The 56,685-nt window shown below is 62.8% G+C and carries 49 protein-coding genes and 1 pseudogene; 23 read left to right on the plus strand and 27 right to left on the minus strand.

The window, feature by feature from the left end:
* Window positions 1-12: 12 nt before the first annotated feature.
* Genes CSZ94_RS15885 through CSZ94_RS15895 form a run of 3 tightly spaced genes read right to left on the minus strand, consistent with a single transcriptional unit; the run spans window position 13 to window position 4,960 of the window.
* On the minus strand, window positions 13-1,335 hold the full coding sequence (locus tag CSZ94_RS15885) for a hypothetical protein (protein WP_180977499.1): 1,323 nt from the start codon (window positions 1,333-1,335) through the stop codon (window positions 13-15).
* A 17-nt stretch (window positions 1,336-1,352) separates the two neighbouring features.
* Entirely contained in the window at window positions 1,353-2,825 is a 1,473-nt protein-coding gene (locus CSZ94_RS15890; protein ID WP_180977500.1) for a hypothetical protein, read from the minus strand.
* Entirely contained in the window at window positions 2,825-4,960 is a 2,136-nt protein-coding gene (locus CSZ94_RS15895; protein WP_102122393.1) for a T6SS effector phospholipase Tle3 domain-containing protein, read from the minus strand. The genes CSZ94_RS15890 and CSZ94_RS15895 overlap by 1 nt, the downstream gene beginning before the upstream one ends.
* A 247-nt stretch (window positions 4,961-5,207) precedes the next feature.
* Between CSZ94_RS15895 and ccoN the strand changes: the two genes are divergently transcribed.
* Genes ccoN through CSZ94_RS15925 form a run of 6 tightly spaced genes read left to right on the plus strand, consistent with a single transcriptional unit; the run spans window position 5,208 to window position 10,358 of the window.
* Window positions 5,208-6,635, plus strand: a complete 1,428-nt coding sequence (gene ccoN, locus CSZ94_RS15900; protein WP_102122394.1) for a cytochrome-c oxidase, cbb3-type subunit I — start codon at window positions 5,208-5,210, stop codon at window positions 6,633-6,635.
* A 15-nt stretch (window positions 6,636-6,650) separates the two neighbouring features.
* Window positions 6,651-7,265 (plus strand): cytochrome-c oxidase, cbb3-type subunit II, encoded by a 615-nt coding sequence (ccoO, locus tag CSZ94_RS15905; protein ID WP_102122395.1) that lies wholly within the window; start codon window positions 6,651-6,653, stop codon window positions 7,263-7,265.
* A gap of 1 nt (window position 7,266) precedes the next feature.
* Entirely contained in the window at window positions 7,267-7,479 is a 213-nt protein-coding gene (locus CSZ94_RS15910; RefSeq protein WP_102122396.1) for a cbb3-type cytochrome oxidase subunit 3, read from the plus strand.
* Window positions 7,472-8,392, plus strand: a complete 921-nt coding sequence (ccoP, locus tag CSZ94_RS15915; protein WP_102122397.1) for a cytochrome-c oxidase, cbb3-type subunit III — start codon at window positions 7,472-7,474, stop codon at window positions 8,390-8,392. The genes CSZ94_RS15910 and ccoP overlap by 8 nt, the downstream gene beginning before the upstream one ends.
* A gap of 4 nt (window positions 8,393-8,396) precedes the next feature.
* The gene (ccoG, locus tag CSZ94_RS15920; RefSeq protein ID WP_102122398.1) at window positions 8,397-9,779 is read left to right on the plus strand and encodes a cytochrome c oxidase accessory protein CcoG; all 1,383 of its coding nucleotides are present in this window, start codon (window positions 8,397-8,399) and stop codon (window positions 9,777-9,779) included.
* 54 nt (window positions 9,780-9,833) lie between these two features.
* The gene (locus tag CSZ94_RS15925) at window positions 9,834-10,358 is read left to right on the plus strand and encodes a FixH family protein (protein WP_102122399.1); all 525 of its coding nucleotides are present in this window, start codon (window positions 9,834-9,836) and stop codon (window positions 10,356-10,358) included.
* Between the two features lie 3 nt (window positions 10,359-10,361).
* On the opposite strand, the gene fnr is transcribed toward CSZ94_RS15925, so the two are convergent.
* A complete protein-coding gene (gene fnr, locus CSZ94_RS15930; protein WP_102122400.1) occupies window positions 10,362-11,120 on the minus strand; it encodes a fumarate/nitrate reduction transcriptional regulator Fnr in 759 nt (252 codons plus the stop codon).
* A gap of 299 nt (window positions 11,121-11,419) precedes the next feature.
* On the opposite strand from fnr, the gene CSZ94_RS15935 reads away from it, so the two are divergent.
* A complete protein-coding gene (locus CSZ94_RS15935) occupies window positions 11,420-14,452 on the plus strand; it encodes a response regulator (protein WP_258001019.1) in 3,033 nt (1,010 codons plus the stop codon).
* A gap of 1 nt (window position 14,453) precedes the next feature.
* On the opposite strand, the gene CSZ94_RS15940 is transcribed toward CSZ94_RS15935, so the two are convergent.
* Genes CSZ94_RS15940 through modA form a run of 4 tightly spaced genes read right to left on the minus strand, consistent with a single transcriptional unit; the run spans window position 14,454 to window position 17,431 of the window.
* A complete protein-coding gene (locus CSZ94_RS15940) occupies window positions 14,454-15,221 on the minus strand; it encodes a TOBE domain-containing protein (RefSeq protein ID WP_102122433.1) in 768 nt (255 codons plus the stop codon).
* 25 nt (window positions 15,222-15,246) lie between these two features.
* Window positions 15,247-15,957 carry a sulfate/molybdate ABC transporter ATP-binding protein gene (locus CSZ94_RS15945; protein ID WP_258001025.1) on the minus strand — a complete coding sequence of 237 codons (711 nt, stop codon included), beginning with the start codon at window positions 15,955-15,957 and terminating at the stop codon, window positions 15,247-15,249.
* Window positions 15,958-15,965: 8 nt separating this feature from the next.
* The gene (modB, locus tag CSZ94_RS15950; protein WP_102122401.1) at window positions 15,966-16,637 is read right to left on the minus strand and encodes a molybdate ABC transporter permease subunit; all 672 of its coding nucleotides are present in this window, start codon (window positions 16,635-16,637) and stop codon (window positions 15,966-15,968) included.
* 17 nt (window positions 16,638-16,654) lie between these two features.
* On the minus strand, window positions 16,655-17,431 hold the full coding sequence (gene modA / locus CSZ94_RS15955) for a molybdate ABC transporter substrate-binding protein (protein WP_102122402.1): 777 nt from the start codon (window positions 17,429-17,431) through the stop codon (window positions 16,655-16,657).
* 141 nt (window positions 17,432-17,572) lie between these two features.
* Between modA and CSZ94_RS15960 the strand changes: the two genes are divergently transcribed.
* Both CSZ94_RS15960 and CSZ94_RS15965 read left to right on the plus strand, forming a co-directional pair.
* Window positions 17,573-18,805, plus strand: a complete 1,233-nt coding sequence (locus tag CSZ94_RS15960) for a putative DNA modification/repair radical SAM protein (protein ID WP_102122403.1) — start codon at window positions 17,573-17,575, stop codon at window positions 18,803-18,805.
* On the plus strand, window positions 18,802-20,226 hold the full coding sequence (locus tag CSZ94_RS15965) for a UdgX family uracil-DNA binding protein (protein WP_102122404.1): 1,425 nt from the start codon (window positions 18,802-18,804) through the stop codon (window positions 20,224-20,226). Before CSZ94_RS15960 ends, CSZ94_RS15965 begins: the two co-directional genes overlap by 4 nt.
* A 2-nt stretch (window positions 20,227-20,228) precedes the next feature.
* Here CSZ94_RS15965 and CSZ94_RS15970 read toward each other — a convergent pair whose 3' ends face one another.
* The 5 genes from CSZ94_RS15970 to CSZ94_RS15990 form a co-directional block, all read right to left on the minus strand.
* On the minus strand, window positions 20,229-21,242 hold the full coding sequence (locus tag CSZ94_RS15970; protein WP_102122405.1) for a bile acid:sodium symporter family protein: 1,014 nt from the start codon (window positions 21,240-21,242) through the stop codon (window positions 20,229-20,231).
* 203 nt (window positions 21,243-21,445) lie between these two features.
* Window positions 21,446-21,808 (minus strand): BON domain-containing protein, encoded by a 363-nt coding sequence (locus CSZ94_RS15975; protein ID WP_102122406.1) that lies wholly within the window; start codon window positions 21,806-21,808, stop codon window positions 21,446-21,448.
* 266 nt (window positions 21,809-22,074) lie between these two features.
* Window positions 22,075-23,442, minus strand: a complete 1,368-nt coding sequence (locus tag CSZ94_RS15980) for a sigma 54-interacting transcriptional regulator (protein ID WP_102122407.1) — start codon at window positions 23,440-23,442, stop codon at window positions 22,075-22,077.
* Window positions 23,439-23,975, minus strand: a complete 537-nt coding sequence (locus tag CSZ94_RS15985; protein WP_258001021.1) for a hypothetical protein — start codon at window positions 23,973-23,975, stop codon at window positions 23,439-23,441. Before CSZ94_RS15985 ends, CSZ94_RS15980 begins: the two co-directional genes overlap by 4 nt.
* The gene (locus CSZ94_RS15990; protein WP_102122408.1) at window positions 23,972-25,384 is read right to left on the minus strand and encodes a HAMP domain-containing sensor histidine kinase; all 1,413 of its coding nucleotides are present in this window, start codon (window positions 25,382-25,384) and stop codon (window positions 23,972-23,974) included. The genes CSZ94_RS15985 and CSZ94_RS15990 overlap by 4 nt, the downstream gene beginning before the upstream one ends.
* A gap of 298 nt (window positions 25,385-25,682) precedes the next feature.
* Between CSZ94_RS15990 and CSZ94_RS15995 the strand changes: the two genes are divergently transcribed.
* On the plus strand, window positions 25,683-28,571 hold the full coding sequence (locus tag CSZ94_RS15995; protein ID WP_102122409.1) for an insulinase family protein: 2,889 nt from the start codon (window positions 25,683-25,685) through the stop codon (window positions 28,569-28,571).
* Between the two features lie 28 nt (window positions 28,572-28,599).
* Here CSZ94_RS15995 and CSZ94_RS16000 read toward each other — a convergent pair whose 3' ends face one another.
* Both CSZ94_RS16000 and CSZ94_RS16005 read right to left on the minus strand, forming a co-directional pair.
* Window positions 28,600-29,004 (minus strand): VOC family protein, encoded by a 405-nt coding sequence (locus CSZ94_RS16000; protein ID WP_102122410.1) that lies wholly within the window; start codon window positions 29,002-29,004, stop codon window positions 28,600-28,602.
* A 166-nt stretch (window positions 29,005-29,170) separates the two neighbouring features.
* Entirely contained in the window at window positions 29,171-29,950 is a 780-nt protein-coding gene (locus tag CSZ94_RS16005) for an AraC family transcriptional regulator (protein WP_102122411.1), read from the minus strand.
* A gap of 141 nt (window positions 29,951-30,091) precedes the next feature.
* Between CSZ94_RS16005 and CSZ94_RS28710 the strand changes: the two are divergent.
* The 3 genes and pseudogenes from CSZ94_RS28710 to CSZ94_RS16015 form a co-directional block, all read left to right on the plus strand.
* A pseudogene (locus CSZ94_RS28710) lies at window positions 30,092-30,292 on the plus strand (methyltransferase family protein); the annotation flags it as partial.
* A 170-nt stretch (window positions 30,293-30,462) separates the two neighbouring features.
* Window positions 30,463-31,131 carry a class I SAM-dependent methyltransferase gene (locus CSZ94_RS28715; RefSeq protein ID WP_258001022.1) on the plus strand — a complete coding sequence of 223 codons (669 nt, stop codon included), beginning with the start codon at window positions 30,463-30,465 and terminating at the stop codon, window positions 31,129-31,131.
* Between the two features lie 148 nt (window positions 31,132-31,279).
* Window positions 31,280-32,032, plus strand: a complete 753-nt coding sequence (locus CSZ94_RS16015) for an SDR family oxidoreductase (protein ID WP_102122412.1) — start codon at window positions 31,280-31,282, stop codon at window positions 32,030-32,032.
* Here CSZ94_RS16015 and CSZ94_RS16020 read toward each other — a convergent pair.
* Entirely contained in the window at window positions 32,029-32,928 is a 900-nt protein-coding gene (locus CSZ94_RS16020) for a LysR substrate-binding domain-containing protein (protein WP_102122413.1), read from the minus strand. The genes CSZ94_RS16015 and CSZ94_RS16020 overlap by 4 nt on opposite strands.
* Before the next feature lie 112 nt (window positions 32,929-33,040).
* On the opposite strand from CSZ94_RS16020, the gene CSZ94_RS16025 reads away from it, so the two are divergent.
* Window positions 33,041-34,333, plus strand: a complete 1,293-nt coding sequence (locus CSZ94_RS16025) for an MFS transporter (RefSeq protein ID WP_258001023.1) — start codon at window positions 33,041-33,043, stop codon at window positions 34,331-34,333.
* Here the strand turns inward: CSZ94_RS16025 and CSZ94_RS16030 are convergent.
* On the minus strand, window positions 34,309-34,968 hold the full coding sequence (locus tag CSZ94_RS16030; protein ID WP_102122437.1) for a helix-turn-helix transcriptional regulator: 660 nt from the start codon (window positions 34,966-34,968) through the stop codon (window positions 34,309-34,311). The genes CSZ94_RS16025 and CSZ94_RS16030 overlap by 25 nt on opposite strands.
* 125 nt (window positions 34,969-35,093) lie before the next feature.
* Here CSZ94_RS16030 and CSZ94_RS16035 point away from each other — a divergent pair, with 125 nt between their 5' ends.
* From CSZ94_RS16035 to CSZ94_RS16055, 5 genes are read left to right on the plus strand one after another with little or no spacing between them, the layout of a single operon-like run.
* Window positions 35,094-35,576 (plus strand): DUF2165 family protein, encoded by a 483-nt coding sequence (locus CSZ94_RS16035; protein ID WP_102122414.1) that lies wholly within the window; start codon window positions 35,094-35,096, stop codon window positions 35,574-35,576.
* Between the two features lie 53 nt (window positions 35,577-35,629).
* The gene (locus CSZ94_RS16040) at window positions 35,630-36,730 is read left to right on the plus strand and encodes an efflux RND transporter periplasmic adaptor subunit (protein WP_102122415.1); all 1,101 of its coding nucleotides are present in this window, start codon (window positions 35,630-35,632) and stop codon (window positions 36,728-36,730) included.
* Window positions 36,731-36,744: 14 nt separating this feature from the next.
* On the plus strand, window positions 36,745-39,843 hold the full coding sequence (locus CSZ94_RS16045) for a MexW/MexI family multidrug efflux RND transporter permease subunit (RefSeq protein ID WP_102122416.1): 3,099 nt from the start codon (window positions 36,745-36,747) through the stop codon (window positions 39,841-39,843).
* Entirely contained in the window at window positions 39,840-41,228 is a 1,389-nt protein-coding gene (locus tag CSZ94_RS16050) for an efflux transporter outer membrane subunit (protein WP_102122417.1), read from the plus strand. The genes CSZ94_RS16045 and CSZ94_RS16050 overlap by 4 nt, the downstream gene beginning before the upstream one ends.
* Window positions 41,229-41,252: 24 nt before the next feature.
* Window positions 41,253-41,828, plus strand: coding sequence for a DUF1349 domain-containing protein (locus CSZ94_RS16055; RefSeq protein WP_102122418.1), 576 nt, complete (start codon window positions 41,253-41,255; stop codon window positions 41,826-41,828).
* 1 nt (window position 41,829) lies between these two features.
* On the opposite strand, the gene CSZ94_RS16060 is transcribed toward CSZ94_RS16055, so the two are convergent.
* Entirely contained in the window at window positions 41,830-42,096 is a 267-nt protein-coding gene (locus tag CSZ94_RS16060; RefSeq protein WP_180977501.1) for a hypothetical protein, read from the minus strand.
* Window positions 42,097-42,135: 39 nt separating this feature from the next.
* Between CSZ94_RS16060 and CSZ94_RS16065 the strand changes: the two genes are divergently transcribed.
* Window positions 42,136-42,543 (plus strand): LysR substrate-binding domain-containing protein, encoded by a 408-nt coding sequence (locus CSZ94_RS16065; protein ID WP_374703584.1) that lies wholly within the window; start codon window positions 42,136-42,138, stop codon window positions 42,541-42,543.
* A 114-nt stretch (window positions 42,544-42,657) separates the two neighbouring features.
* The gene (locus tag CSZ94_RS16070; RefSeq protein WP_146009813.1) at window positions 42,658-43,491 is read left to right on the plus strand and encodes a hypothetical protein; all 834 of its coding nucleotides are present in this window, start codon (window positions 42,658-42,660) and stop codon (window positions 43,489-43,491) included.
* Window positions 43,492-43,524: 33 nt separating this feature from the next.
* Here CSZ94_RS16070 and CSZ94_RS16075 read toward each other — a convergent pair whose 3' ends face one another.
* The 4 genes from CSZ94_RS16075 to CSZ94_RS16090 all read right to left on the minus strand — a co-directional run bounded on the left by CSZ94_RS16075 (window position 43,525) and on the right by CSZ94_RS16090 (window position 47,543).
* Window positions 43,525-44,580 (minus strand): bifunctional nicotinamide-nucleotide adenylyltransferase/Nudix hydroxylase, encoded by a 1,056-nt coding sequence (locus CSZ94_RS16075; RefSeq protein ID WP_102122421.1) that lies wholly within the window; start codon window positions 44,578-44,580, stop codon window positions 43,525-43,527.
* Window positions 44,577-46,292 (minus strand): NAD+ synthase, encoded by a 1,716-nt coding sequence (locus CSZ94_RS16080; RefSeq protein ID WP_102122422.1) that lies wholly within the window; start codon window positions 46,290-46,292, stop codon window positions 44,577-44,579. Before CSZ94_RS16080 ends, CSZ94_RS16075 begins: the two co-directional genes overlap by 4 nt.
* Window positions 46,293-46,386: 94 nt before the next feature.
* Window positions 46,387-46,899, minus strand: coding sequence for a ClbS/DfsB family four-helix bundle protein (locus CSZ94_RS16085; protein WP_102122423.1), 513 nt, complete (start codon window positions 46,897-46,899; stop codon window positions 46,387-46,389).
* Window positions 46,899-47,543 carry an ArsR/SmtB family transcription factor gene (locus CSZ94_RS16090; protein ID WP_102122424.1) on the minus strand — a complete coding sequence of 215 codons (645 nt, stop codon included), beginning with the start codon at window positions 47,541-47,543 and terminating at the stop codon, window positions 46,899-46,901. Before CSZ94_RS16090 ends, CSZ94_RS16085 begins: the two co-directional genes overlap by 1 nt.
* A gap of 64 nt (window positions 47,544-47,607) precedes the next feature.
* Between CSZ94_RS16090 and CSZ94_RS16095 the strand changes: the two genes are divergently transcribed.
* A complete protein-coding gene (locus CSZ94_RS16095; RefSeq protein WP_102122425.1) occupies window positions 47,608-48,096 on the plus strand; it encodes a DUF2938 domain-containing protein in 489 nt (162 codons plus the stop codon).
* Here the strand turns inward: CSZ94_RS16095 and CSZ94_RS16100 are convergent.
* The 4 genes from CSZ94_RS16100 to msuE form a co-directional block, all read right to left on the minus strand.
* Window positions 48,093-50,525 (minus strand): DUF3772 domain-containing protein, encoded by a 2,433-nt coding sequence (locus CSZ94_RS16100; RefSeq protein ID WP_102122426.1) that lies wholly within the window; start codon window positions 50,523-50,525, stop codon window positions 48,093-48,095. The two genes, CSZ94_RS16095 and CSZ94_RS16100, sit on opposite strands and share 4 nt — an antisense overlap.
* 556 nt (window positions 50,526-51,081) lie before the next feature.
* Window positions 51,082-52,107 (minus strand): methionine synthase, encoded by a 1,026-nt coding sequence (locus CSZ94_RS16105; RefSeq protein WP_102122427.1) that lies wholly within the window; start codon window positions 52,105-52,107, stop codon window positions 51,082-51,084.
* A 23-nt stretch (window positions 52,108-52,130) separates the two neighbouring features.
* Entirely contained in the window at window positions 52,131-53,111 is a 981-nt protein-coding gene (locus CSZ94_RS16110; RefSeq protein ID WP_102122428.1) for a DUF1852 domain-containing protein, read from the minus strand.
* A 67-nt stretch (window positions 53,112-53,178) separates the two neighbouring features.
* Window positions 53,179-53,760: an FMN reductase gene (gene msuE, locus CSZ94_RS16115; RefSeq protein WP_102122429.1), complete on the minus strand. Its 582-nt coding sequence runs from the start codon at window positions 53,758-53,760 to the stop codon at window positions 53,179-53,181.
* Between the two features lie 127 nt (window positions 53,761-53,887).
* Between msuE and CSZ94_RS16120 the strand changes: the two genes are divergently transcribed.
* Window positions 53,888-54,820: a LysR family transcriptional regulator gene (locus CSZ94_RS16120; RefSeq protein WP_102122430.1), complete on the plus strand. Its 933-nt coding sequence runs from the start codon at window positions 53,888-53,890 to the stop codon at window positions 54,818-54,820.
* A gap of 48 nt (window positions 54,821-54,868) precedes the next feature.
* On the opposite strand, the gene CSZ94_RS16125 is transcribed toward CSZ94_RS16120, so the two are convergent.
* The gene (locus CSZ94_RS16125; RefSeq protein WP_219726013.1) at window positions 54,869-56,011 is read right to left on the minus strand and encodes a serine hydrolase domain-containing protein; all 1,143 of its coding nucleotides are present in this window, start codon (window positions 56,009-56,011) and stop codon (window positions 54,869-54,871) included.
* Between the last annotated feature and the right edge of the window lie 674 nt (window positions 56,012-56,685).

The following is a 56,685-nucleotide window of genomic DNA, read 5'->3' on the forward strand; positions in this document are numbered from 1 at the left end:
CCCTCCGGCCACTCAACGCGAATAGCCTTGCGACCCCGGCCGCGCATCGAGGCGCCGGCCCCACCACGGTAAAAACACGGTGTTGCCGCCGCGTGCGCGGAACCACGGCGCGTCGTGGTCGACGGGCCGCACGACGGCCGGCGGCGCCACCACCATGGCAGTCACACGCTCGCTATCGCTGCTGCCCGCCACCAACACGGGCCGGCCCACGTGGTTTGCATGGGCGATGGCCAGCGCCACGTTCGTCAGCGCCGTGCCGGCGCCCGTCTCGCCCAGCAGCGCCGGCATGTTGAAAGTCTGCTTGTTGAAGTCGAAGTCGGGCAATTGCTCTGTCAGGCTTTGCGCCAGCGGGCCGAGCCGTTCTGACGAGACCGGATAGGTCGCGCCTGCATCGTGGATGACGTAGCCGATGGCGCTGTCGTTCAATTGCGCGTTCCGGGCGGCAGCGTCGATGGCGTGGCTCCAGGCCTGCACGGCGCGCGGTGACTGTCCCTTGCCGGCGCTGAAATCGGCGACGCTACGCGTGGCGGGAAAGCCCAGCCAGGCCAGCGGCGCGCGGTCCGTCTGATAGCCGGGGCCGGCCAGCACCAGCAAGACCATGTTTTCATTGATCTGCTCATCTTTCGGCGGATAGCTGGGCGCATCCCAGTTCATCACCCATACCGTCTTGTCGGGATTGGCCTGCAAATAGGCCAGGCCCGCCGCCAGTGACGTAAAGCCCGCGTTGGCGCCGCCCATGGTGATGCGCACGTCGGGCGGCGTGGCCGTGGTCCAGGAATCGGGGAAGGAGGGGTTGCCGATGCTGAAGGCGCGCCTGATTGTATCCTGCACATATTTTCCGGCTTCTATGGGATCGAGACGTCCCGCAGGCAGCGCGTACTCAACGTGGATGCCAGCCAGTTCGCGCCGCGTGGATTTGTCGGTCAGCGAATGAGCATTGTAAAAATATTCTGCGCTTGAGAAATAAATGTCACGAAAGCGATAAATTAAATCGGCAACGTATTGCTGATGGTAGCCTTCCAAGGTTTCGCTACCCTTATTACCATAGGCAATCATGCCTATCGATTGCACCTTGCCAAAACGCACGGGGTTCTCTTTCACTTTGCTATCGTCCTTGTTTGGCCTGGCCAGGCCCAGTGTCCACAGCAATTGCCACTCGGTCGGATAATCGCGCCGCTGCAGGGGATTGAGCCACTGCACACCGACCACTTGCGCCATGTACGGTTGCGCGGGCGCAGCAGGGGCGACAGCGGCAACCGGTGCAGCGACAGGCGTCTTGCTCGCGCAGGCCGATAGCAGCATGGTCAGCATCGTTAGCATCAGAAAACGCTTCATCGCTGCTCCTGTCGAGATTAGCGCGAGTACCCTTGCGACCCCGGCCGCGCATCGAAGCGCCGGCCCCACCACGGTAAAAACACGGTGTTGCCGCCGCGTGCGCGGAACCACGGCGCGTCGTGGTCGACGGGCCGCACGACGGCCGGCGGCGCCACCACCACGGCAGTCAAACTCTCGCTATCGCTGCTGCCCGCCACCAGCACGGGCCGGCCCACGTGGTTCGCATAAGCGATGGCCAGCGCCACGTTGGTCAGCGCCGTGCCGGCGCCCGTCTCGCCCAGCAAGGCTGGCATATTGAACGTCTGCTTGTTGAAGTCGAAGTCGGGCAATTGCTGCGTCAGGCTTTGCGCCAGCGGGCCGAGCCGTTCTGACGAGACCGGATAGGTGCTGCCGGCATCGTGGATGACGTAGCCGATGGCGTCGTCGTTCAATTGCGCGTTCCGGGCGGCAGCGTCGATGGCAGCGCTCCACGCCTGCACGGCGCGTGGGGACTGTCTTCTGTCAGCGGTGAAATCGGCGACCTTGCGCGTGGCGGGAAAGCCCAGCCAGGCCAGCGGCGCGCGGTCCGTCTGATAGCCGGGGCCGGCCAGCACCAGCAAGACCATGTTTTCATTGATCTGCTCATCCTTGGGCGGATAACTGGGCGCGTCCCAGTTCATCACCCACACCGTCTTGTCGGGATTGGCCTGCAGATAGGCCAGGCCCGCCGCCAGGGACGTAAAACCCGCATTGGCGCCACCCATGGTCACGCGCACGTCGGGCGGCGTGGCCGTGGTCCAGGAATCGGGGAAGGAGGGGTTGCCGATGCTGAAGGCATCGGTAATCGTTTCAACGATATATTTTCCCGCCTCGTCCGGATCAAGGCGTCCAGCCGGCAAGGCATATTCCACATGAATACCAGCCAGTTCACGGCGCGTGGATTTGTCGGTCAGCGAATGGGCATTGTAAAAATACTCTTTGTTAGAAAAGTAGATATCCCGGAAAAGATAAATCAATTTGGTAATATATTTGTGATGGTAGCCTTTAAAAGTTTCGCTACCCTTATTACCATAGGCAATCATGCCTATCGATTGTACCTTGCCAAAACGCACGGGGTTCTCTTTCACTTTGCTATCGTCCTTGTTCGGCTTGGCCAGGCCCAGCGTCCACAGCAACTGCCATTCCGTCGGATAATCGCGCCGCTGCAGGGGATTGAGCCACTGCACACCCACCACCTGCACCATGTAGGGTTGCTGTGGCGCGGCGGATTCGACGGCTGCAACCGGTAATGCCACAGGCGCCTTGCTGGCGCAGGCTGAGGTCAGAAAAAGCACGGCAAGCGCCAGCAGGACTGGCATCAACAATAGTCGTTTCATCAGCAATCCTTCTTCAAGAGGAACGTCGACTGGCGGGACATGCAATACCGACCAAAGTGCAATACCAGACGCAAGACTGAAAACAAATATGCTCCAACCCAGCCGGCGCGGTAAGGTAGCAATCACTTTGCGCATCAGGATGTCTCCGGGCGCTTGTACATGCGCTCATCCACTATCTCGAGAGGCATGCTTCCAGCGCTGCCATCACTGCATACCCATTCCAGCAATGACAGTTTCTTGACCATCCCAGTCAAGAAATATTCCGCAAATTTCATCTGTAGTTGATTGTCATCCACCCCCTCCACCAGACGCCAATCTGCCGCGATGCGCAGTTGTAGCATCGCCTCCTCACCAATATGACCCACCCCAATCGCCACGTCATACGCCAGCGCCTTTTCCGCGTGCCGGGGATTGGTCAGGATGGTGGAGTGGTCGGTCGCATGCGTGTCGCAGGTCGCCGCCAGTTGCCCCTGGATTTCCTGCTTGCGCCATTCCAAATATTCCGGCGTGGCGGTGGACAGGTCGTCTTCCATCATCGCCTTGCCGTCATTGCCGTCCAGCTTCCCGCGGCGGGCCTTCATGCGCAGGCGGGCATGGTCTTCGTAGCGCAATGCCGCCTCGGTATCGCGGTCGCCCTGCGGCGTGCCGCCCACGCTTGTATCGGCATATGGTTCGCCTGCCTGGCGCGCCTTGCCAGCATGGCGGTGCGTGCCGGGCGGCTCGATATCCTGGTCGAATTGAGGGCTGGGGTGGCCAAAGCGCATGGACTGCGGTGTAAACACTTCCGGCAAGGCTGGCGCCGTCACGGGGATACGCCAGTCATCGGGCGGCACGGCATTGATGGGTGTCTTCAGCATCTCCATGAGGGCCGACATGGCGGCGGCCGTGCGCACGCTCGCCGCCTTGCCGGCCGCGCTGGTGCTGGCGCGCACGCCCTTGTCTGGATCGTATCTGGAGATCGGCGAATGAGGATGCCAGAAATCGGCACTGCCCCGCGCGGGCTGGCGATAGTGATTGCTCCAATAGTCATAATCGCCGTGCTGGCCAACGGGAAAGCCTTGCGCAAACACCCGCTGGGTAAACACACCGTCGCCGCGCGTGGCCTTGATCTGTTCGGCGCTGAGACCCAACCAGCCGATGCCCTGGATGGGCGTGGCGGAAATCACCTGGTCGTGCGGATTGCAATACAGGGTGACGCGGCCGCGCGTCGTCGACTGCGGGCCGCAGGCATAGGCGGCCCGGTCCTTGTCCAGCGTGAAATCATGGCGCACGTTGGCGGCCATGCACGCCAAGGCGGCAGACATGGGCGGCTCCTTGGCCTGGCCGCGCACGATGTCGAAAAATGCCGCCAGGGTCTTGCGGCGCGCCTCGCCGCTTTGCCGGCCTACATTGCCATCGACATCCCTGACTTGCCCCTGCAGCCAGCCTTCCGTATCGTTTCTGCGCAACAGGCTGTACGGAGGGTTGCACAAGACATAAGTATCGGCCACGCAACGGCCGCTTTTGCCTGCCGCATCCTGCACCTCGGCCATCTTATTGCCCAGAAACGCGGCCGCCATGCCCACCATATTGCCCTGGCTGTGACACACCAGGGTGATGGGCACGTCGGCCTGCTGCCTGCGGATGGCCGCCACCAGGTGCGCCAGGCGCAGCGCGGCCAGCACGAAGTAGGGGCGCGGTGGGCAGGCATACACGATGCGGTCGTTGACGGGATTGAGATGCTCGATATGGATGAACAGGAAGAGGGCGTCCGACAAGCCCTCGCCCCACAGGTCCGGCAGCGAGGAGCAGCCATTGGCGAACGGGCCGCCGCCCCAGTAAGCGTGTTCGTTCAGGTAGACCGAATCGCCATACGCCTGCAACTCCTTGTCGCTGGCCTTGTAGCCCCAGCGAAACTGGATCACGGGCGAGAAATGCGCTTGCGGTCCGATGAAGGTGCTGGCCGTGTAGTCGGGATCGACATAGCCGTCATCGCTCAGTTCGCTCCGATAGCCCACCGGGGTCAGTTGCCCGCCCTGCGCCGTAGCATGCGCCATGTGCTCGTCGCAGCGCTTCATGCGCGTGTTCAGGCCGGCGCACAGGCCTGCTTCGGCCGCGCGGTACCACTCGCCGTCGGAATTGACGCCATGCACGAAGATGACGATGCCCGGCGACGGCATTTGCTGCAGGCAATCGAGCAGGCTGTGGCTGAACAGGGACGTTCCGCTGAACTTTCCCACAACTACCTTGACATCTTCACCATCCACTGGCGCGCTATCGGCATGACTCATGGCTAGCCCTCATCATGACTGGACTGTCCACTGTAAACCGTTGCTGATCTACCTGTTTTAAGCCATATCAAGCGAGCTATTGCAGGGATCTTGCATGGCTTTTTTTGACCGAAATATGACTATATTTCGATGCCAGTTCGCTACGCTTATTTCATCCGGGGAATTTTGATCCACATCAAAGTTTTTTCGCGGTCAAACACTTACTCTCTGGCCACCATCATAAATAGTAATTCCAGGGAGAGTCTTTGTGGATCAATCGCTGAACTATAACTACAAGATCGTGAAGCAATTCGCGGTCGCTACTGTGGTATGGGGCATCATCGGCATGCTGGTTGGCGTTATCATCGCCGCTCAGTTGGCCTGGCCTGCCCTGAACCTCGACATACCATGGCTGACATACGGACGCTTGCGTCCGCTGCACACGAATGCGGTGATTTTCGCCTTCGGCATCTGCGGCCTGTTCGCCACCTCGTACTACGTTGTACAACGCACCTGCCAGGTGCGCCTGTTTTCCGACAAACTGGCCGCCTTCACGTTCTGGGGCTGGCAAGCGGTGATCCTGTCCGCCGTCGTCACCCTGCCCATGGGCATGACGCGCGGCAAGGAATACGCCGAACTGGAATGGCCTATCGCCATCCTCATCGCCGTCGTCTGGATTGCTTACGCCATCGTGTTCTTCGGCACCTTGATCAAGCGCAAGGTCAAGCACATCTACGTGGCCAACTGGTTCTTCGGCGCGTATATCCTGGCCGTGACGATTTTGCACGTGGTCAATGGCGCCGTCATGCCAGCTTCCTTCACCAAGTCGTATTCCGCCTATGCGGGCGTGCAGGACGCCATGATACAGTGGTGGTACGGCCATAACGCGGTGGGTTTCATCCTGACCGCCGGCTACCTGGGCATGGTCTATTACTTCATCCCGAAACAGGCCGAGCGCCCCGTGTACTCGTACCGCCTGTCCATCGTCCACTTCTGGGCGCTGATCTTCACTTATATGTGGGCCGGCCCGCATCACCTGCACTACACGGCATTGCCTGACTGGACGCAATCGATCGGCATGGTCTTCTCGCTGGTCCTGCTGGCACCAAGCTGGGGCGGCATGATCAACGGCATCATGACCCTGTCGGGCGCCTGGCACAAGCTGCGCACCGATCCGATCCTGAAATTCATGATCGTCTCGCTGTCGTTCTACGGCATCGCCACCTTCGAAGGTCCGATGATGTCGATCAAGACCATCAACTCGCTGTCGCACTACACCGACTGGACCGTTGCCCACGTACATGCGGGCGCCCTGGGCTGGGTGGGCTTCATCACCATGGGTTCGATCTACTATCTGCTGCCACGCCTGGCGGGCCGCACGCAGATGCATAGCACGCGCCTGGTCGACGTGCACTTCTGGGTGGCCACCATCGGCATCGTGCTGTATATCGCGGCAATGTGGATCGCCGGCGTGATGCAGGGTCTGATGTGGCGCGCGGTCAATCCGGACGGCACCCTGACCTACACCTTTGTTGAAAGCGTGAAAGCAACATATCCGTACTACGTGGTGCGCGTGGCCGGTGGCCTGCTGTACCTGTCGGGTATGTGCATCATGGGCTACAACACCTGGATGACCTTGCGCGGCAGCAAACTCCCCGTCGCCCGCATTCCGGAACTGAACGCGGCGCACGCCTGATAGGAGCAAAAGCAAATGAAATTTTCACATGCATGGATTGAGAGAAACCCCTGGCTGCTGATCGCCCTGGTCACGGTAGTGATCAGCATCGGCGGCGCCGTCGAGATCATTCCCCTGTTCTTCCAGAAGAGCACGACGGAACCGGTCGCCGGCCTGAAGCCGTATTCGCCGCTGCGCCTGACGGGCCGCGACATTTACGTGCGCGAAGGCTGCTACAACTGCCACTCGCAGATGGTGCGTCCGCTGCGCGCGGAAACGGAACGCTATGGCCACTATTCGGTCGCTGGCGAGTTCGTCTACGACCGTCCGTTCCAGTGGGGTTCCAAGCGCACGGGGCCAGATCTGGCCCGCGTGGGCGCCCGCTACAGCGATGAATGGCACCGCACGCACTTGAACAACCCGCGCGATGTGGTGCCCGAGTCGAATATGCCGGCCTACCCATGGCTGGCGAAGACCAAGCTGGTGCCTGACGACGTCATGCCGAAGATGCGCGCCCTGAAACGCCTGGGCCAGCCGTACAGCGATGAAGAGATCGCCGCCGGCCCGGCGCAGTTGCAGGACAAGACGGAAGAAGACGCCCTGGTCGCCTATTTGCAAGGCCTCGGTACATTAATCAAAACAAGGAATTAGCATGGCAATCGACAACCTGTTTGACAGCGCCAGCAGCGTCATGACGGTGGTTTCCTTTATGACGTTCGCAGGCATACTGTGGTGGACTTTCAGCCGCAGCAATAGCGACTTCGACGCTGCGGCGCACCTGCCGTTCGACGACGAGGCGCTCGACTATCCGGCGGAGCCGGTATCCATGCCTGTGCCGGCACAAGGGGAGCGCAACCATGGCTGACTTTACCAATGGCTTCTGGAATATCTACATCATCGTGCTGTCCTTGCTGGGCATCATCGGCTGCGGCGTACTGCTGTACTCGCAGTCGAAGGTCAAAGTGGCCGCCGGCGCGCCTGCCGACGGCACCACGGGCCACGTCTGGGACGAGGACTTGAAGGAACTCAACACGCCAATGCCGCGCTGGTGGATGTGGTTGTTCTACATCACCATCGTCTTCGCCCTGGCGTATCTGTTCCTGTATCCGGGCCTGGGCAACTATGCCGGCAGCCTGGGCTGGAAATCGACGGGCCAGTACGAGGAAGAGCTGAAGAAGGCCGAAGCCGACTACGGCCCCCTGTTCAACAAGTACCTGAGCCAGGACTTGAAGACGGTGGCGGCCGATCCTCAGGCGCAGGCCATCGGCCAGCGTTTGTTCCTGACCTACTGCGCGCAATGCCACGGTTCGGATGCGCGCGGCAACAAGGGCTTCCCCAACCTGACCGACAAGGACTGGCTGTATGGCGGCGATCCTGACATCATCAAGACCACCATCCTGCACGGCCGCAATGGCCAGATGCCGCCGATGGGCGCTGCCCTGGGCTCCGAAAAGGATGTCGAGAACGTGGCCCATTATGTGCTGAGCCTATCCGGTTCCACCTCGGACCCTGTCAAGTCGGTGCTGGGCAAGGCCAAGTTCGGCGCCTGCATGGCTTGCCACGGCGCCGATGCGAAGGGCAACCAGATGCTCGGTTCGCCTAACCTGACGGACAAGATCTGGCTGTACGGCGGCAGTGCTGATACCATCATGGAAACCATCCGCAAGGGTCGCAGCAACACCATGCCGGCTTTCAGCGACTTCCTCGGCGAATCCAAGGTACACGTGCTGTCGGCGTATGTCTGGAGCCTGTCGAATCCCCAGACACCCGTGAAATGACGTAATGGAACCTCAAGTCATCAAGATGTATGCGGCCCGCGAGCAAATCTACCCTCGCGAGGCCAAAGGACGCTACGCTACCTGGCGATGGGTATGCGTCTGGCTTACCCAGCTGGCGTTCTACGGCTTGCCGTGGTTGACCTGGAATGGCAGGCAAGCCCTGCTGTTCGATTTGACCACGCGCAAGTTCTACATTTTCGGCGTCGTGCTGTGGCCCCAGGATTTCATCTATCTGGCGGCCCTGCTGATCATCTGTGCGTATTTGTTGTTCCTCGTCACGGCCATTGCCGGGCGGGTGTGGTGCGGGTTCTCTTGCCCGCAAACGGTATACACGGAAATCTTCCTGTGGGTCGAACGCCGCATCGAGGGCACGCGCAGCGCGCGCATGGCCCTCGACAAGCAGGGTCCCTCAGTGCGCAAGACGTTCAAGAAGACGGCCAAGCACCTGGCATGGGGCACCATCGCCCTGTGGACGGGCTTTACCTTTGTCGGCTACTTCACGCCGATCAAGGAACTGGCGCGCGAGGTGATTACCCTCAATTTCGGTCCTTGGGAATGGTTCTGGGTCTTGTTCTACAGCCTGGCAACCTACGGCAACGCGGGCTGGCTGCGCGAGCAGGTGTGCAAGTATATGTGCCCCTACGCGCGCTTCCAGAGCGCCATGTTCGACCAGGATACCCTGATCATCACCTACGATGAGAAGCGTGGCGAACCGCGTGGCGCCATCAGCAAGAAGGCCGGCAACAATGACAAGCTGGGCGATTGCATCGATTGCACCCTGTGCGTGCAGGTGTGTCCGACCGGCATCGATATCCGCAACGGCCTGCAGTATGAATGCATCGGCTGTGCCGCTTGCGTCGATGCCTGCAACAGCGTGATGGACAAGGTTGAACGGCCACGCGGACTGATACGCTACAGTACCGACCATGCGATGGAAAACAACTTCAGTTCGAAGCAAATCCGCCAGCGCGCCATGCGCCCGCGCGTGCTGATCTACACCTCCATCCTGGCCTTGATCATCATTGCCGTATGTACCTCGCTGGCCCTGCGTACGCCACTGAAAATGGACGTCATCCGCGACCGCGGTTCAATGGGGCGCGAAGTGGAAGACGGCATGATCGAAAACGTTTACCGTCTGCAGATCATGAACACCTCGGAGCAAACCCAGCACTTCAAGATCAGCGCTTCCGGCTTGCCGGGCCTGACTTTGCTGACGCGCGAAGAGGTGACGTTGCAGCCGACGGAAACGCTGGGCTGGCCGATCCGCCTGCGCGTGCCGCACGGCGTCGGCGAAAAGGGCTCGAACAAGATTGCAATCGAATTGCACTCGTTGGACAACCCATCGCTGCATGTGCGTGAAAGCGCGGTCTTCATCGTGCCGCGCTAAGGTAGCAAGGCCAGTCCCCGCATGGAGACTGGCCAATTTATCAGGAGAAATACCATGTCCGACAGTCTGAAACTGCAAGCTCCCGTTGCACCGTGGTACAAGCATCGATGGCCATGGCTGCTGATGCTCGGCCCCGGCCTGTCCGTGGTGGTCGGCAGCTTCATGGGCTATATCGCGTTTACGCAGCCAGATGCCTTGGTGGTGGGCGATTATTACAAACAGGGCAAGGCGATCAACCAGGACTTGCGGCGCGATACCATCGCCAGCAATCTGGCAATGGATACCAGCCTGTCCTATGATGTGGCGTCAGCGCGCCTGACCGGTTCCGTGCACAGCTTCGGCAAGGCTTACCAGGGTCCGCTGCAGCTGCACCTGGCGCATGCGACCTTGCCGGAAAAGGATATCAAGATGCTGGTGCAGCCCAATGCGGCCGGCAACTTCTCGGTAGCGCTGCCGATGCTCGAGCGCAGTCGCTGGCAAGTGCTGGTGGAAAACGACAAACGCGAGTGGCGCCTGTCCGGCATCTGGACCTGGCCCCTGCAGCGCAGCATCGCGCTGCACGCCGATGAAGAGCTGTAAGCCTTATTTGCAGACGTCGGTACCGGCCGTAATGGCTTTCAACTTGGCCGGCTGCAAGATCTCGATCTCGCGGTTGGAGACGCGCAGCCAGCCTTCCTTCTTGAATTTCGACAACAGCCGACTGACGCTCTCGATGGTCAGCCCCAGGTAGTTGCCGATTTCCTCGCGCGACATGCGCAGCTGAAAATTGGTCCCGGAATAGCCGCGCGCTTCATAGCGCGACGCCAGGTTGACGATGAAGGCGGCAAAACGCTGCGTCGCCTGCATATTGCCCAGCAACAGCATCACGCTTTGCTCGCGCGTGATTTCCTGGCTCATCATGCGGTGGAAATGGCGCAGCAGGGTCGGCATACTGCCCAACAATTGTTCCAGGCTGGAAAACGGAATTTCACACACTTCGCTATCTTCCAGCGCCACCGCATTACAGTGGTGGCGATCGGCGCTGATGGCGTCCATGCCCAGCAGTTCGCCCGCCATCTGGAAACCCGTCACCTGCTCTTCGCCGCCCGCATTGATCTGGTACGTCTTGAAATGCCCCAGGCGGATCGCGTACAGGTTCTGGAACGAGTCGCCGATGCGGAACAGCGAGGTGCCGCGCGCGATCTTGCGGCGCCGGCCGATGATCTGGTCCAGCCTGTCCATGTCACCCATATCGAGGCCCATCGGCAGGCACAATTGATGCATGCTGCAGGTCGAGCACCGCGCACGCAAGGCCTCCACGTTCACTGTGGGCAAGGTGGGATTGCTTAACGCTTCAGTCATGTCGGTACCTTTTTAAAAATGCAATAACAAGTTTACTGCATACAGGGTTGCCGTGTGCCAATTTCACTGCAATTGCGCTGAATAAACGACGTTCTGACTTTAATTATATGGCAACATCGTCAAAAGCCCGTGCGGGGAGGGCAATTTGCGCAGTGGCGCTTGCCAAGCTGAAGTATTGATAGGAAAATTCCTAACAGCATTGTCTGCCGCCTGTGCCGCCCGATACTGAAAAGGAAATCATGAAGCCTCTCGGCATTAAAGCAAAAGTCGCACTGGCCACCAGCCTGACCTAGATCGCCATGATCGCGCTGGTCACCATGATCCAGGTGCAGCACATGCGCGCCGACTTCACCAAAGTACTGTTGAGCCAGCAATCGTCCCTGATTACCCGCACCGCTGCCGAGCTCGACGACAAGCTGGGCATGCTGCTGCAAATCGTCACGCTGACGGCCAGGCAGCAGCCGCCGGAATTGTTCGCCCAGCCCGCCCGGCTGCGCGAATACTATGCGCGCCGCTCGATGCTGGTGCTGTTCGATGACGTGCTGGTGCTCGACGCGCAGGGCGCCATCGTGGCCGACATGCCGGAAGTGGCGGGGCGCATCGGCATCAACGTCGCCGAGCGCGCATATTTTCAGACCGTCCTGCGCACGCGCCAGCCCATGATCAGCGAGCCCATGCTGGGCAAATCGAGCGGCATGCCGATCGTGCAGATGGTGGCGCCCGTGCTGGCCGCCGATGGCCAGGTGGCTGGCGTGGTGATCGGCGTGCTGCGCCTGTACAAGGACAATCTGCTGGGACGCCTGCGCTCGGAAAAGATCGGCAAGAACGGCTATTACTTCATCCTCACGCGCGGCGCCGTGCCGCGCTATGTGCTGTACCCCGATACCAGCCGGCTGCTGCAGCCGCGCAAGCCGGACGCCAACCTGGCGACCACGCAGCTGCTGAAGGAAGATGGTGAAGGCAGCATGGTCAGCACCAACAGCCGCGGCATCACGGCCGTCAACAGCTTCAAGCGCCTGAAGTCGGTGAACTGGCTGCTGGCCGCCTCGCTTCCCGTCGAGGATGCCTTTGAACCGTTCGATGGCGTGCTGTACCGGCTGGTGCTGTGGAGCATCCTCGCTTCGCTACTGGCAGCTACCGTGCTGGGCTGGGTCACCGTGCGCCTGCTGTCGCCGCTGGTGCGCCTGCGCGACACCCTGCTGGCTCTGCGCACCAGCGCCAGCCGCTTCACGCCCGTGCCGGTGCAGCAGCGCGACGAGATCGGCGAGCTGACGGAAGCGTTCAACGGCCTGATGAGCGAACGCGACCGCCTGCAGCAGGAGCTCGAATCGCGCGCGGCGGAGCTGGAACAGGAGCGCGACCGGGCCGAGGCGGCCAATCGCGCGAAGAGCGATTTTGTGGCCAACATGAGCCATGAAATCCGCACGCCCCTCAATGCCGTGCTGGGCATGGTGTATCTGCTGGGCAATACCAGGCTCGACACGGAACAGCGCAAGTATCTGACCATGGTGCGCGTGGCGGGCCAGTCGCTGCTGGGCATCCTCAACGACGTGCTCGATTATTCAAAGATCGAGGCGCGCCGCATGGAATTGTCGCCCGTCGAGTTCGACCTCGATGAAGTGATGAATACCCTGGCCACGACGATGACCATGAATGCGGGCGAAAAGGAGCTGGAACTGGCCATCGCCGTCGAACCCGACGTGCCACGGCGCCTGGTGGGCGACGCCCAGCGCCTGCAGCAAATCCTCGTCAACCTGGCCGGCAATGCCATCAAGTTTACCGAGAGCGGCGAAGTGGTGGTGGCCGTCAGCCTGGCCGAGAGCGGGAACGGGAACGGGAACGGGAACGGGCGCGCCTGGCTGCGCTTCGAAGTGCACGACACGGGCATCGGCATGACGGAACTGCAGCAACAGCAACTGTTTTCCGCATTTTCACAGGGCGACCAGAGCATCACGCGGCGCTTCGGCGGCACGGGCCTGGGCCTGGCCATCAGCAAGCAGCTGATCCACATGATGGGCGGCGAGATCGCCGTCGCCAGCAGCGAAGGCAAGGGCAGCCGCTTCTGGTTCAGCGTGCCATTCGACATGCTGGCGCAGCCGGCCGAAACGCGGCGCATGCCGGCCCTGGGCCAGTTGCGCCTGCTGGTGGCCGACGATAACCGCACCACGCGCGAACTGATCGTCAAGCTGATCGAGGCCTGGGGCTGGCTGGCCGACGAAGTGGACTCCGGCTTTGCCGCCATCGAACTGTACCGCGAACGCCTGGCGCAGCAGCAACCGTACGACGTGGTGCTGGCCGACTGGCACATGCCCGTCATGGACGGCCTGGCCACGGCCAAGGCCATCCGCCAGGCGGCCACCGGCCAGCGCCAGCCCATCGTGGTGATGGTCAACGCCTTCGCGCGCAACCACCTGGAGGAAATCTCCAGCGCCGCCGAGGCCGATGTCGTGCTGATGAAGCCGATCACGGGATCGAGCCTGTTCGATGCCCTGCACCAGGCGCTGATCGCCAAGAATGACGGCGGCGAGCAGCGCATGCTGCACCAGCCGCTGGGCACGGAGCTGGCCGGCGTGCATTTCCTGCTGGTGGAAGACAATCATTTGAACCAGGCCGTGGCGCGCGGCATCCTCGAACACATGGGCGCCACCCTGGATGTGGTGGGCGACGGCTTGCAAGCCGTGGAACGGCTGCGCACGGAGGCGCTGCGCTACGACATCGTGCTGATGGACATGCAGATGCCCGTCATGGACGGTTTCAGCGCCACCCACATCATCCGCACGGAACTGCGCTTGAGCCTGCCCGTGATCGCCATGACGGCCGGCGTGCTGGCGTCCGAGCGCGAGCGCTGCATGACGGCCGGCATCAGCGATTTCATCGCCAAGCCCGTGGTGGTGGAAGAGTTGATGGAAGTCATCCTGCGCCACCTGCCCAAGCGCCCGCAAGAGCAGACGGCCGAACCGGCACCCGTTGCCGATGAGGAAGTGTTTTCCATGGCGCCGCTGATGCGCGTGATGGGCCGCGATGCGAAGGGGCGCGGCGTGCTGCGGCGCATGGTGGAAGACGCGCTGAACAAGGGCATGACGCCCGTGCGCGACGCCGAAACAGCGTTGCAGGCGGGCCGCCACAGCGACGTGGCGCGCATCCTGCACGGCGTGCGCGGTTCCGTGGGTACCCTGGGCACCAAGCGCCTGATCCGCGCCGCGTTTGCCACCGAGGAAGCCATCGACGCGGGCCGCCTGGACGAAGTGCCGGCGCTGCTGGCGCAGACGGCGCAGGAACTCGAGCAGGTGCTGATCGCCGCGCGGGAGTGGCTGGCGCGCCTGCAAGATTAAATCAGGCGGGCACGCCCAGGATCACGCTCGACGCTTTAAAAATCGCCGTCACATTGCTGCCGATCTCGATGCCCAGATCGGTGCTGCTCTGGTTCGTGATGATGGCGGCGATGGTGCCGCCACGCGGCAAGTCCAGCACCACTTCCGTGTTGACGGCACCCGTCTGCACGCGCGTCACCAGCCCGGCCAATTGGTTGCGCGCCGAAAAGCGCGCCCCGTCGCTGTCCGTCACGAGAATAATCGACGACGCCTTGATCAGCGCAAACGCTTCCGCGCCCGGCACCAGGCCCAGGCTTGCGCTGCTGCCCTGCGTGACGATGGCAACGATATGCTGGCCACCGGGCAATTCCAGGGTGACTTCATCGTTGACGGCACCCTGTTTCAGTTCGGCCACCTTGCCCAGGAATTGATTGCGTGCCGTGGTTTTCATGGCCATTCTCCGTATGAGTAAAAGATCGTCGGCGATGCCTTCCGCCTGGCTGCCCAGCTGGTGCAGATAGCGCGCATGCTCGCGCTCGATGATGCGGAAATTGTCGACCAGCTGGCGCCCCCGTGGCGTCAGCCGCGTGCCACCGCCGCCCTTGCCGCCCGTCAAGCGCTCGACCAGCGGCTCGCCAGCCAGGTTGTTCATCGCGTCGATGGCGTCCCAGGCCGCCTTGTAGCTCATCTTGACGAGTTTGGCCGCCTGCGTGATGGAGCCGCACTCGGCGATGGCGCCCAACAATTCCACGCGGCCGCCCCCACCCAGGCGCTCGCCGCCCACCGTCATCCATACCGAGCCTTGCAGGCCGATTTTATCCACTGCGTTCACCTGATGCCCTATTTTCTTCCATGCTGTCAATTTGTCCGTCACGCAAGTACAACACATGTTCACCCAGGATGCGCGCATCTTCCGGATCATGTGTGATCAAGATCATGGGCACGTCCAGGCGCTGCTGCCACTGGCTCAGTTCCAGACGCATTTTGACACGCAGGGCCGGATCGAGGGCGGCAAACGGTTCGTCGAGCAGCAGCGCGCTGGGCTCGGCCACGAGCGCCCTCGCCAGCGCCACCCTTTGGCGCTGGCCACCGGACAACTCGTCGGGAAACTGGTGCGCCAGTTCCTGCAAGTGAAACGCGTCCAGCCAATGCTCGACTTTCTGCAATTTTTCACGCGCGCGCGGGTTGAGCCAGCCGCGGCGCAGGCCAAAGCCCACGTTCTGGCGCACCGTCAGGTGCGGGAACAGCGCGTAATCCTGGAACAGATACGCCACGTTGCGCTGCTGCGGCGGCAGATTGATGCCGGCGGCGGAATCGAACAGCGTGCGGCCATTCAGGCGGATATGGCCGGCGTCCGGTGTAAACAGTCCGGCAATGGCTTTCAGGGTCATGCTCTTGCCGGCACCGGACGGGCCATACACGGCGATGCGCTGGCTGTTCGAGGTGCATTGCACCTGCATGTCGAAGCGGCGTTTGCCGGAGCGCAAGGTGGCACGGATGTCGAGGTCGAGTTGCATAGGCGTCATCATAGCCGTCATTTGTGCGCGATGCGCCCGGGCGCCAGGCGGCCAGCCGACAGCAGCACCACGATGCAGACCAGGGAGATAATCACGACCAGCGTATTGGCCACGTCGTCCTGGCCCGCCTGCACGGCTTCATACACGGCCACTGACAAGGTCTGCGTCTTGCCGGGAATGCTGCCGGCCACCATCAGCGTGGCGCCAAACTCGCCCAGCGCGCGCACAAAACCCAGCAGCACGCCCGCGAGGATGCCGCGCCAGGCCAGCGGCAAGGTCACGCGGAAGAAAGTCGCCATTTCCGAGATGCCCAGCACGCGGGCCGCCTGCTCCAGCTGGCCATCGACCGCCTCGAAGGCGGCGCGCGCCGGCTTGAAAACGAGGGGAAAGGCCACCACCGTGGAGGCGATCACGGCGCCCTGCCAGGTAAAGATGAGGTTGATGCCGAAGTTGTCTTGCAGCCAGATGCCCAAGGTGCCGCGCCGCCCCAGCAGCACCAGCAGGTAATAGCCGAGCACGGTGGGTGGCATCACCATCGGCAGGGTCAACAGGGCGTCGAGCAGCTCGCGCCCGGGAAAACGCGTGCGCGCCAGCAGATAGCCCGTACCGATGCCGAGCAGCAAATTGAGCGCCGTGGCCCAGGCCGCAACTTTGAGCGACAGGGCCAGCGCGGTCCAGGCGATATCCATGCGGGCGCGTGCCTAAATTATGGCTTCTTGAAACCGTCAGCTTGCTTGAATCCATAGCGGGCGAGGATGGCTTGCGCCGGCGCCGTCTGCAGGTAGCTGACGAAGCGCTTCGCTTCGGCGGCATTGCTGCTGCCCTTGATGGTGGCGATCGGGTACAGCACGGGCGAGGCCAAAGGCACGTCCAGCACGACGTTGACTTTGTCCTTCATGATGGCCGCGTCGGTAGCGTAGACGAAGCCCGCATCGACTTCGCCGCGCGCCACATAGTCGAGCGACTGGCGCACGTTCTGCGTGCCGATGGCCTTAGCTTGCACGGCCTCCCACAAATTCGCCTTTTTCAGCGCGCCTTCCGAATAGCGGCCAACGGGCACGCTGGCCGGGTTGGCGATGGCCACGCGGGTCACGCCCTTGTGCGTCAGGTCGCTCAAGCTCTTGATGCCCAGCTTGCTATCGTGCGGCACGATCAGCACCAGGCTGTTGCCGACGAAGTCCATGCGGTCGGCCGGCAGCACCAGGCCCTGCTTTTGCGCCGCATCCATGGTTTCCTGGTCGGCCGAGGCAAACACGTCCACGGGCGCACCCTTGACGATCTGCTGCAGCAGCACGCCCGAGGCGGCGAAGTTCAAGGACACCTTGCTGCCCGGATACTGCGCCTCATAGCTTTGCGCCGCATCCTTGAACGCATTCGTCAGGCTGGCCGCGGCCGACACCACTACTTCGCCGGCAAAGGCAGAGGTGGCGGCAGTGGCGAGCAGGGCGTTGCCAAGCAGGCGGGCAAGGGAGGTGAGGCGCATGATCGTATCCTTGTAAAGTGAACGGTGAACAAGGAGCGTAATATACACTCATATATAGCGTCATGCCATGGCTCAAGTCAAGCCAGCACAAGCTGCATTCCCTGATATACTGTATATAAACACAGTATATCGAGGTGAGCCATGGAATTGACGGACAAGCTGGAAATCCTGGCCGATGCGGCCAAGTACGACGCGTCCTGTGCCAGCAGTGGCGCGCCCAAACGCGATTCCATCGGCAAGGATGGCTTTGGCGCCACCTCCGGCTTGGGCATTTGCCACAGCTACACGCCGGACGGGCGCTGCGTTTCGCTGCTGAAAGTACTGCTGACCAATTACTGCCTCTACGATTGCCAGTACTGCGTCAACCGCCGTAGTTCTAACGTGCCGCGCGCGCGGTTTACGGTGGCCGAAGTGGTCAAACTGACGGCCGACTTTTACCTGCGCAACTATATCGACGGTCTGTTCCTCAGTTCCGGCATCATCCAGTCGGCTGACTACACGATGGAGCAGTTGGTGCAAGTGGCGCGCGAGTTGCGCGAGGTGCACCAGTTCCGCGGCTATATCCACCTGAAAACCATCCCCGACGCCGATCCTGCCTTGGTCGCGCAGGCGGGCCGCTATGCCGACCGGCTCAGCGTCAATATCGAACTGCCGACGCAAGACAGCGTGCAAAAGCTGGCGCCGGAAAAAAGCGTGCATACGATCAAGCTGGCCATGGGCGCCATCCGCCGCAAGCTCGATGAGAAAGCGCAAGAACCGCGCTCGCCACGCTTCGCGCCGGCCGGGCAAAGCACGCAAATGATCGTCGGCGCCGACGCCAGCGACGACCAGCAGATTCTCTCCACGGCCGAGACCCTGTACGGCAGCTACAAGCTCAAGCGCGTGTACTACTCGGCCTTCAGCCCTATCCCCGACAGCCCGAAAAGCGTGCCGCTGGCACCACCGCCCATGCTGCGCGAACACCGCTTATATCAGGCGGACTTTTTGCTGCGCAGCTATGGTTTCCAAGCCAGCGAACTGCTGCCCGCCACGGGCGGCAATCTGGCGCTCGATATCGATCCCAAGCTGGCCTGGGCGCTGGCGCACCGCGAATATTTTCCGCTGGACTTGAACCGTGCAGCGCAGCACATGATCGCCCGCGTGCCCGGCATCGGCCTGCGCAACGCCCAGCGCATCGTCGACCTGCGCCAGCTGCGGCAAGTGCGCTACGCCGACCTGTCGCGCCTGCGCTGCAGCATGAAGAAAATTTCGCCATTCATCATCACGGCCGACTACTTTCCCGCGCGCGACACCACGGCTTCCGAACACCTGCGCCGGGCCATGACGGAAGCGCCGCAACAAATGAATTTATGGCCCGAACTGCAGGCGGCATGAAAGATGTCAATAAGCAAGTCGTCCGCTTGGCGCAGTCGTTCGACGAGTGGCGCGCGGCCGCGCGCGAACTGATCGCGCGCGGCGTGCCACCTGCGGACGTTGCCTGGCAGTCGCAAACCGGTGATGGCGACCTGTTTTCTTCCATGCTAGATGCCACGGATACCAGCGCACCACTGCTGCGCCTACCCCGTCCCCTGGTGGAATTGCTGGAAAGCGCCGCCTGTTTCAACGCCCCGGATCGCTGGGCCTTCCTGTATCAGGTACTGTGGCGCTGGCAGCTGGGCCAGCACGACGTGATGTCGCCTGCCGACGCGGACGGTGCGCGCCTGCACACCATGGCCAAGGCCGTGCGCCGCGAAGAGCACGACATGCACGCGTATGTGCGCTTCCGCGAACGCAGCGAAGCCGAGGGCGCGCCCCGCTTCGTGGCCTGGTTCGAACCCACGCACGACGTGCTGCCGCAAGTGGCGCGCCACTTCGCCCGCCGCATGGGCGCCATCAGCTGGATGATCGCCACGCCCGAAGCCAGCATGCTGTGGGATGGCGCCACCTTGCACGCGGGACCGGCCCTGCTGCGCGGCGCGGCCGATATCGACGATGCGGGTGAAGCCCTGTGGCTGACCTACTACCGCAGCATCTTCAATCCCGCGCGCCTGAACGTCGACTTGCTGCGCAGCCATATCCCCTCGCGCTTCTGGAAAAATTTGCCGGAAGGCGCCATCGTGCCGGCCATGCTCAGCGGCGCCGCCAACGGCGAACGGCGCACGGGCCAGACGGCCACTGTCGGCCAGCGCAGCGGCGCGGCCATGATTCCGATTTCGGCCGAGCGCGCCCAGCCCGCGCGCGACGCGCCCACGACGCTGGACCAGTGCCGCCGTTGCGAATTGTGGCAGCACGCCACGCAAGCCGTGCCCGGAGTGGGCCCGCAAACCGCCCGCATCATGCTCGTCGGCGAGCAACCGGGCGACCAGGAAGACCTGGCGGGCCTGCCGTTTGTGGGCCCGGCCGGTGCGCTGCTGGACCAGGCCATGCAGGAAGCGGGCATGGCGCGCGACCGTATTTACCTGACCAACGCCGTCAAGCATTTCAAGTGGGAACCACGCGGCAAGCGCCGCCTGCACAAGACGCCCGCGCAGCGTGAAATCCTCGCCTGCCATGGCTGGCTGGAAGAAGAGATCGAGCGGGTCCAACCACAGGTGATCGTGGCGCTGGGCAGCACGGCATTGAAATCAATAATGCAGGATGGCGCGGCGAGCATGACGCCGCTGCTCGGCACGCCGGCGCAAAACGATGGACGCTGGGTGGTCACCGTGTATCACCCGTCATATGTGCTGCGCGCGCCCGATGAGGCGAGCCGGCGGCAGGCGTATCGCGTGATCGTCGAGGGCTTGCGGCAGGCGTTGACGCTATTGCAGGACTAGCATTATCGCGTCGTCGCCGGCACTTCCAGCTCCTCATCCCGCCGCGCATAGCGCTGCGCAATCACGGCGCAAATCATCAATTGAATCTGGTGGAACAGCATCAGCGGCAAAATCACCATGCCCAGCGAGTGGGTGGCAAACAGCACCTTGGCCATTGGTACGCCGCTGGCCAGGCTTTTCTTCGAACCGCAAAAGACGATGGCAATCTCGTCTTCCTTGTTAAAACCCAGGCGGCGGCTGATGAACGTCATCAGGCCCAGGACCAGCGCCAGCAGCAAGATGCTGAACAGGCCCAGCGCCACCAGCGTTTCCACCGAAATCGTATGCCACAGGCCTTCGCTGACGGCTTCGCTGAAGGCCGTGTAGACCACCAGCAAGATCGAACCCTGGTCGACGTATTTCAGGGTGGCTTTATGGCGGTCGACCCAGCGGCCGATCCAGCGGCGCAGAAACTGGCCGGCCAAAAACGGCAGCAGCAGCTGCATGACGATGGACAGCACGGCGTCCACCGACGACTTGCTTGCCCCGCCTTTCGCCACCAGCAAGCCGACCAGGATGGGCGCAAGAAAAATGCCGATGAAATTCGAGGCCGAGGCGCTGCAAATGGCCGCCGGTACATTGCCGCGCGCCATGGCCGTCAGCGCGATCGACGACTGCACGGTCGATGGCAAGGCGCACAGGAACAAGATGCCCACGTACAGCTCGGGCGTGAGAAACGTCAACGCCAGCGGCCGCAGGGCCAGGCCCAGCAGGGGAAACAAAATGAACGTGCTGGCCAGCACCAGTAAATGCAGGCGCCAGTGCATGACGCCGGCCACCACGGCTTCGCGCGACAACTTGGCGCCATGCAAGAAAAACAGGGCGCCGATGGCGACGGTGGTGATGTTGCCGAAGACCACGGCCGTCGTGCCCGTGCAAGGCAGGAAACTGGCCAGCGCCACGGTGACGAGCAGGGCGATGGTGAAATTATCGGGTTTCAGATTGCGCAGCAGGGCGGCGGGGGAAAAAGAAGACATGCGGTAGCCTGGTAGCGGCCCAGCCTTGCAACACTGCGCCATGGATGACAAAAAGCGCCGGAAACGGCGCCAGTGCTAGCTATTCTAACCTTATTGCTTGCCTACCTGCCTGTCAGCAGGCGTGGCTTGTGGACACAATGGCACAAAAAAAATGCCCTGTCCGCAGACAGGGCAACCCGGAGTAAAGTACAGCGCGAGGGCGTTTAACCGGCGGCTTTGACTTTCAGCTCGTTCTTGATTTCTTTCACGCCGCTCACGGAAGCGACGATCTGCACGACGCGGTCACCCGCTTCGGCGCTCGGTACATCGCCCGACAGGACGACGATACCTTGCTGGGTTGCTACCTTGACTGGCAGGGCAGCGGCTTGCGCATCGGCGCTCAGGGCAGCCTTGGCCGAGGAAGTGATGGTTTCATCAGGGACGGCAGCGGCGGCGTTGGCGGCCACGACGGTGTCAGCAGGAGCTTGTGCTTTTGGTGCGGAGTCAGCTGCATGCGAAGCGGTGATCGAGGCGCCCGACAGTACGATAGCGGCGACCAGGGTATTGAACAGTTTCGATGTTTGCATGGTAGTTCCTCTCAATGAGTTAAAAGCTTCTTACTTGGATAAAGCAACACTTTGAAGCGTCACATCTACCCATACAGCAAGCACCGTGCCAGCTTTTAAATTGCATTCAAAATCAATGACTTAGCGTCACACTCAATTTTTCCAGCCCATTTCAGCCGGATCTGCCCCGAAAATCGGGGCTTTTTGTCGCCTGACGACGACAGCTTGTGGCAAGGTAATCAATATTTCTCCGTAAGCCTTTGATTACTCAGGCTTTATTTTTGTCGCTATTCAGCGACAGGGTCGCCGTCAAGCCGGAACAGGGCCGGCGTCAGCTCGTATTTCTGTAATAAACGGTAAAACTCCGTGCGGTTGCGGTCGGCCAGGCGGGCCGCGTCGGCCACGTTGCCGTCCGTCAGGCGCAGCAATTGAATCAGGTAGTCGCGCTCGAAACGCTGCTTGGCTTCGTTGTAGCTGAGCGCTTCCAGCGACGGCACGCGCAGCGCACGCTGCACCAGGCTCAGGGGCACCAACGGCGCCGTGGCCAGCGCGCACACTTGCTCGACCACATTGACCAGCTGGCGCACATTGCCGGGCCACGGCGCGGCCACCAGCGCCGTGAGGGCGTCGGGGGCGAAGCCGTTCAGGGGCTTCTGGTACTTGGCCGCCAGTTTCTGCAGGAAATGGTTTGCCAGCAGGGAGATATCTTCACGACGCTCGGCCAGCGGCGGCAGGGTCAGGGTCACCACGTTCAGACGGTAATACAGGTCTTCGCGAAATTGCCCTTCCGCCATGGCCACGTCCAGGTCGCGGTGCGTGGCGGACAGGAGCCGCACATCGACCGGACGCGTCTGGTCGGCACCCACGGGGCGCACGGCCCGCTCCTGCAGCACGCGCAGCAGTTTGACTTGCAGCGGCAGGGGCATGTCACCGATCTCATCTAAAAACAGGGTGCCGCCATCGGCCGCCAGGAACAGGCCTTCGCGGTTGCCGACGGCGCCCGTAAACGAGCCCTTAACGTGACCGAACAGTTCCGATTCCAGCAGTTGCTCGGGAATGGCGCCGCAATTGACGGCGATGAACGGCGCCTTGGCGCGGCGGCTGGCATTGTGCAGGGCGCGCGCCAGCAATTCCTTGCCCGTGCCGCTGGGACCGCGTATCAAGATGCTGGCGTCGGAACCGGCCACCAGCTTGGCTTCGGCCAGCAGTTCGGCCATCTGCGCACTGCGGCTGATCAGCTCGGCACGCCAGCTTTCGTCGCCGGAGGCCGGTGTCGGCATGACGGTAGACAGGTTGATGGCGTACGCCACCTTTTCCATGAGGAGCTTGCCGTCGAACGGTTTCGTCAGATAGGCAAAGGCACCGCGCGCCGTCGCCTCGACGGCGTCGGGGATGGTGCCGTGCGCCGTCAGCAAAATGACGGGCAGAGCTGCATGCTGGCGGCGGATTTCATCGAACAGGGCCAGGCCATCGCGGCCCGGCAATTGCACGTCAGTAATGACCAAGGCCGGCAATTCCACGGCCAGGCGGGCCAGCGCCGCTTCCGCGCTGCCCACGGCCGTGACCCGATAATTGCCCGCTTTCAAGCGGATGGTCAGCAGGCGCAGCAGGTCGGGGTCGTCGTCGACCAATAAAATGTGGGCGTGCTCGCTCATTTTGGCGCTCCTGCGGCCGGGCGCACGGACAAGCTGCGCTCGATGTTTTTCAGCGCCTCGAGTTTTTCATTGAGCAAGTCGATGCGGCGCTGGGTGTCGCGCAGCTGCGAGTTGAGCTTGTCGATACTCTCTTCCTGGCGGCGCAGCTCACCGTACTGGCTGCTGAGCAATTGCGCCAGCGGCGCCAACAGTTGCGCATCTTTGGCCGTGACCAGCGGCTCCAGCAAGGCTTGCGCGCGGGCCAGGTCGCCGGCACCGCGCAAGGTGGCTTGCAGCATGGCGCGGCGTATCGTGTTGTGCGACGCGTGGTCGGCCTTCGCCAGGTCCAGCTGCGCTTTCACCAGTTCCGACGGCGTCATCAGGCGCAAGGCGCTTTGATACGCCAGCAGTTCGGTCAGCTGGGGATCAGCCACCACCACCACGCGCGGCGGCGTTTGCACCAGCACGGGCGTCTGGGTGGGGGGCTTGGCGGCGCAAGCGCCCAACAGCAGCGCGCAGGCGGCCATGCCGGCCAGGGAAATTCTCGTCATCATAAGGGCAGTTCTATCCGAAAGTGCGCGCCAGCCTGGCGCGGTAAAAGAGTGACGCTGCCATCGTGGGCAGCGATATATTCGCGCACGATGGACAGGCCGATGCCATTGCCGTTGCGCGCGCCGGCCGCCTGGCGCACGCCCTGGTAAAACGGCTCGAAGATGCGCGCGACATCCTCGGGCGCCACGCCGGTGCCTTCGTCGATGCAGTCGATGCGCACGCGGCCGCCTTCGCAAGACAAGCCAAACCGCACGCTGCCGCCTTCCGGGCTGAAGCGCACGGCATTCGACAGCAGATTCGCCAGCACCGTGGCCAGCTTGTCGCGGTCGGCCTGCACGATCAGGGATACGCCCTGCACCTCGACGGTCAGGCGGCGCGCCAGCCATTGCAAGCGCTGCCCGGCCACCACATCTTGCAGCAAGACCAGCAAATCGACCTTGCTGTGCGCCAGGTGCTGGGCGTCAAAAGCGGCAGTATTGTAGCGCAGCAAGTCTTCGATCTGGTTTTGCAGGGAGGCCGTGTTTTGCTGCAGGATGCCGGCGATTTCGCGCTGGCCGTCGCTGAGCTTGCCGGCCACCTCGTCTTCCAGCAAGGCCACGCCTTCGCGCAGGGCCGCCAGCGGCGTCTTCAGTTCGTGCGAGATGTGGCGCAAAAAGCGTTCCTTGTCCGCGTCGAGGTCTGCCAGGCGCTGGCGCAGCCAATCGAGCTGCTGGCCCAGGCGGCGCGTGTCGGCCGGGCCGCCGACGACGATGGGCTGGTCATAGCGCTTCTCGCCCAGGCGCCCGATGGCCGTCTCGATGCGGCGCAGCGGACGCGACAGCAAGAAGCCGAAGCAGCTGGCCAGCACGGCCGCCAGCAGCACGGCGCCGCCCACCAGCACGCCCAGCACCCGGCGCTGGCGCTCCAGCTCGGCCAGCAGGGCGTCGTTGCGGCTGCCGATTTCCGTCTTGTTCTCGCGCGCCAGGCTGTCATTGATCTGCGTCATACGGGCAAACGCGCGGTACACAACGGCGTGGCCATCGCGCTTGCGACGTTTTCCCGCTTGCAACACTTCCCACGCCGCTTGCGCTTGCACCATCCACTCGTCGGCCAGCTGGGGCGCGAACTCGGGCGTGGCGCGGTTCAACACTTGCAACGCCGCCGTGGCCTCGGCGCGGGCCGCCGCGTAGCGCTCGCGGAACACGCGATCATCGAGCACGAGGAACTGGCGCGCACTGCGCTCCATGGCCAGGGTGCGCTCGGACAAACGCTGCGACTGTTCCGTCAGGGTAATCGCCTGCGCCGCCGTCTCGCGCCCCAGGCGCGCCAGGTGCTCCAGGGTCAGCAGGGCTTGCACGGACGTGGCCGTCAAAATGCCCGTCGTCAAAATGAAGGCGGCAAATAGCAGTTGGCGAAAGGACAGTCTGGACAAGGTAAGTGCCTTCGGTTCAGTCAGCAAGGGGGAAAAGGCGCATGGTACGCTAAGCTTACATTCGGAGACGCCAGCCACCCGGAAATGATCAATTTTGCAACACTGTCGCTTTTGCGGCCGCCAGCAAGGCACCGGCGGCGGCGCGCGAATACTCCTAGTACAATAGGGGAAAACTTGACGCAGGCGTCAAAGTGACACCCCGCCCTGGCACCCGCCCTGGCATTGCGCCGCTTTGCCCCCATGTGTGATGCAGCCCCACCGACTATCCGTTTCACCTACCGAAGAGATCCCATACCGCATGAGCACATTTGAAAAAGTCAGCAGCAACTTTATTCCAGTCTTGCAGGCAACCATCGAGCAATATGTCGAGCCAGCAACGGGCATGCGCCATATCCACATGCATACCGAGCAGGCTGAGATGGTGTTCCTGGTGGCCTTTCCCACTGTGCCTGAGGTGAGCGACGGGCGCGCCCACATCCTCGAGCATCTGGCCCTGTGCGGCTCATCGCGCTACCCGGTGCGCGACCCCTTCTTCTCGATGCTGCGTCGCTCCACGGCCACCTTCATGAATGCGATGACCTATCCGGACCGCACCGTGTACCCGTTCGCCAGCACCGACCGCAAGGATTTCTTCAACCTGCTCGACGTCTACCTCGATGCGGCCTTCTTCCCCAACCTCGATTATCTGAACTTCCGCCAGGAAGGCTGGCGCCATGCGTTCGAAGGCGACAAGTTGGTGTACCAGGGCATCGTCTTCAATGAAATGAAGGGCGCTTTCAACAGCCCCATGCGCGCGCTCGACAGCGGCATCGCCAGCGCCTTGCTCAAGGGCACGACGTATGAAGTGGAATCGGGTGGCGATCCGCTGGTGATCCCGGAATTGACGCATGCCATGCTGAAAGAATTCCACGCCAGCCATTACCATCCTTCGCAAGCCGTCATCATGACAGCCGGCAATATCGAAGCGTCGGCCGTGCAGGAACAAGTGGCCGAACGCGTGCTGTCCAAGCTCAGCGGTTTCTCCGAACGGCGCTTGCCCCAGCTGGCGCCCGCGTGGACGGCGCCGCAGGAAAACGTGGTGAAAATTCCGTCGCAGGAAGCGCGCGACGATGAATTCGGCCTGCAATTCGCCTGGCTGATGGGCGAGTCGAGCGACCCCATCGCCTACTACCACGCGCATCTGCTGTCGCACGGCTTGCTGGGCGAATCGTCGGCGCCCGTCATGCGCGCCATGGAGTCGGCTGGCTATGGCCGCCCATCGGACATGAATGGCCGCGACGCGGGCATCCGCCAGATGGTATTCCACATCGGCATGGAAGGTTTGACCCAGGAACAGATCGCCGATGCGCACCAGCGCATCTGGAGCGCGCTGGAAGAGACGGCGGAAGAAGGCATCCCGGCCGCCGTGCTGCACGCGGCCTTGCGCGATATCAAATACAGCCAGCGCGAAATCAGCAGCGGCCGCATGCCTTACGGCCTGGGCCGCTTGCTGCACGCCTTGCCGCTGGCCATGTATGGCGGCGACGTGATGGATGCCTTCGACAATGCGGCCATCCTGGAAACCCTGGAACAGCAAATCGAAGACCCGGAATTCTTCAAGCAACTGGTGCGCGAGCTGATCGCCAATCCAAGCCGTTTGACCACCCATGTGGTGCCCGACAGCGCCTACTTTACAGACCGCGCCGCACAGGAAGACGCCAGGCTGGCCACCCTGCAAGCGAGCCTGACGGATGCCGAACGCGAACACATCGTGGCCGAGTCCGCCGCGCTGGAAGCGCATCAGCAACTGCCATCGAATTCGGAAGTCTTGCCGCGCATCCGCCCCGGCGACGTCAGCGCCGCACCGCGCCCGGCACTGCCGATTCCACCGGCCGTCGACGGCGCCGTGGCGTTTTCCATCGCCTCGAACGGCATCAGCTATGCCAACGTGCTGTACGACGTGTCGAGCTTGCCGGAAGCGTCGTGGCCCTGGTTGCGTTTGTACACGGACCTGGCGCCGGAACTGGGCGTGGGCGACATGTCGTTCGACGACGCCAGCGCCTGGCGCCAGAGCATGGTGCCCTCGTTCCACATCGGCCTGGAAGCGATTCCCCGCCCGCAACAAGCGATGCGCGTGGAACTCTCGTTCTCGGCCAGCGGCTTGCGCGAAGAACACGCGGCGATTGCCGCCGTGCTGTCGGCCTGGATCGCCAAGCCCCGCTTCGATGAAGAAGAGCGCCTGGCTTTCCTGATCGAAAGCCTGGTGCAGGACAAATTGAGCAGCCTGGCCGAATCGGGCAACCGCTATGCCATGCTCGCCTCGGCAGCGCCCCTGTCGCCCACGCGCCGCTTCGACGACATCGTCGGCGGCCCGGCAGCGCTGCCGTTCTACCGCCGTTTGCAGCAACTGAGCAAGACCTCGGCAGGCTTGCAGGAAATCGCGCGCGAACTCGACACCCTGCACGCCCACATCATCGCCCAGGCGCCAACCGTGCTGTGCGCGGGCCTGGAGCAGGATGGCATCGCCCTGGCCCGTTTGCTGGAACTGCCGGCGGCCAGCGTCGACAACGCTGTCCCTACGGCAACGGAAGTGCCAGCGCAAGTGCCAGCACCGGCGGCCTTGCCGCTGGCCAACACGGCCCTGCATGCGACGAGCCAGATCAACCATTGCTTCGTTTCCTGGGCCGTGCCTGGCGTGCACAATCCGGACGCTGCCGCCCTGGCTGTGGCCGCCGAACTGATGACCAACCAGGTGCTGCATACGGCCCTGCGCGAAAAAGGCGGCGCGTATGGCGGCAGCGCCAGCTACGCGGCCGGCGCCGGCACGTTTACCCTGAGCTCCTACCGCGATCCGCGACTGGCCGGCACGTTTGCCGACTTCGGCACGACCCTGGATCAAATCCTCGACGGCGATTTTTCGCAAGAGCAAGTGGAAGAAGCCATCATCTGCGTCATCAAGGGCCTCGACAAGCCCCATTCGCCGTATGCGGAAGCGCTGACGGCGTGGAATATGCAGCAGCGTGGCACGACGGAAGCCGTGCGCCAGCAATTCCGCACCGGCGTGCTCAATTGCACCTTGAGCCAGATCAAGGACGTCACGCGCACCTGGCTGAAAAACGGCCAGCAAAGCCGCGCCGCGTTTGCGGGCAACACGACGCAAGACCTGGCGGGCCTGGAAGTGGTTGATTTATTGGCGCTGGCCAGCTAAGAGCACTGTACCGGATTCAATACCGCAACTATTGCGGTATTGAATTAGGCTCCATGAACATCAATTCCCATTGATGCCCATCCAGATCCTGGAAACTGTGGCCATACATGAAGCCGAAATCGATGGGCTCCTTGTAAATGCTGCCGCCCGCCTGGACGGCCTTCGCCACCAGATCATCGACTTCGCCACGGCTTTCTGCCGACAAACACACGAGCACTTCCGTCGCCACCTTGGTATCGCACAACTGCTTGGGCGTGAATTGCTTGAATTTGTCGTGCGTCAATAGCATGACGAAAATATCGTCGGCGACGATCATGCACGTCGCCGTTTCATCCGTGAAATGGGCATTGAAACTGAAGCCCAGCGCCGTGAAGAACGTCACGGAACGCTCGAGCGACTGCACGGGAAGATTGACAAAGATTTTGCGGGCCATCATGTCTCCTTGAGGTGAGATGAAAAATGCTGCCCGCCGATTCTACACCGGCTTTTCAGCGCTACGCACGCGCCACGGTCTTCGGCGCGTAGCCGAAATAGCGACTGAATGCGACACTGAAATTGGCCGGGTGGCGGTAGCCCGTTTGCCAGCCGGCTTGCGCCACTTAGCAACCATTTTCCAGCAGCAACTTTGCCCGCTGCATGCGCAGCGCCAGCAGAGTGCGCTGCGGGCTGTCGTTGTAGCGGTAGCGCCACCCCTGCTTGAACTTGAACAAACTCAGCCCCACTTGCGCGCACAGGTAGTCGAGCGTGAGGTCTTGCGCCATCTGCTCCTGCATCAGCGCATGTGCGCGCTCCAGTTTGATCATCTCGGCCTCGGACCAGCGCGGCACAGGCGCGGACACAGGCCGCAGTCCCCGCAACTGTTCCGCCAGCAAGCTGAGCACGCCGATATGCACGGCCAGCGGGTCCGTCGCGCGCAGCAGGGAACGCGCCTGCAGGGCGCTTGCCGCCGTGGTGGCCGCATGCGCCAGCTGGCGCGCGCCACCGTTGGGCAGCAAGCAAGTCAAGCCTTCCGGCCAGTAGCGCACCAGCGCGTCTTCGTCGACCAGCACGCGCAATTGCGCCGCCCGCTGGCCAGCCTCGAAACGGCGCTCGCCACTGGTGTGGCGAAAGGCCGTCACCGTCGTATGACCACTGCGGAAACACAATTGCTCGCCATCGCGCGTGGCGTAGCCGGACGCGCCTTCCAGGCCGATGGTGATCACCAGGCCGCCCGCATCGTCATGCCTCGATGGCTCGACGAGCGCAAGCCGCGGCCGGTAATCGGAATGCACGAGCAGCAAGCCTTGCTCGACCTGCCTCCGGTCGGCGCGACACGCGCCCATGCCGGGGTCCAGCTGGCGCCGCACCCAGCCCGCCGCTTCCCTGTCCTGTTCCCTCATCGCTCCTCCTGTTTTCCCGCGCGCCGTCGCGCATACGAAATGCGCCGTGTCGCATACAAATGCAAATGATAATTATTCTCATTGTTGCATAAAATAGCGCACAGGCACACCTCGATGCCCACTACGCCGAAAGGAAGCACCATGCCGTTCACTTCGCAACACCCTTTGCAACCCTATTGGGACCTGGCCATCGCGCCCGTGCAGGCGGACGGGCTGGCCGCCGCCCTGGAACTGGGCATTTTCGAGCTACTGTCCACGCCACACACGCCGGCGCAGCTGGCCGAAGCGCTGTCGCTGCATGCGCCGCACACGGCCCTGCTGCTGGAGTTACTCTGGAGCATGGAAGTGCTGGAGCGCAACGAGGCCGATGACGAGACACAGCGTTACCGCTGCACGGCCGCCACCCTGCAGTATTTCTGCCGCGACTCCATGGCCTTTTGCGGCGACGCCTGGCTGTACCGGCTGCATGCGCTGCGCCATTTCGCCACCCAGTTACCCAGTTACCCAGCATCGTGCGCGACGGCGGCAAAGCGGCGCCGTACACCACGGCGAATGGCGTCAACTGGGCCGCCGCAGCGCAACAGCAAATCGGCCAGGAGCAGCGCGCCGTCACGATGCGCGCGGCCCTGTCCGTGATGCAGCGCATCGCCCCGTTTGCGGCAGGCGCTACGCCGCTGCGCCTGCTCGACGTGGGCGGCGGCCCCGGCTGGGTTGCCATTGCGCTGGCGCAAGCCCATACGGGTTTGCACGGCTGCGTTTTCGACTGGCCGGAAACGGTGGCCGTGGCTGCCGCGAACATCGCCCATGCGCAACTTTCCGAGCGGCTGGAGACTTTGGGCGGCGATCTGGCCAGCGACGATATCGGCAGCGCTTACGACCTCATCTGGTGCTCCTCCGTACTGCACTTCGTGCCCGACATGGCGGGCGCCCTGCGCAAGATGCATGCGGCCCTGAAACCCGGTGGCGTGCTGGTCTGCGTCCAAGCGGAAATCGCTGCGGCAGCAGGCGACGCGGCACGCGTGCTGCCGTATTACTTGCCGATGCGCATGCTGGGCCGCACGGTGACACGGCAGGGGGCATTGGCGCAGTTGCTGCGCGACACGGGCTGGCAGCAAGTGGAGCAATACAAGGCCAGCGATTTTCCCATGGCGCCCGTGCAAGTGCTGATTGCGCGTACCTAACAATTACCATTTAGTAATTATCTTTTTTATAGCAGATGGCAGCACAAATACGCTAAGCTGTACCTGCAGCGTGGCCGCTGCCTGACGTGGCTCGCCAGCATAGATCGATGTCATCGCAGCACTCCGCTGCCTCTACAGGGAATCCATCATGAGTCAATATATTGCAGGGAAAGTCGTCGTCATCATCGGTGCCAGCAGCGGCCTGGGCGAAGCCACCGCGCGTCATCTGGCCGCATTGGGCGCTTGCGTCGTGCTCGGTGCGCGGCGCATGGATTTGCTCAACACCATCGCCGAGGAAATCACGGCCGCCGGCGGCCAGGCCGCCATCGCCGATACCGACGTCACGGTGCCTGCCGAGGTCAAGAATCTGATCGACACGGCCCTGGCCGTATTCGGCAAGGTCGACGTGCTGATCAACAACGCGGGACTGATGGCCATCGCGCCGATGAGCGCCTTGAAGGTCGACGAGTGGAACCATATGATCGATATCAACATCAAAGGCGTGTTGAATGGCATCGCCGCCGTCCTGCCCCATTTCCAGGCGCAAAACAGCGGCCATTTCATTAACATCTCGTCGGTGGCGGGACAAAAAGTCTTCAGTCCGGGCGGCACCGTTTATAGCGGTACGAAGTTTGCCGTCAGCGCCATCTCGGAAGGCTTGCGCCATGAACTGGCCGCCAGCGGCGGCACCATCCGCACCACCACCATCTTGCCGGGCGCCATCGACACGGAACTGACGGGCGGCAGCAGCCACGCGGAAAGCGCGGCCGGCTTGAAAGAGTTTTACAAGCAAGCCATCCCCGCCGACGCGGTGGCACGCGCCGTGGCGTATGCGATCGGGCAACCGGACGAGGTGAGCATCAATGAAATCGTGCTGCGTCCCACGGTGCAGGAGTTTTAAGCCGCACCTTGCTGCAGCGACTCGATGATCAGGCCGGCCAAGCGCTCGACGGGCGGCCGGGACACGCTGGAGGCACGCATCAGTTCCAGCGACAACGGGGGCAGGGCGGGCAAGCCCGCGTCCACATGATCGAGCGCGCGCACGGAAGAGGGCAAGCCCAGGCTGGTGCGTACCGTCACGCCCAGCCCGGCGGCGGCCGCCGCCCACAGTCCCGCCAGGCTGGGGCTGGTAAACGCCGTGCGCCAGGCGATGCCTGCCCTATCGAGCGCCTGCGTGGCGCAGCGCTGGAACAGGCAATCGCGGTCGAACGTAATGAGCGGCAGCGGTTCGCCAGATTCGGGGCGCCAGGCCAGGCTGGACGAAGCGATCCAGCGCATGGCCGGTTCGGCAATATGCTGGCGCTGCTGCGGCGGATACTCGGCCACGTCGGCGATGCAGGCGCCGCCCCACAGCAGGGCCAGGTCCAGCTGGCCCATGGCCAGGCCTTGCATCAAGGCCGTGTTGCGCGCCACATGCGCCTCGATGCGCACTTTCGGGTGCGCGCGGGCAAAGCGCCCCAGCACATCGGGCAGCAAGGCTTCGCCAAAATCCTCCTGCAAGCCCAGCCTGATCCAGCCTTCCAGTTCCGCCCCGCGCATGGCGACGGCCGCCTCGTCATTGAGTTCCAGCAAGCGGCGCGCATAGCCGAGCAGCACTTCGCCGCCTGGCGTCAGCGCCAGCCCCCGGCCATCCTTGCGGAACAGGGGCATGCCCGCCTGCTCCTCGAGTTTTTTCAGCTGCGCGCTGACGGCCGAGGTGGAGCGGCCCACCTTGTCGGCCGCGCGGGCAAAGCTGCCCAGCTCGATGCCAGCCACATAGCTGCGCAAGAAGGCGATGTCGAAATTCAGCAAACGCATGGCGCGACGATAATCGTCCTGTTTTATGGGATGGTATGGCGAAAATTATCTGATATTCAGAATGATCGTAACGCGCAACACTGTCAGGGTCAACCACTTTTCTGTCCATGCCATGAGCACCAGCTGCCCTGCCGTTCCTTTTCCTGTTCCTGTTCCCGTCACTGCGCCCGCGCCGGGCGATGCCCACCGCTGGAAAGTGCTGGCCGTCGGCGTGGCGGCCAATGCCAGCTTTTCCGCCGCCGCCAACGGCATGCCCACCACGGCCATCTGGCTGCGCAGCGGCTATCACCTGAGCAATATGCAACTGGGGGTGGCGCTGGGCGCCATGGGTCTGGGCGTGGCCCTGACCGAATTGCCATGGGGCATGGCCACCGACCGATGGGGCGACCGTCCCGTACTGCTGAGCGGCTTGCTGGGCACCATGCTGGCCTTGCTGGCCCTGCTGCTGTGGATCACGCCGCAGGATGGCGCCGTGCCGCCCTTATGGGCGCTGGCGGCCGGGCTGGCGCTGGTGGGCGTGCTGGGCGGCAGCGTGAATGGCGCCAGCGGCCGCGCCGTGATGCGCTGGTTCGGCCCGGACGAACGGGGTTTCGCCATGAGCATCCGCCAGACGGCCGTACCGCTCGGTGGCGGTCTCGGTGCCCTCATCCTGCCCAGCCTGGCATCGTCCTATGGCTTCATGCCCGTGTTTGGTGCCCTGGCCCTCGTATGCGGCCTGTCGGCGTTTTTTACGTGGCGCTGGATGCATGAGCCCGATTTCTCTGCCGAGGCTGCCAAGGGGCCGCACAAGGCCTCCATGGGCCTGTCCTGGACCACGCCGCCACCACCACTAAAGAATCGCAAAGTCTGGCGCATGGTGGCCGCCATCGGCCTGCTGTGCGTGCCCCAGTTTGCCGTACTCAGCTACGCCACCGTGTTCCTGCACGACCATGGCCACCAGGGCCTGACCGCCATCACGGCCGTGATGGTGACCCTGCAGGCCGGCGCCATGGTGATGCGCATCTGGAGCGGACGCCACACGGACCGCCACGCCAACCGGCCCGCTTACCTGCGCGGCTCGGCCCTGGTGGCGCTGGCTGCATTCGTCTTGTTGGGATGCATCGCCTGGGCGGACGCGCCCGGCTGGCTACTGATGGCCGCCGTGGTGGCTGCCGGCATTGCCGTGTCCGCCTGGCATGGCGTGGCCTACACGGAACTGGCCACGGAAGCGGGCGGCGCCAACGCGGGCACGGCCCTGGGCATGGCGAACACGGCCGTCTACGTGGGGCTGTTCCTCACGCCGATGGCCATCCCGCACCTGCTGGCGGCCAGCAGCTGGCCCGTCGTGTGGTGGCTGGCAGGGCTGGTGGCGCTGGGCACCTGGCCGTTGTTTCCCAGGAATCAGGGCAACGGCGAAATGCGATAAATACACCGCATGGCGTTCGTCAGCAAATGCTGTTCGCGCACGATGGTCGCGCCTGGCCCCACCACTTCCTGGAACAGCTGCAGTTCGGAACGGCAAAAGCCCTGGCAAGTGCGCGCGGCGGCGCAGATGGGGCAATGGTCTTCGATCAGCAGCCAGTCCTTGCCATCGGCTTCCACGCGCGCCATATAGCCCTCTTCATCGCGCACGGTGGCCAGCTGCTGCAAACGCGTGGGCAAGTCCGGCGCCGAGCACGCCAGCGCATAGGCGCTGCGGCTTTCCTCTTCGCGCTGGGTGATCAATTTATCCAGTCCCGCTTCGCCGAACAACTGACGCACCGAGCCGATCAGCTTGATCGTCAGCTGCGCATGCGTATCGGGAAAGCGCGCATTGCCCGCCTCCGTCAAGACCCAGTTCTGGCGCGGCCGCCCGGCGCCCGCCTGCGCTTCCTGGCGCCCCTCGATCAAGCCAGCCGCCACCAGCTTTTGCACTTGCTGGCGCGCCGCCTCGCCCGTCATGTCCAGGGTCTTGGCCAGGGTGGCCGTGGAGACGGGTCCCTTGGTCTTGATGAAATACAGGATGCGCTCCGTCGTTTGCGGCGCTTCGCTATTATCCAAACGTTTACTTGTGTAATTCATTTCGCTCAACTATCATGGGGCCAGTTAACCAACTAATAGCTTGCATAATAGGGCGCTAGCTTCCCGCTGTCGAGGAGTTTCCACGTCCGCATGCCGGCAAGGTACTCTTTTGACAGGATTTTCCCATGCAACTGTCTCACTCCATCTGCTTGTTTCACGCCATTCTCGCCACCGGCCTGGCCATCTGGCTCAGCCTGGCCGCCATCAACAACTTGCATGCCTTCCACGGCGCCGTCTGGGCCATCGGCAACACCATGCGCATGGACCCGCTGCGCCAGGACCCCACCATCCAGACACCGCTGCTGCGCCGCGCCCTCACGTCACTGACCCTGCACCGGCTGTCGCTGGGCGTGGTGCTGGTGTTGCAACTGCTGGCCGCCATCGCCGCCTGGACGGGCGTGGCGCTGTTTGTCGGCGGCGGCCCGGCCACTGCCTTGCCGTGGCTGAACCTGGCCCTGTGCGCCATGGCCGCCTTTTTGCTGCTGATGCACCTGGGCGGCCTGTGGTTCGGCTACTGGATCGCGCAGGAAGGCTTGCAGACGACGCACGTGGTGCTGCTGCTGTGGACCCTGGGCTTGTTCTTTCTCTTCAACGCGCAGCGGACCTGATCAGCCTCCGCTGCGCCTCTTCTTCCCTTTGTACTGCTGTAAAGGACTTCATCATGCATACGAAACTCGTCGGCGCCTCCGCGCTGGCCCTCACCCTGGCCATCGCCGGTGCCGCGCTGTACCCCCGCGCCGACTCGCATGCGGCCGATGCCGCTGCCACTCCCGCCACCAAGGTGGCGCTGGTGCCCGTCGTGCTGGGCACGCAGGAACGCTATTTCACGGGCGTGGGCGAACTGGAAGCGGCGCGCCAGGTGCAAGTGGCCGCCGAAACGGGCGGGCGCATCACGCAGATCCACTTTGCATCGGGGCAAACCGTGGCGGCCGGCGCCATCCTCGTGCAACTCAATGACGCGCCGGAACAGGCAATGCTGCTGCGCCAGCGCGCGCAGCTGAAAAACGCGGAAAGCAGCCATGCCCGCACAGCGCAGATGGTCAGGGACAAGGCCGCCACGCAGGAGCAATCCGATAGCGCCTTGGCCGCGCGCGATGCGGCGCTGGGCGATGTGCGCCAGACGCAAGCGCTGATCGCGCAAAAGACCATCCGCGCGCCGTTCGCCGGACAGCTGGGCATCCGCAAGGTGCATGCGGGCCAGTACCTGAACGCGGCCGACACGGTGGTCAGCCTGATCGACACGAAGTCCTTGCTGGTGAACTTCGCCCTCGATGAACAGAGCAGCGCGACACTGGCGCCGGGCCAGGCCGTGCAAGTGCTGGTGGACGCCTATCCCGGCGACGTCTTCACGGCAAAGATCAACGCCATCGACCCGCTGATCGCCCGTTCACGCATGGTGCAGGTACAGGCGGCGCTCGCCAATCCCCACAGCGCCCTGAAGGCAGGCATGTACGCCAACGTGCGCGTGGCGCGCGAAGCAGGCCAGCAGCTGACGGTACCGGAAACGGCCGTGACCTACAGCGCGTATGGCGACACGGTCTTCGTCGCGCAGCAGGAGGGAAAACAGCCACTCACCGTCAAGCGCGTGGGCGTGACCCTGGGCGAGCGGGCAGGGGGCCGCGTGGAAATCGTCAAGGGCTTGCGCGAGGGCCAGCGCGTGGTCGCTTCGGGCCAGCTGAAACTGGCCGACGGCATGGCCGTGCAAGCGGTGGCCAACACCCTGGACGAGGCCAAGCGCGCCGCGCCCAAGGCCGGTTCGTAAAGGAGCACGCCACCATGAAATTTACCGATCTATTTGTACGCCGCCCCGTGCTGGCGCTGGTGATCAGCACCCTGATTTTGATGCTGGGAGTGATCGCCATCAAGCAGCTGCCGATCCGCCAATACCCGATGCTCGAATCGTCCACCATCACGGTGACGACCACGTATCCGGGCGCCTCGGCGGAACTGATGCAGGGTTTTGTGACGCAGCCCATCGCGCAAGCCGTGTCGTCGGTGGAAGGCATCGATTACCTGACCTCGTCGTCCGTGCAGGGCAGCAGCACAGTCACCGTACGCATGGAACTGAACCGCGATTCCACGCAGGCCTTGACGGAAGTGATGGCCAAGGTCAACCAGGTGCGCTACAAGCTTCCCGAAGGCGCTTTTGACCCCGTCATCGAGCGCGCGGCCGGCGATTCCTCGGCCGTCGCCTATGTGGGCTTTGCCAGCGAGAGCGTGTCGGCACCCGCGCTGACGGACTACCTGGCCCGCGTGGTGCAGCCGATGTTCGCCACCATCGACGGCGTGGCAAAGGTCGACGTATATGGCGGCCAGCAGCTGGCCATGCGTTTGTGGATAGACCCGGCCAAGCTGGCGGCGCGCGGCATGACGGCGGCCGACGTGGCCGATGCCGTGCGGCGCAATAACTACCAGGCGGCGCCCGGCAAAGTGAAGGGGCAGTTCGTCGTCTCTAACATCAGCGTCAATACGGATCTGACCAGCGTGGCGGAGTTTCGCGACATGGTCATCAAGAAGGGCGGCGATGCAAAGGATAGCGCTGCCCTCGTGCGCTTGAAAGACGTGGGCACGGTGGAACTGGGCGCGGCCGCGACGGAGACGAGCGGCATCATGGACGGCGTGCCGGCCGTGTACTTGGGCCTGTCGCCCACGCCGGGCGGCAACCCGCTGGTGATCGTCGACGGCATCAAGAAGCTGCTGCCCGAGATCCAGAAAACCCTGCCACCCGGCGTGAAAGTCGAGCTGGCGTTCGAGACGGCGCGCTTCATCCAGTCCTCCATCGACGAAGTGGCGCATACCTTGCTCGAAGCGCTGCTGATCGTCGTCATCGTCATCTATCTGTGCATGGGTTCCTTGCGCTCGGTGCTGATTCCCGTGGTGACGATCCCGTTGTCGATGCTGGGCGCGGCGGCGCTGATGCTGGCCTTCGGTTTCAGCATCAATTTATTGACCTTGCTGGCGATGGTACTGGCTGTGGGCCTGGTGGTCGATGACGCCATCGTGGTGGTGGAAAACGTGCACCGGCATATCGAGGAAGGCAAGACGCCCGTGGAGGCCGCCCTGGTGGGCGCGCGCGAAGTGGCCGGCCCCGTGATCGCCATGACGATCACGCTGGCGGCCGTGTACGCACCGATCGGCATGATGGGAGGGCTGACGGGCGCGCTGTTCAAGGAATTCGCCCTGACCCTGGCCGGCGCCGTGGTGGTGTCGGGCGTGGTGGCGCTGACCCTGTCGCCCGTGATGAGCTCCTTGCTGCTGCAGCCGAAACAGGCGGAAGGGCGCATGGCGCGCGCCGCCGAGTATTTCTTCGAAGGCTTGACCACGCGCTATGCGCGCCTGCTGGACCGCTCCCTGCACCACCGCTGGCTGAGCGCCGGTTTCGCCGCCCTGGTGATGGTGAGTTTGCCGTTTTTGTACCTGCTGCCGCAGCGCGAACTGGCGCCGGCGGAAGACCAGGCCAGCGTCTTGACGGCGATCAAGGCGCCGCAACACGCCAACCTCGATTACGTCGAACGTTTTTCATACAAGCTCGATGACATCTACAAAAATATCCCCGAAACGGCGTCGCGCTGGATCATCAATGGCGGCGAAGGCCCGGCATCGAGCATCGGCGGCATCAACCTGACGCCGTGGGCCGAACGCGCGCGCAATGCGGCCGTCATCCAGGCCGAATTGCAGCATGCCGTGGGCGACGTGGAAGGCACCAGCATCTTCGCCTTCCAGTTGGCGCCCCTGCCCGGATCGAGCGGCGGCTTGCCCGTGCAGCTGGTCTTGCGCAGTGCGCAGGATTACGCCACCCTGTTCCGCACCATGGAAGACGTCAAGCAGCGCGCACGCGATAGCGGCCTGTTTGCCGTCGTCGACAGCGACCTCGATTACAACAACCCCGTGGTGAAGGTGCGCGTGGACCGCTCCAAGGCGAACAGCCTGGGTATCCAGATGCAGGACATCGGTGTATCGCTGGCCGTGCTGGTGGGCGAGAATTATTTGAACCGCTTCGGCATGGATGGCCGCGCGTATGACGTCATCGCGCAAAGCCCGCGCGAGCAGCGATTGACGGCGCAAGCCCTGACGCAGCAGTACGTGCGCGCCGACGATGGCAGCCTGCTGCCCCTGTCCGCCGTCGTCTCTGTGACGGAGCAGATCGAGCCGAACATGCTGACGCAATTCAACCAGCAAAATGCGGCCACCTTCCAGGGCGTGCCGGCGCCGGGCGTGACTCTGGGCGACGCCGTGGCCTTCCTCGATGGCGTGGCAAAAACGCTGCCGCCCGGCTTCAGCTACGACTGGCAATCCGATGCGCGCCAGTTCGCCACGGAAGGCAATGCCCTGCTGCTTGCCTTCCTCGCGGCCATCATCGTGATTTACCTGGTGCTGGCGGCGCAGTATGAAAGCCTGACAGACCCCTTGATCATCCTGATCACGGTGCCCCTGTCGATTTGCGGCGCCCTGATTCCCCTGGCGCTCGGTTACGCCACCGTCAATATCTACACGCAGATCGGCCTCGTGACCCTGATCGGCTTGATCAGCAAACACGGCATCTTGATGGTGGAATTTGCCAATGAATTGCAGGTGCATGAAGGGCTGGACCGCATCAGCGCCATCCGCAAGGCGGCGCAGATCCGTTTGCGCCCGATTTTGATGACGACGGCCGCCATGGTGGTGGGCCTGGTGCCGCTGCTGTTCGCTTCCGGCGCCGGCGCCAACAGCCGTTTCGGCCTGGGCGTGGTGATCGTCTCGGGCATGTTGATCGGCACCTTCTTTACCCTGTTCGTGCTGCCCACCGTGTATACCTTTTTGGCCCGCCGCCACACGGCCGACCATGCCACGCCGCGCGCGCGCGACCTGTCGCAGGCGCTGAAGGAATCCTTATGAAAAACTACCACTATCTTGTCGCCCTTTTCCCCGTGCTGGCCGGCTGCGCCATCAGCCCCGCCTACGTCACGCCGGGCACGCCCGAGGTCCACCTGGCCAGTCCCCAGCAAGCGCAATTTGCGCCCGCTACGGGCGCCGTCAGCGAGGCCGCCTGGTGGACGTTTTTCGATGATGCGCGCCTGTCGCAACTGATCGCCAGCGCCCTCGAACACAACCTCGATATCGCGCAGGCGCAGGCGAAGCTGCTGGCCGCGCGCGCCATCTTCGACGAGCGCCGGCTCGACGAACTGCCGGCCGTCACGGGCCAGGCCGGATGGCAGCGCACTGTCCAGCAGGATACCCCGGGCAGCGGCGCCGCCAGCACCAGCACGCGCGTGGGTTTCGATGCGCAATGGGAAATCGACCTGTTCGGCCGCCTGGCGCACATGAGCCGTTCGGCGCAGGCGCGGGCCGACGCGGCGCAGGCGGACTTGCGGCAAATGCAGCTGACGATAGCGGCCGAAGTGGCGCGCAATTACTACGAGGCGCTGGGCTACCAGCACAACCTGGCGCTGACGCAGGCGCAGGTGCAAAGCTGGCGCGATACGGTGGCATTGATCGATGCGCGCATCCGCGCCGGCAGCGGCTTGCCGGAAGAACGCCATAACGCGCTGGCCAACCTGGCGCGCAGTGAGGCAGCATTGCCGCCGTTGCAGGCGGGATTGCGCCAGGCGCAGTACCGGCTCGATGTGCTGGGCGGTCAGCAACCTGGCGCCATAGCGCTGGCCACGACACCGCGGCAACAGGCACCGCTGGCGGGCCAGCTACCGCTGGGCGACGTGAACCAGCTGATCCAGCACCGTCCCGACGTGGTGCGCGCCGAGCGCTTGCTGGCCGCCTCCAGCGAAGACGTGGGGGCCGCCACGGCCGACCTGTATCCGCGCCTCAGCCTGGGTGGCTTTTTGGGCTTCTTCGCGCTGCGCGGCAGCGGCGTGTTCGACGGCGGCGCGCGCGCCTTCGAGGTAGCGCCCACCGTCAGCTATCCGGCCTTCCGCCTGGGCAGCGTGCGGGCACGCTTGCGCGGCACGCAAGCCGAGGCACAGGGTGCGCTGGCGCGCTATGCGCAGGCCCTGTTAATCGCGCAGGAAGAGGTGGAAAACGCCGTCACGCAGTTGGCGGAAAACCAGATGCGATTGGCTTCCTTGCTGCAATCGGCGCGCCACGGCAACGCGGCGCTCGGCATCGCCACGACGCGCTATCAGGGCGGCGCCGGCAGCTACCAGGCGGTGCTGGAAAACCAGCGCGCGCTGTACGATATACGGCGCGCAGCGCTGCAGGCGGAAACGGCATCCTACATCGATGCGATCGCCCTGTACAAGGCGCTGGGATGGGGGCACACTATGTAGCATTTTCGATCAAGAGGAGAGGCGATGTTCACGCAAGGCAGCTGGCTCAATCCACCGGAAACATGGTCCGCCGACGGCGCGCAATTGCGCGTGATGACGGATGCGAATACGGATTTCTGGCGCAAGACCTCGTATGGTTTTGTCCGCGACAGCGGCCACTTTTTCGGCAATACAATCGATGGCGATTTCACGGCGCAGCTGCACGTGGCGGCGCAATACGCGTCGCTGTACGACCAGGCCGGCATGATGGTGCGTATCGACGAGCAAAACTGGCTCAAATGCGGCGTCGAATTTTCCGATGGCCAGCTGTTATTGAGCAGCGTATTGACCTTGGACAAATCCGATTGGGCCGTCAGCATGGCGCCCGCCATGCCCGAGGGTTTCTGGCTGCGCGTGACGGTAGAAAAAGGAGTGATCCGCGTGCAGTATTCGACCGATGGACAGCGCTGGCCGCTGCTGCGCCTGGCGCCGTTTCCCGAGGCCAGCAGCTACCGCGTGGGACCCATGTGCTGCACGCCGGAACGCGCCGGGCTGGAAGTGGTTTTTTCCCGGTTTTCCATCGCTCCGGCGCAGCAAAAAGACTTGCATGACCTGAGTTAAATCAAGCGACCCACGTCTCGTGTAAATTTCGCCACAGCAGCGTTCCAGCTGGTGTCGTGTCATACACGACGGTCGACAGCCGCTCGGGATTTTCGCCGCCTGGCAGCGACTGAAATTCACGGTAAGTCACGCTGGCGCCGGCGCTGCTTTCCTGGATCAAGACCAGATCCGTGATGCGCATGACGAGGCCGGGGCGGCTGCCACCGGCGCCCGGGAAAAACTTTGTTAAGCCAGCGCCATCGAGTTGCCTGCCGCCGGGTGACAGCATCGTGAAATCGGGCGAGAAACGCGCCAGCAATTCGGCGCAATGGTCCGGCGCCGCCGCCTCGCCAGCCTGCCCGGCAAGGACATCGCCAGCTTGCCCGACTTGCAGCGCGCGCGCTGGCTGGCGCACAGTCGCCTGGCCTCGCCGCTGCGCTGGGAGGTGCATACGCCCGCCGGCCCGGCCGCCTTCGCCGCGCAGGATGACGCCGCCATCCATTCCGACTCCGCCTCGGCCCTGCTGGGCTTTGCCCTAGGCGGCTGCGGCGTGGCCTTGCTGCCGCAATGGCTGGTAGAGGGGGAAGTGCGCGCGGGACGCCTGCGCCGTCTGCTGCCTGACGTCGTCTTCCCGCAGCAGGGCGTGTATACCGTGTATCCGAACATCCAGCATATTGCGGAAAAGGTGCGCGCCTTCATCGATTTTTTGCGCGCGTTCGTGGGCACGCCCGACTAAAGTTTCACTTCGTTAATATTTGAGAGAACAACGTTTTCCAAGCGGCAAACGAGCGCCCCTTTCGTTTATCACGGCCTACACTGACAGGACGTTGTTCATCGATTGGAGATCATCATGGCACATACATTGGCCGCAGTTTTCGCCCTGCGCGACATGGCCGAGCGCGCCCGGCACGAGCTGATCACGGCTGGCCTGCCCGACGCCAGCATCCGCCTGCACGATGCGGGCACTGACGATATTTCCGCCACGGAAAACATCCGCCGCGACGATAGCGACAGCCTGCTCGACAACATCAAGCATTTCTTTACGGACCTGTTCGGCGGCCATGCCGACCGCCACATCTATGCAGAAGCCGTGCGGCGCGGGCATGTCGTGCTGACACTGGAAGGGGCGAGCGACGCCGATATCGAGCGCGCCAACGACATCGTCGAGCGCTACGCGCCGCTCGACATCGATGCACATGCCGACCATTGGCGCGCAGGCGGCTGGCAAGGCATGCCGCAACACGACAGCACGTTGCGCCAGGGCGCCAGCATGCAGTCGGGCGCGCCATCGCAGCAAGGCACGCCCAGCGGCAACCGGAGCGAGGCGGCGCCAGCGTCGCAGCAATTTGCGGGCGGCATGGCATCGCCTCCGCCGTCCGGCGCGGGCGCCAACGTGCGCCGCTATCCGAGCGCCGACAACCTGCCCGGCACCAGCGACGACGACGAGCAGTACTACCGCCAGCACTGGAGCGGCCAGTATGCGTCCAGCGGCGCGCGCTTCGATGACTACGATCCCGCCTATCGCTATGGCCATTCGATGGCGGGCAGCGACAGCTACCGGGGGCAAAGCTGGGAGCAGGTCGAGCTGGAACTGCGCAGCACCTGGGAACACACGTATCCGCAGTCGGCGTGGGACGACTTCAAGGCGGCCATCCAGCATGGCTGGGAGCGCGTGACGTCCTGAGCGTCGCCGGGCGCTGCGAGCTTCCCCGATGCCTCAGCGCCCCTCGTGCGTCAGTTGCAGGAAGTGGTTCAGGATATGGAAGTGGTCTTCGAAGAATTGCTCCTCCATGGCCGGCAACGACGCCACGGGCACCCACTCTGCCAGCGCCGCATCGTCGGCCGCCTTCACCGCCGGCAGCTGGCGCGTCTTCAAGTCGAAATAATGCGCATGCGTGATTGTGCGCCCGCGCTGGCTGCGGTCCGGGTGGTCGAACACGGCCACGCCGACCAGCGCCTCGACGAGGATGGGCGCCAGCACGCCCAGCTGGGTCTCTTCCGCCAGCTCGCGCAGGGCGCCCTGCAGCAAACGTTCGCGCGGCTCCAGGAAGCCGCCGGGCAAGGCCCATAAACCCTTGCCCGGATAGCCGCCACGGCGCACGAGCAAGACGTGGCCGCCCGTCTGCACCAGCGCGTCGACGGTGGCGAATATGGGTGGATACGGCGCCGTGCGCCAGCGCGCCTTGTACGCTTCGATGGCGCGATATTCCTGCACCAGCGGCGCGTACCACGGCAACAAGGTCCATGCCTTCAGGTACTGGCCGATGGCCGCCGGCAGCAGCTGCGCCACGGCGCTCAGCGACACGTCCACGTCTTCCGCTTCGAACAACACGTTGCGAATCGCCGTCGCGCCTATGGGCGCGCCCGCATCGATCTCCAGATTGAGCAACTGCCACTGCGGGAAATGGTGCAGATAGTAACTGGTGGCGTCCTTGAAGCAAGCCACCAGGGTGACGCGCTGCGCCGCAGACACGGTGCCCGCCACGGCGCGCCGCACGGCATCGGCCCACAGAGCATCATCGTAGTAATCGCGCACGGCCACGTAATGCACGCGCGCGCGCTGCGCCTCGGGCAGCGTGGCGGCGATCATGGCGGCCCGCTCCTGCCACGTAAACGGGTTCTTCGGACTGCGCGCATGGAAGGCGGAACCGAGCACCACCACCACCTGGGCGGCGGTGGCCAGCGCCGTTTGCAGCAAGCCGGCATGACCGTTATGAAAAGGCTGGAAGCGGCCGATCAGGATGGCCGCGTCGGCGGAATAGGCTGTGGTCATGCGTCGTCTCCGGTGGGGTAATGGGCGGCGATCGGCAATTGGCGCCCGCTGCCAAAGGCGCGCGAACGCACGCGGATGATGGGCGCCGCCTGGCGCCGTTTGTATTCGTTGCGGGCGACCATGCCGAGAATGCGCCTCACCAGCGCCCGCCCCTCGTCCGTCTCGCGCAGCTGGTCGACCAGGATCAGCGCTTGCGCGCTTTCCTGCGCCGGCAAGCGACGTCCCTCGATATGCCACTTTAAAATTTCATCGAGCACGGGATATGGCGGCAGGCTGTCCGTGTCGCGCTGGCCCGGCGCCAGTTCCGCCGACGGGGGTTTCTCCAGCACGGCGACGGGTATCAGTGCGCGCCCGGCGCTGGCGTTGAGATGGCGCGACAGGGCAAACACCTCGGTTTTATACAGGTCGCCGATCAGCCCCAGTCCCCCATTCGTGTCGCCGTACAGGGTGCAGTAGCCGACCGAGATTTCACTCTTGTTGCCGGTGGTGAGCAACAGGGCGCCAAACGCATTCGAGTATTCCATCAATATCGTGCCGCGCACTCTGGCCTGCAGGTTTTCCAGCGGCAGCCCCTGCAGCTTGCCGTCGAAAGCCCCCGCGTAGCCGGCTTCGTACTGCGCCACGATGTCGCGTATCGGATGCGTGTGCAGCGCGATGCCAAGATTGGCGCACAGGGCGACGGAATCGGTGACGGAGCCGGCGCTGGAAAAGACGGACGGCATGGTGATGGCCACCACGTTGTCCGCGCCCAGCGCTTCGACGGCCAAGGCCAGGGTCAGCGCAGAATCGATGCGGCCCGAGCAGCCGACGACGACTTTCGTAAAGCCGCAGCGGCGCGCGTAGTCGCGCAAGCCCAGCACGATTTGGCGCCGCGCAAATTCCACGGCGGGAATGCCATCCGGATCGGGCACGGGGAAGGGCTGGCCATCGGGCTGCGCGAAACGGCCATCGGCAAAGCGCAGCAATGCAAAATCTTCGACGAAGCGGGCCGCCTCGAATTGCACGCCCAGGCTGGGCGAGATGGCGAACGAGGCACCGTCGAACACGAGTTGATCCTGGCCGCCCACCTGGTTGACGAACAGCAGGGGCAGGTGCACGCGCTTGCAGGCGGCGCCAAACACGGCGTGGCGCTGCGCGCGCTTGCCGATGTCGGACGGGCTGGCGTTGATGCTGACGACCAGGTCGGGCCGCGCCACGTGCAAGGCCTCGAAGGGGTTGACGGCGTAGGCGCGGCCATCGTCGTTCCAGCCATCCTCGCAAATCATGAAGCCCACCTTGCAGCCGGCGATGGACATGGTGCAGGCGCCGGGCGGGCCCGGCTCAAAATGGCGGCCCTCGTCGAAGATGCCGTACGTCGGCAGCAGCTGCTTGTAGTATTCGGCCACGATATGCCCGTCACGCATCGCCAGCAGGGCGTTATACAGGGGCTTGCCGACGCCGGAGTTGGGCCGCGCGGTGCCGATGACGGTGACGAGTTGCGGCCAGCGCGTGGACGCTTCCAGCAGCTTATCCAGCGCCTGCTGCATGGCGCGCAGGAAGGCGGCATCCTCGAACAGGTCGCCCGGGTAATACGCGCACAGCGACAGTTCGGGGCACACCAGCAAGTCGGCGCCACTGCTGCTGGCGCGCTGCATGCGCGCGACGATGGCGGCAACATTGGCGTCGAAGTCGCCCACGGTGGGATTCAGCTGGGCGAGGGCGATGGTCAGCATGGTGATCCTTTATTGCTTACGCTTGAAACCTCTATCCTGCCTGAAAACGTTTCTGATGGTACTGATGCAATCGTGCAAGCCTGCCGATCGCGTGCTACAAGGTCTTCAGCCAGGCCCGCAAGCGCGTGCGCGCATTCGCATACGGCGACGCCGTATTGAACTGGATCATGCGTCCCATCGTGTAATGCGTGTACCAGGGCTGGCCATACAGCTGCGCATCGTCGTGCGCCTCGATCAGCGCCAGCAACTGGTCTTTCGCCTGCTGCAGGCGTTGCAGCAAGTCTTCCATGCTGAGTTCAGCATAGTCCGCATAGAAGCGCTGCGCCAGTGGCCCCAGAGCGTTCCACGTGAAACCTTCTGCGGGAAAGGCGATGTCCTCGATGCGTTTACCGTCGCGCAGCTGCGCGTGCCAGTGCAAGACCAGCTCGTTCCAGCCCACCAGGTAGGCGAGCAAATCACACACGCTCATGCGCGTGCCCTTCACTTGCCCCTCCAGCACGGGTGCGCGCGCCAAGGCCGGTGGCACGCGCGCCAGCTCCTGCGCCAGCTTGGCGTACGTGGTACTAATCGCCTCGACCAGTTCTTGCTTGCTGTTCGGAATCGCCATCACACCGCCTTGACGACAGGCAAGCCGGCCGCCTGCCAGTCGTCGTAGCCGCTGCCGAGACGGCGCGCATGCAAGCCGTGCTGGCGCAAAGCCGCCACCGCCTGCACGGACAATACACAATACGGGCCACGGCAATACGCGGCGATGTCCTGGTGTGGCGGCAATTCCGCGAAGCGGCGCTGCAAGTCATCAAAAGGAATATTGATCGCACCGGGCAAGTGGCCGGCAGCGAATTCCCGCGCGGGCCGCACGTCGAGCACGGTGATGCTGGCTTCGCGCATGCGTTCCAGCAGCTCCTCGCCCGTGAGCGCTTCCACGTGGTCGCCCCGGCTCAGCGCCTGCAATTCGCTGCGCTGATGCTGCGCATACACATCCAGCGCGGCCAGCAACTGCATGACAGGGCCGCTGCCCAGCCGGTACAGCATGCGCTTGCCGTCGCGCCGCGCCTGCACGAAGCCGGCGCGCCGCAGCTGCTGCAAATGCTGCGAGGTATTCGCCACGGACAGGCCCGTCAACGCCACCAGTTGCTCCACCGCATATTCGCCGTGCGCGATCTGCTCGAGCAGGCGCAGGCGCGGTGCACTGCCTAAAATATGGGCAAACCCGGAGGAACCGGTGAGCAATTCGATATCAGCATTTTTCATTGACACGATGCTAGCACCCTTATAACATTCAATCAATCAATTGAATGTTATAGGGGTGCTAGCGATGCAACTATTCTGGCTTGATGCCATGGCGATCGGCGTAGGCGCGACGGCGGTGATGGATGTGTGGGCGGTGGCGTTAAAGCGCTTCTGGTGCATCCCCTCGCTGAACTTTGCAATGGTGGGACGCTGGCTCGGCCATCTGCCGCGCGGCACGGTGACGCATGCCAACATCGCCCAGGCGGCGCCCGTGCGCGATGAAGCCATCCTGGGCTGGACCGCCCATTACGTGATCGGCGTGCTGTTTGCGGCCATATTGCTGGCGCTGGTGGGACAGGGGTGGTTGCAACAGCCGACGTTCGCGCCGGCGCTGCTGGCGGGCCTCGTGAGCGTGGCCGCGCCGTTTTGCATCTTGCAGCCGGGCATGGGTGCCGGCCTGGCCGCCAGCAAGACGCCGCATCCGACGCCCGCCCGCCTGCGCAGCCTGATGGCCCACACGGCGTTCGGCATCGGCCTGTACCTGGCAGCCCTGCTGTGGTCGACGGTGCGTTAAGACGTCAGCGGCGGTACCGGTGCAGGCGCCGGGGCCGCTGCCACCGCTGAAATGGGCGGTGCCTCGGGCTGTGCCGGTACGCTGCTCAGTACCATGGTGCTGGGCTTGGAAATCGGCATGTTCGCCGCGTGCAGGCGCTTGAGCAAGTCGAACAGCAGATTGCTGCGCACGCCATACGCCAGGCGCGGTGAACCCACATAGCCGGTGGCGTTGAACATCAGGTAGCCATTGTCGATGCCATCGAGCTGCACGCTGGGCGCCGGCGTGTCCAGCACGTCGTGATTCTCGACAAAGGCGGCCAGGATCAGCGCGCGCGCCTCGTCCGCATCGGTGGACAGGGGCAGCGGCAGTTTCAGCTGCACCAGTCCCAGGGGATTGGCGTGCGTGACGTTGCGCACCGTCTTGGTGATGAATTCCGAGTTCGGCACGATCACCGTGGAACGGTCACCCAGCTGAATTTCCGTGGCGCGCACATTGATGCGGCGGATATCGCCTTCGACGCCGCCCAGCGAGACCCAGTCGCCCACTTTCACGGGGCGCTCGGCCAGCAGGATCAGGCCGGACACGAAGTTCTGCACCACCGCCTGCAAACCAAAACCGATACCCACCGACAAGGCCGACGCCACCCACGCGATGCGTTCCAGGCCGATGCCGGCCGCCGACAGCGCCAGCGCCACAGCCGTCACGCCGCCGATATAACCGAACAGGGTGAGGAAGGACATCTGCATGCCAGCGTCCAGGTTCGTCGTCGGCAAATAGCTGTTTTGCAGCCAGCGCTTGAACAGGCCCAGCGCCACAAAGCCCAGCACCAGCACCAGCAGCGCCTGGATCACGGTGGCAGGGCGGATCGCCACCTCGCCGATGGCCAAGCCATCCTGCAGCTTGCCGACGCGCTGGAACAGCTCACCCGGACCTTCGCCGAACGGCGCCAGCAGCAGCATCAACGCCAGCAGCACGACGATGGCGCGGCCAATGCCCGACAGCAGCACGGCCGCCTGGTCGCGCGCCTTGGGCGTGGCCAGCACGGGGTTGACGGCGTCCGGCGGCGGCGGGGTGGAGGCCAGCAGCATGCAGATATCGTCCAGCAATACCGTCAACAGATAAGTGCTGCACACCACCACCATGACCCAGGCGATTTGCTTGGTGACAAAACTGCCAAAGGCCACATAACCGATCAACAGACTGACCAGGCTCGATGCCAGCGTCAGCCACAGCAGCAGCACCACGCCGCGCAACCACAGCGGGGTGACAGGCGAAGCGGGGTCGGCAGCGCGCACCTGGCGCCAGCAACGCTCGGCGCGCATCAAGCCAAAGGCCACCGTCATGCTCAGCACCAACGCCACGATGCAGTTGATGGCCACGGCCGTCGACAGGCCCGCATTGATGACGATGGAGACGCGTTCGGCCGTCCACACCAGCACCACGACCAGCGCAAACACGGTGGGGTATTGGCGCATGCGGTGCGCCAGCGCATCGGATAGCGGCAGCAGGCGCCACGAGGCGCGGTTCGGCGACAGCAGCGCATAGCCCAGGCCGGCCGTGAAACCGGCGAAGCAGATGATGCCGATCAAACTGCTCAAGAATACATCCGTCTTGTCGGAAACATTGCCATCCCAGCGCAAGCCCAGCGCCAGCAATTCGGCCACCAGGCCCGGCGTGGCCAGTGCCAGCAGCAACACGGCCAGCGCATGCAGCGAACGGCGCAGGCGGCCATGCGGCACGCGCGTGGAAGTGAGCAACAGCAAATAACGCGAAACCCACACGCTGGCTGCCAGCAACAGCACGATGGCGGCCAGGATGCCGCCCCAGACGGACTGGGGCGTCTCGCGCGCCGCGTCGACCAGTTCCTGGCCCAGCGTGTGCAGGCGCTGCATATTTTGCGGCAACTCCGCATGCAACTGTTTCCAGAAGGAACTGGCAAGGATGGAGGCCGTGCGCTCACCCAGGCGCGCCTGCAACTGCGCGCGGCGCACCGTCGACACTTGCTCGGACGCCTGCGTGGCTTCAACCGACAATAGGCGCGCCAGTTTTACCTGCGCATCGAGCGCGCTGCTGGTGCGGTCCAGCTGTCCGCGTTGCACCGCCACATCGGGGGCATCCTTGGTGCCTGCCGCCGGCTTGCCCAGTTCGGCCAGGCGCGCCTGCACGCTGGCCAGCATCGGCTCCAGCGTCGCCGCCACCTTGTCCGCGTCGGCAGTGGCCGCCAGCGCATCGGCCTTCATCTGCGACAGGGTCGCGTCAGGCACATCGGCGTCGCCGTCAAGCGTCTTCTGGATGGCCGTAATCTGCTTGCGCAAGCCATCGAGGCGCTGGTCGGCCGTGACGGCGTCGTCGTCGGGCTGCGCCCAGGCAGGGACGGCCGACAGTGAGCAGGCCAGCAGCAGGATCAATAGCAGCGGCAATAGCCAGCCACGCCAGTGCGGGCGCATGGAAAAAAAATGGGGGGTACGGAAAGAAATCATGCGGTCCTATCGGCCAGGTCAATACGGGTGAAAGCGAGACAGCATCGCGCCAGCAGGCGCAGCGGCTGCAGCGGCCGGCACCGGGGCGATGGGTATTGCGGGGTTGCTGAACTGTACGGCAAACAGTGACAGCCTAGCGCACTCCAGCGATAGATGGCGGAAATTTTCGTGCGGCAAGAAGTTGGGGATTGTAGATGAAGTGATAACAAACATATCCGCGCAACCACGCCGTCCTGTTCGACCTGGACGAGCATTGCTGCCTCTCGCCCGCGTTCGATGTCGTGCCGGATACGCATGGGGGAGCGGTTGAGGGTAATGCTGAGGGTATTGGCAAGACAGAGGCATACAGCGGTTTTTAAGCCCCGTCTACTCATTGCCGCTCCCGGCGCGCAATATCGTGCTGGCGTAAAACAATCGATGACGCCCGTGCCAAGGCATACGTCGTGACGTCATCCTGTAGCCAGGAACCGTTCCGCCAAGTACGGCAAGGCAAAACGCACCGGCTCGGTATTTCACCCGCCGGCTAGGAGAGTTCTCTGCGGATGATGTCTGCGCCTGCACTGAGCGCATGTAGTTTGCCTCTTGCTACCCGACGAGATAGGGGCGCCATGCCACAGTTGGTGCTCGGGTAGAGCTTGTCGGCATCGACAAAGCGCAGCGCTTCGCGCAGGGTGTTGGCGACTTCCTCCGGCGTTTCAATGGTATTGCTTGCCACGTCGATGGCCCCGACCATCACTTTTTTGCCGCGAATGAGTTCAATCAGGTCGATGGGAACACGCGCGTTATGGCATTCCAGCGAGATGATGTCGATATTCGATTGCTGCAGCTTGGGGAAAGATTCTTCATATTGGCGCCACTCGGAACCCAGCGTATTTTTCCAATCCGTATTGGCTTTGATGCCGTAACCATAGCAAATATGCACGGCAGTTTCGCATTTGAGCCCTTCAATCGCCCTTTCCAAGGTAGCAATTCCCCAATCATTCACCTCATCAAAGAAAACATTGAATGCGGGTTCGTCAAACTGGATGATGTCGACGCCGGCAGCATCCAATTCCCTGGCTTCCTGATTGAGGATCTTGGCAAATTCCCAAGCCAGTTTTTCGCGGCTTTTATAATGGCTGTCATACAGCGTATCGATCATCGTCATCGGACCCGGCAGCGCCCATTTGATCGGCTGCGTGGTTTGCTGACGTAAGAACCTGGCGTCTTCCACAAAAACCGGCTTAGTGCGGCTCACGGCGCCCACGACTGTCGGCACGCTCGCATCGTAGCGGTCACGAATCCTGACGGTCTCGCGTTTGTCAAAATCGACTCCGCTCAGATGCTCAATGAAGGTGGTGACAAAATGCTGGCGGGTCTGCTCGCCGTCACTGACAATATCGATGCCTGCCTGCTGCTGTTCCTGCAGCGACAAACGTAAAGCATCTTGCTTGCCCTCGATTAATTCCTCGTCCTGTAATTTCCAGGGCGACCAGAGTTTTTCAGGCTGCGCAAGCCAGGAAGGTTTGGGCAAGCTGCCGGCGGTGGAAGTAGGCAATAATTTTTTCATGATGGTGATTTCGTGTATTGTGATTAATCAGAGAGCGTGGTCGCAGTCCATTGTTCAAGAACATTTTTATATGGCTTGATGAAGTGCTCTTCCGTATATTTGCCCTGCTTGACAGCCAGCTGGCTGCGCTCTTCCCGGTCATAGACAATTTGCGTCAATGAATAATCCTGATTCTTCAGGCTGGGCTGATAACATTTCCCGGCCGCAGAATTGGCATTGTAAATTTCGGGCCGGTAAATCTTCTGGAATGTTTCCATCGTGCTGATGGTGGCGATCAGTTCAAGATTGGTGTAGTCGCCAAGCAGGTCGCCGATGAAATAAAACGCCAGCGGTGCGGCACTATCCGGCGGCATGAAGTAGCGAACCTGCAGCCCCATTTTTTCAAAATATTGATCGGTCGAGGAAAACTCGTTTTGTTGATACTCGACACCCAATACGGGATGCTGATTTCCGGTCCGGTGATAGACCTTGCTGCTCGATGCACTGATGCAGATGACCGGCGGCTTGTCGAAGTGCTCCTGGTAAGTGTCTGAGCTGACAAAGTGCTTGAACAGCTTGCCATGGAAATCGCCGAAATCATCCGGGGCGCTGAAGGTGGATTGATTATTGTTATGCTCTGCCAGCACTACGCTGAAGTCGTAATCGCGCACGTAAGAGGAGAAGTTATTGCCTGCAATCCCATCGATGCGTTCCCCGGTTTTTTTGTCGATGATGGTCGGTTTCAGTATCTCGATCAATGGAATATTGCTGCCTTTGACATCAATATTCAACTCCACGGAAATGATTTCGAGCTCTACGGAGTAGCGATCGCCGTTCGGGTTGTCCCAATGCGCCAGGTTGTTGAAACGGTTGTCTATCATCCTCAGGGTATTGCGCAGGTTTTCCTGGCGGCTGTTTCCCCGGGCCAAATTGGCAAAGTTGGTCGTCAGGCGCGTATTGTCGGCCGGATGATAGTGTTCATCGAAAACAATACTCTTGATGCTGAATATAAAATCTTTACTCATGGTGATCTGGTGTCCTGATTTCTGCGAAAGGTGAAGGTGTTCTTTATCGTGACCGTGCTGATGCGTGTCAGGCGGCGACCACCTCTTCAGCGGCGGCAGATTGCGCATGGCGCGTCAATGCGATCAAGGGCAATGCCCGTTGGACCGCCAAAGTAGCCCGCTGGATCAGGGCCTCGTCCTGCAGGCGGTAATCGACAAAATCCTGGTCGGTCGCGTAGACGCCCAGCGGCAATGTGCGTGCCTGGAAAAAGCTGAACAGCGGCCGCAACTGGTGGTCGATCATCAGGGCATGGCGCTCGCTGCCGCCGGTGGCAGCCAGCAAGACTGGCTTGTCGATCAAGGCGTCTTGGTCAATGAAATCGAAGAAGTGCTTGAACAGTCCCGTGTACGCGCCGCGGTAGACCGGTGTTACCACCACCAGGATATCGGCTTGCTCGACTGCCGCAAGTTCCCGCTCCACCGCATCGGGCAGGTGGGAGCGCCAAGTCGCGCCGGCGAGCTGCGGGGCGAGCTGACCCAGTTCGACCAGGCGTTGTTCGCACAGCACTTCGTCGGCGATCAGGTCCATCAGGTGCTCTGCCAGGGCTGCCGCCTTGGAAGGGCGTTGCAGCCCGCCGGAAACCGCGACTAGACGCAGGGGACGTGTCATGTTTGCTTTCATAGGGAGTGATGCGCGAGGGCGAAGAATGCCGACAGCAAGAGCATCGATGATAGCGGGGGAAATCGATGAAGTATAATGGTCTTATTTCATACATCCATGAACTTGGCTCATTCAAATGCTTGAACGCATCCACCTCAGCATCGTCCAGCAGGTCGAGAAACAAGGGTCGTTGACGGCCGCAGCTGGCGTGCTGCACCTGACCCAGTCGGCCCTGAGCCACAGCATGAAGAAGCTGGAGCAGCAACTGGGCACCGACGTCTGGCTGCGCGAAGGGCGCAACCTGCGCCTGACGCAGGCCGGCCAATACTTGCTGGCGGTGGCGAACCGGGTGCTGCCGCAACTGGATCTGGCCGAAGAACGCCTGGGCCAGTTCGCGCAGGGCGAGCGCGGTGCGCTGCGCATCGGCATGGAATGCCACCCTTGCTACCAGTGGCTGCTCAAAGTGGTGTCGCCCTATCTGGCCGCCTGGCCCGACGTGGATGTGGACGTCAAGCAGAAGTTCCAGTTCGGCGGGATCGGCGCGCTCTTCGGCTACGAGATCGACCTGCTGGTCACGCCCGACCCGCTGTACAAGCCGGGGCTGACATTCGAACCCGTGTTCGACTACGAGCAGGTGCTGGTCGTGGCCAAGGGCCATGCCCTGGCTACCGCAGCGTATGTGCAGCCCCAGCAACTGACTCAGGAAGTGCTCATCAGCTACCCCGTGGACATCGAGCGCCTGGATATTTACAATCAATTCCTTTTGCCGGCCGGTGTCACGCCCAAGCGCCACAAAGCCATCGAAACCACCGATATCATGCTGCAGATGGTGGCCAGCGGCCGTGGCGTGGCCGCCCTGCCGCGCTGGCTGGTCGAGGAATACGCGGCCAAGATGGACGTACTGCCTGTGCGGCTGGGCATGCACGGCATTGCCAAGCAAATCTTCCTGGGGGCACGCGAGGCGGACACCGCCATCGACTACGCGCGGGCCTTCATCGAACTGGCGCGCCAACCTGCCAGCGTCACTGCGCAAGGCAGTGATGCTAAAACCCCCGATGCATCCCGATAAGCCCGGGCCCGCCGGCAACATCACGCACGGCGATACTCCGGCGCCAGCCTACTTCGCGCTTTCCATGGATTCCACAGTGTCGAAAATATGCGCCAGTGCGCTTTCCATGGCACCGGCAGTCGCGTCCCCGCTCTGGTTGGTGATGATGAAGACCCCCAGCTGATATTGAGGAACGACGTAAGCGTAGCTTTGCGCACGTGGCACGCCGCCATGGTGTACATAATGCGTGCCCAACTGGCGACTGTTACCGATGTTCCAAAAATAGCCTATGCTGAAGTCATCCCGAAAGCGCGCCAAAGGCTTGTGCGATTCGACGACCGCAGGATCGGCGCTCAATTGCAGGCGCAGGTATTTCGCCATATCCGGCATGGTCGACTTCAGGTTGCCCGCTGCCCCCCAAGGCAGTTGTGGCATCGGTGTTGTGATGACGGGATTGTCGCTGTGGTAGCCGGGCGCTAGCCGGCCGCTATCCATGGCAGTGATTCTCAGCCTGGTATCTTGCATGCCGGCTGCGCGCGCGAGGAATTGCGTGAGCAGGACTTCATAGGGCATTCCATAGATTTTTTCGAGAGTGTGCGCAATGAGTTCGCTACCGGCGCTTGAATATGCGTAGTCCTTGCCAAGCGGGCCTTTGATGCTGACTGTATGCAAGTCCTGCCAGAATTGCTGTTGTCCGTAGTTGGCGTAGGCTGCATTGAGCTTTGCCGGCGTGGCGTGTGCGGTGAAATCCTTCAATATGGTGTTCACCTGCATGGGCAGCATGCCCGGCATATTGCTGGTGTGCGTGATCAAATGGCGCAAGCGCACTGGCTGCCCCTGCGACTGCAGGTTCGGGTAGGCCGCCGGCAGGTACTTTTGTATGGGATCGTCGAGCGCCGCCGTCCCATCAAGCACGGCGTTCGCCAGTAGCAGGCCAGCAAAAGTTTTGCTGACTGAGCCGATTTCATACAGCGTTGTATCGTTCGGCGGATTGGCTTTGCCGGTCTCCAGCTCACCTTGATGCAGAATAAATTCCTTGCCGCGATAAACGACAGCAATCGAGGTCGCGTGTAAGAGTTTTGACTGCAGCAGGGTGGTCGCGGTCTGGCGCATGGCCGCAGGAATGTCATGCGCAGGTGCTGTGGCTGCGGGCTTGCAAGCTGCCAGCGCTAGCGTCATTCCAGTTATGATTGCGGCGAGTTTGCTCATCATGCGCACCATCCAGGGGGGAGGGGCATTCTCGCACAATGGGTTCAGCAGTGACAAAAAAAAGTCACTCGTATGGTTTTTCCAGAGAGTGAACGACGGTGCTGGATGAATGAAAACGCCACCCGGAGGTGGCGTTTGCTATTTATTATTGATGGCCCTGATTCGAGACAATAAAGTCCGTCGGAAGGGAAATCCTAAGCTTATGATTTTGTACGCTTTTTTTCCGGGCATGTAACCTTGTAAAGTCCGTCGGAGATTCCGAAAAACCGGTTTAGCTAAACTCAATGCGGCGAAAGTCCGTCGGGCTGCTACGAAAAGAAGTTTCTGACACCAGTCTGGAGGCTCCCGACGCGGAGCCGAACCACGGCAAAAACGTTGCGATTCTAAGCCAGCGTGGGGGTGTACTGAATTCTGTGTAAACGGTTTTTCGTTTAACAGGGTGTTGAAAAAGGACCCCAGTCCTTCGGATTTTGTCGCCAGACATGCGAATTTTTCGGGCTGGAAGCCGCATTTTTCCTAAAAAGCAGTTTTCAGCCACTTTTCAGGCCGTTTTTTGACATTTTTTAGCGCTTTCCGTACTCTATGGACGGAGTTATCCAACCACCGCCGATAAACGCCAGCCAAAGATCGTCGCCATGCGCGTCAGGTTGTAAGCGGCGAAAGTGAACGTGGTTTGT

The organism is Janthinobacterium sp. ROICE36 (assembly GCF_002869965.1).
Classification (GTDB): Bacteria; Pseudomonadota; Gammaproteobacteria; order Burkholderiales; family Burkholderiaceae_D; genus Janthinobacterium.

What these genes read in the sequence shown, in the direction of transcription:
- CSZ94_RS16040 (WP_102122415.1), top strand. Translation starts at nt 35,630, where the DNA reads ATGCATACGAAACTCGTCGGCGCCTCCGCGCTGGCCCTCACCCTGGCC.
- CSZ94_RS15895 (WP_102122393.1), bottom strand. Translation starts at nt 4,960, where the DNA reads ATGAGTCATGCCGATAGCGCGCCAGTGGATGGTGAAGATGTCAAGGTA.
- ccoP (WP_102122397.1), top strand. Translation starts at nt 7,472, where the DNA reads ATGGCTGACTTTACCAATGGCTTCTGGAATATCTACATCATCGTGCTG.
- CSZ94_RS16085 (WP_102122423.1), bottom strand. Translation starts at nt 46,899, where the DNA reads ATGGCGATTCCGAACAGCAAGCAAGAACTGGTCGAGGCGATTAGTACC.
- CSZ94_RS16125 (WP_219726013.1), bottom strand. Translation starts at nt 56,011, where the DNA reads ATGATGAGCAAACTCGCCGCAATCATAACTGGAATGACGCTAGCGCTG.
- CSZ94_RS16110 (WP_102122428.1), bottom strand. Translation starts at nt 53,111, where the DNA reads ATGAGTAAAGATTTTATATTCAGCATCAAGAGTATTGTTTTCGATGAA.
- CSZ94_RS15995 (WP_102122409.1), top strand. Translation starts at nt 25,683, where the DNA reads ATGAGCACATTTGAAAAAGTCAGCAGCAACTTTATTCCAGTCTTGCAG.
- CSZ94_RS16025 (WP_258001023.1), top strand. Translation starts at nt 33,041, where the DNA reads ATGAGCACCAGCTGCCCTGCCGTTCCTTTTCCTGTTCCTGTTCCCGTC.
- CSZ94_RS16005 (WP_102122411.1), bottom strand. Translation starts at nt 29,950, where the DNA reads ATGAGGGAACAGGACAGGGAAGCGGCGGGCTGGGTGCGGCGCCAGCTG.
- CSZ94_RS16055 (WP_102122418.1), top strand. Translation starts at nt 41,253, where the DNA reads ATGTTCACGCAAGGCAGCTGGCTCAATCCACCGGAAACATGGTCCGCC.
- CSZ94_RS15960 (WP_102122403.1), top strand. Translation starts at nt 17,573, where the DNA reads ATGGAATTGACGGACAAGCTGGAAATCCTGGCCGATGCGGCCAAGTAC.
- CSZ94_RS16100 (WP_102122426.1), bottom strand. Translation starts at nt 50,525, where the DNA reads ATGCGCCCGCACTGGCGTGGCTGGCTATTGCCGCTGCTATTGATCCTG.
- CSZ94_RS16015 (WP_102122412.1), top strand. Translation starts at nt 31,280, where the DNA reads ATGAGTCAATATATTGCAGGGAAAGTCGTCGTCATCATCGGTGCCAGC.
- CSZ94_RS16095 (WP_102122425.1), top strand. Translation starts at nt 47,608, where the DNA reads ATGCAACTATTCTGGCTTGATGCCATGGCGATCGGCGTAGGCGCGACG.
- CSZ94_RS15980 (WP_102122407.1), bottom strand. Translation starts at nt 23,442, where the DNA reads ATGAGCGAGCACGCCCACATTTTATTGGTCGACGACGACCCCGACCTG.
- fnr (WP_102122400.1), bottom strand. Translation starts at nt 11,120, where the DNA reads ATGACTGAAGCGTTAAGCAATCCCACCTTGCCCACAGTGAACGTGGAG.
- CSZ94_RS15965 (WP_102122404.1), top strand. Translation starts at nt 18,802, where the DNA reads ATGAAAGATGTCAATAAGCAAGTCGTCCGCTTGGCGCAGTCGTTCGAC.
- CSZ94_RS16120 (WP_102122430.1), top strand. Translation starts at nt 53,888, where the DNA reads ATGCTTGAACGCATCCACCTCAGCATCGTCCAGCAGGTCGAGAAACAA.
- CSZ94_RS16050 (WP_102122417.1), top strand. Translation starts at nt 39,840, where the DNA reads ATGAAAAACTACCACTATCTTGTCGCCCTTTTCCCCGTGCTGGCCGGC.
- CSZ94_RS15975 (WP_102122406.1), bottom strand. Translation starts at nt 21,808, where the DNA reads ATGCAAACATCGAAACTGTTCAATACCCTGGTCGCCGCTATCGTACTG.
- CSZ94_RS16035 (WP_102122414.1), top strand. Translation starts at nt 35,094, where the DNA reads ATGCAACTGTCTCACTCCATCTGCTTGTTTCACGCCATTCTCGCCACC.
- modB (WP_102122401.1), bottom strand. Translation starts at nt 16,637, where the DNA reads ATGGATATCGCCTGGACCGCGCTGGCCCTGTCGCTCAAAGTTGCGGCC.
- CSZ94_RS16060 (WP_180977501.1), bottom strand. Translation starts at nt 42,096, where the DNA reads ATGCTGTCACCCGGCGGCAGGCAACTCGATGGCGCTGGCTTAACAAAG.
- CSZ94_RS16080 (WP_102122422.1), bottom strand. Translation starts at nt 46,292, where the DNA reads ATGCTGACCATCGCCCTCGCCCAGCTGAATCCCACCGTGGGCGACTTC.
- CSZ94_RS15935 (WP_258001019.1), top strand. Translation starts at nt 11,420, where the DNA reads ATGATCGCGCTGGTCACCATGATCCAGGTGCAGCACATGCGCGCCGAC.
- CSZ94_RS16105 (WP_102122427.1), bottom strand. Translation starts at nt 52,107, where the DNA reads ATGAAAAAATTATTGCCTACTTCCACCGCCGGCAGCTTGCCCAAACCT.
- CSZ94_RS16090 (WP_102122424.1), bottom strand. Translation starts at nt 47,543, where the DNA reads ATGAAAAATGCTGATATCGAATTGCTCACCGGTTCCTCCGGGTTTGCC.
- ccoG (WP_102122398.1), top strand. Translation starts at nt 8,397, where the DNA reads ATGGAACCTCAAGTCATCAAGATGTATGCGGCCCGCGAGCAAATCTAC.
- CSZ94_RS15945 (WP_258001025.1), bottom strand. Translation starts at nt 15,957, where the DNA reads ATGACGCCTATGCAACTCGACCTCGACATCCGTGCCACCTTGCGCTCC.
- CSZ94_RS16020 (WP_102122413.1), bottom strand. Translation starts at nt 32,928, where the DNA reads ATGCGTTTGCTGAATTTCGACATCGCCTTCTTGCGCAGCTATGTGGCT.
- msuE (WP_102122429.1), bottom strand. Translation starts at nt 53,760, where the DNA reads ATGACACGTCCCCTGCGTCTAGTCGCGGTTTCCGGCGGGCTGCAACGC.
- CSZ94_RS16000 (WP_102122410.1), bottom strand. Translation starts at nt 29,004, where the DNA reads ATGGCCCGCAAAATCTTTGTCAATCTTCCCGTGCAGTCGCTCGAGCGT.
- CSZ94_RS16065 (WP_374703584.1), top strand. Translation starts at nt 42,136, where the DNA reads ATGGTCCGGCGCCGCCGCCTCGCCAGCCTGCCCGGCAAGGACATCGCC.
- CSZ94_RS15890 (WP_180977500.1), bottom strand. Translation starts at nt 2,825, where the DNA reads ATGCGCAAAGTGATTGCTACCTTACCGCGCCGGCTGGGTTGGAGCATA.
- CSZ94_RS15970 (WP_102122405.1), bottom strand. Translation starts at nt 21,242, where the DNA reads ATGTCTTCTTTTTCCCCCGCCGCCCTGCTGCGCAATCTGAAACCCGAT.
- CSZ94_RS16045 (WP_102122416.1), top strand. Translation starts at nt 36,745, where the DNA reads ATGAAATTTACCGATCTATTTGTACGCCGCCCCGTGCTGGCGCTGGTG.
- ccoO (WP_102122395.1), top strand. Translation starts at nt 6,651, where the DNA reads ATGAAATTTTCACATGCATGGATTGAGAGAAACCCCTGGCTGCTGATC.
- modA (WP_102122402.1), bottom strand. Translation starts at nt 17,431, where the DNA reads ATGCGCCTCACCTCCCTTGCCCGCCTGCTTGGCAACGCCCTGCTCGCC.
- CSZ94_RS15940 (WP_102122433.1), bottom strand. Translation starts at nt 15,221, where the DNA reads ATGACGGTGGGCGGCGAGCGCCTGGGTGGGGGCGGCCGCGTGGAATTG.
- CSZ94_RS15925 (WP_102122399.1), top strand. Translation starts at nt 9,834, where the DNA reads ATGTCCGACAGTCTGAAACTGCAAGCTCCCGTTGCACCGTGGTACAAG.
- CSZ94_RS16075 (WP_102122421.1), bottom strand. Translation starts at nt 44,580, where the DNA reads ATGACCACAGCCTATTCCGCCGACGCGGCCATCCTGATCGGCCGCTTC.
- CSZ94_RS15985 (WP_258001021.1), bottom strand. Translation starts at nt 23,975, where the DNA reads ATGATGACGAGAATTTCCCTGGCCGGCATGGCCGCCTGCGCGCTGCTG.
- CSZ94_RS15885 (WP_180977499.1), bottom strand. Translation starts at nt 1,335, where the DNA reads ATGAAGCGTTTTCTGATGCTAACGATGCTGACCATGCTGCTATCGGCC.
- CSZ94_RS16070 (WP_146009813.1), top strand. Translation starts at nt 42,658, where the DNA reads ATGGCACATACATTGGCCGCAGTTTTCGCCCTGCGCGACATGGCCGAG.
- CSZ94_RS16030 (WP_102122437.1), bottom strand. Translation starts at nt 34,968, where the DNA reads ATGAATTACACAAGTAAACGTTTGGATAATAGCGAAGCGCCGCAAACG.
- CSZ94_RS15910 (WP_102122396.1), top strand. Translation starts at nt 7,267, where the DNA reads ATGGCAATCGACAACCTGTTTGACAGCGCCAGCAGCGTCATGACGGTG.